Here is a 57,671-nt window from a genome sequence, read left to right as displayed (position 1 = left end):
CTGTTGGTTCTGACCCAGGTGGTCTACGACGCCAATGGCATGATCGAGGATTTTGAGACGCTGTTTCCGGAAACGGCAACACGATTTCTGGCGATCAACGGACAACGGCGGCCGATGATCGAGATGCGGCCCGGCGAAGTGCAGCGCTGGCGCATCCTTAACGCGGCCTATCAGGACGATATGCTGCTCGACCTGGAGAAGCACAACCTGCATGTCATCGCTTACGACGGCATCCAGCTCGGCGCCCTACAATCTTTCAAGCAGCTTCTGATCGCCCCGGGCCAGCGCGTCGATGTTCTGGTGCGGGCGGGACCGGCGGGCACCTATGCCCTGGATGCGGCGCCTTACGATCAGGGGCATCCGTCGCCGACAGGTCCTTTGGCAACGCTGGTGGTATCCGGGGAGCCGATGGACATGAGGTTGCCCGTTGCCTTGCCACCGCCGCCCCTGGAAACCATCGAGGATTCCGAAATCACCAACCGTCGCACGGTGACCTTGTCGGCAACCGCGCCCGAAGCGGATGCTGCCGGCCATTGGCAGGAATTCGGCTTCTTTATCGACGGCAAGAAATTCGATCCCACCCGCATCGATCAACGCGTGCAGCTCGGTGCGGTCGAGGAATGGACGATCGTCAACACGCATGAGCATGACGACCACGTCTTTCATATCCACACCAATCCTTTCCAGGTCGTGTCGGTCAATGGCAAGCCGCTTCCCGTGCCGCAATGGCGGGACACCGTGATCGTCGAACGCAAGGGCGGCACGGTCGTGTTCCGCTCCCGCTTCCTCGATTTTACCGGTGTCTACATGGTCCATTGCCACATGATGAACCATGAGGAGATGGGCATGATGCAGACCGTCGAAGTTTATAAGCCGTAGGCGGCACGCGATCATGAATCTGAGCACGGTCACCGAAGTCAAACGGCCGGCATCCTATGACGACATCGATGGTTGGCGGGACGGCTATTCGTGGCTGGCCGGGGGAACCTGGCTGTTCTCCGAGCCGCAGTTGTCGGTTGACACGCTGATCGATCTCGACGCCCTGGGTTGGGCGCCCCTTACGATGACCGAGGCCGGCCTCGATATCGCCGCGACTTGCCGTGTCGTTGAGCTGCACGACTTCGAAGGGCCGCCTGCATGGCGTGCAGTACCGCTGTTTCGGCAGACCATCGATGCGTTCCTGATGTCGTTCAAAATATGGAATGCCGCGACCATAGGCGGCAACGTGTGCATGTCGCTGCCCGCCGGGGCGATGATCTCGCTGACCGCGGCCCTCGAGGGCGTATGCACGCTGTGGCCGCGCGAAGGCGAGCCACGCGAGGTTTCCGTCGTCGACTTCGTGACCGGCAATCACCGGAACGTGCTACAGAAGGGCGAATTGCTGCGCAGTATCCGTTTGCCGGCGGCGGCATTGTCGAAACGCGCAGCCATGCGGCAGGTGTCGCTGACCAAATTCGGACGGTCGGCGGCTCTCATCATCGCCACGGTGGGCGACGGCGGCGCCGATTTCCTGTTGACGGTATCGGCCGCCACGCCGCGGCCGGTGCAGTTGCGCTTCGCTACCTGTCCATCGGCCAAGGAACTGCACCATGCCCTGGAGGCAAGATTGCCGCCGGATGCCTATTTTGACGACGTGCACGGATCGGCACCCTACAAGCGCCATGTCACGCATTATCTCGCCGAACAGATCCGTGCGGAGCTCGCATGACCCATTTCCATGTCAACGGCCGTAGTTATTCGGCCGAGCCGGCGGCTGGCCAATGCTTGCGCACTTTCTTGCGCGATCTCGATGTCTTCGGCGTCAAGAAAGGCTGCGACGCCGGCGATTGCGGCGCCTGCACCGTGCATATCGACGGCAAGCCGTTCCATTCCTGCTTGGTGCCGGCGTTCCGGGGCGAAGGCCGCCAGATCACGACGATCGAGGGTCTGGCTGCGGACGGCGAACTGCATCCGATGCAGAAGGCGTTTCACGATGCGCAGGCCTTCCAATGCGGGTTCTGTACCGCCGGCATGATCATGACGGCGGTGACGCTGACCGAGGAGCAGAAACGCGATCTGCCGCACGCGCTGAAAGGCAATCTCTGCCGCTGCACCGGCTATCGGTCGATCAACGACGCGCTGCATGGAAAATGCAACATCGAGGCGGACGTGGCCGGCAAGTCCCTCGGGGCCAGCCTGCCCAACCCATTCACCGAAGCCATCTTGACCGGCACGGCACGCTACACGATGGATCTCGCCGTCGAGAACCTGCTGCACCTGAAGGTCATGCGCTCGCCGCATGCCCATGCGCGTATCGTCTCCATCGACCGCCGCGCCGCGCTCGCCGTACCGGGCGTCGTCGCGGTCTATACGTGGGAAGATGTGCCCGGGCGCCTGTTCAGTTCGGCCTTGCACGAAGATCATCTTGTCGACCCCGATGACATAAGGCTGCTCGACAACGTCGTGCGTTTCGTCGGCCAACGGGTTGCCGCCGTGGTCGCGGTAACGGAGGCGGCGGCGGAAGCGGGTTGCCGGGCGCTTCACGTGGATTACGAAATCCTGCCGGCGGTCTTCGATCCGGTCGTGGCCGTGCAGCCTGGAGCTCCGCTGCTGCACGACAAGGACGCGGTCACCTCCGGCAACAATATTTTCTGCACGCTGCAAGGTGAAATCGGTGATATCGCCAAAGGCTTCGAGCAGGCCGACGCGGTGCATGAGCAGACCTACTCGACCACCCGCGTGCAGCACGTGCATCTTGAGACGCATGGATCAATCGCCTGGAGAGGCGAGGATAATCGCTGGCACGTCCGCACGAGTTCGCAGGCGCCGTTCGCGGCGCGGCAGAAGCTCGCCTACGTCATGGGAATTCCGCCACGCGATCTGCATGTGTTCACCGAGCGTGTCGGGGGAGGGTTCGGCGGCAAGCAGGAAATGGTCTCGGAAGATCTCGTGCTGTTCGCCACGATGAAACTGGGGCGCCCGGTGAAGTGGGAGTGGACCCGCGAGGACGAATTCATCGGCGCCACCACGCGCCACCAGATGACCACAAGGGTAAAGATTGGCGCGCGCAAGGACGGCACCCTGACGGCGCTTGACGTAGAGGTTTTCTCCAACACGGGCGCTTATGGCGGGCATGGGAGCGAAACCCTGGCTGCCGCAATGGCGACCCCGATCGCAGCCTATCGCTGCGCCAACAAAAAGGGCATCGGACACGCCGTCTACACCAACATGACGCCGGCCGGCGGGTTTCGCGGCTACGGCGCTTCGCAAACCACCTTCGCGGTGGAATGTGCGATCGACGAGCTTGCAAGAATGCTCGGCATCGACCCGTTCGAGATGCGGCGCAAGAATGTGGTTCTGCCGGGCGACAACATCGAATCGATATGGAAGGAACCCAGCGACGCCAGCTTCGGCAGCTATGGCATCGGGGAATGTCTCGACATCGTCGAGCGAGAACTGAAGAACGGCAACGGCGTCGCCAAGCCCGATGGAGCGGATTGGGCGGAGGGCGAGGGTGTCGCATTGGCAATGCTTGAATGCGGCCCGCCAACCGAGCATCGCTCGGGCGCGGAGATGCGACTGCTGCCGGACGGGAGCTACCATCTCGCCTGCGGCTCGACCGAAATGGGCAACGGCATCACCACCGCGCACAAGCAGATTGCCGCTTCGATATTGGGTACGCGCGCAGATGACATCGATATCATCAACGCCGATACGGATCGCACGCCCTATGACACAGGCACCTTTGCGAGCACCGGAGTCGTGGTCGGCGGCAAGGCGGTCCACCTGGCAGCCGAGGCCATGTCCGCCGACATCCTCGACTTCGCCAGTCGCCACACAGGCATGGCCGTCGACCAATGCCGCCTCGACCACGACGGCGTCATCTGCGGCAACCAGCGAATCCTGCTCAGCGATCTGCATGCGGAGGGCGCGAAGGTAGACCATCGTTTCTCGGTTAGTCGCCGTGCCTATCTTTCGCCGCGCACGATCGCCTTCAACGTGCATGGGGTGCGGCTTGCGGTGCATCGCATGACCGGCGAAATCCGCGTGCTGCACAGCGTGCATGCGGCCGATATCGGCCGGCCCATCAACCCGATGCAGTGCCGCGGCCAGCTCGATGGCGCGGTTGCGATGGGGTTTGGCTGGGCGCTGATCGAAAACATGGTTCACGACAACGGCCACATGGTGAACCCGCAGTTGCGCAACTGCCGCATCCCGACGTTTGCCGACACGCCGCATACCGATATCTTCTTTGCCGACACGACCGACACGATCGGGCCTCTCGGCGCGAAGTCCCAGGGCGAGTGCGGTATCAATCCGGTGGCGCCCGCCGTCTCGAATGCCCTGGCCAGTGCCACGGGCGTACGGTTCGCTCATCTGCCGTTCACGCCCGATCGCCTGTTCTCTAAACTCAGTCCCGCAGCATGAGCGATGCGGCAAGCAGCGTCAGCATCGTCACGCAAACCTGCGTTAGGCCCGAATTCGCCGAAGCGTTCGCTCGCTGGCAGGGCGAAACAAGCCAGGTGATCTCCGGCTTCCCCGGGTTCATCGAGCAACAGCTCATGCCGCCGCACCCACCGCTGCAAGTCGACTGGGTGATCCTGCAGCGTTTCGCCAGTCTGGACGATGCCAAGCGATGGCTGGGCTCGTCCGAACGGCAATCCCGCATCGAAGGCGCCACCCACATGTTCGTGGGGCGCGACGACGTTCACATCGTGCGCGACGATGCCAGTGCGGCGCGCACGGCGCCGGTCTCCGCGGTGATCAGTACGCGGGTGAAGCCCGGCATGGAAGCCGAATACCGGAAATGGGAGCAGAAGATCGCCGCGGCGCAGTCGAAGGCGGTGGGTCTGCAAGGCTATCGCTTCGAGCCGGCTGTGCCGGGCGTGCAGGAGGACTTCGTCGCAATCCTACGCTTCGACAGCGAGGCCAATCTGGAGGCCTGGCTCAGCTCGCCCGAACGACGCCGGTTGCTCGACGAAGCCGCGCCGTTGACGGCGGAGTTCCATACGCGCGTGGCGGAAAACGGCTTCGAACAATGGTTTCGAGACGCTACGCCTCGGGGTGCGCCGCCGCCCGCAGCGTGGAAGATGAACATGATCGTCCTTTTGACGCTCTACCCGGTCGTCTTCCTTTGGAGCCTGTTGGTGGGGACGCCAATTCTGACAGGGACGCTGAACCTTAGTTTCCCGATCGCGTTGTTCATTGGCAACGCCTTCAGCGTCATTCTCACCTCCCATCTGGTGCCGTGGAGCGCCAAGCGGCTCAGTTGGTGGCTGACACCGCCAAAGGCCGGGCGAACTCTCGTTGACCTACGGGGCGCTACTTTGCTGGTCGCGAGCTATACCATCATGATCCTGGTGTTCTGGAAGGGTTCATAGGTGGCTGGTGCGGCCAGTGTTGGTGGTCGGCACTGACCCTCGATAGCCGCTTCAAGTCAGATGCGTCGGACACCATCATCGCCTTCGACCTGACCGGCGGCGAGAAGGCGGAGGCGCCGCATTTCCCCATCCTGCTCGGCATCGGGCCGGACGCCGCGGGAGCCACAGGCATAGCCCCGGTCATCCCGAAAGAGTAACGGAAAGGACAGGCCCGCCTACTTCGCCAAGGTTCTCTACAAGGCCCGAGCCCGTATCGAACAGGGCGTCGGCCTCGTCAAACGCTTAAAGTGCGTCGCCCTGCGATGTGAAAAAACAGAACGCAACTATCGATCAATTACAAGCTTCGCCGCTGGAAGGTCGGGCAGGTGGAGAGCGCCTTGCGAGCGGTTCCCGAGGTGGCCTCGACTCATTCGACGATCAATACCGGCAGCGGCATGGGCAAGCACAAGGCCGCCATCCTTGTCGGCCTCGCGCCGCCGGAGGAGCGCAAGCACACGTCGGTCATGCTGGCGGAGCCGATCCGCCAGCGCCTCGCTGCCATTCCGGGCATCGATATCTCGATCATCCAGGAGACACTCGGCGGCGGGGCGAGCCCGATCCAGCTCAGCGTGCTGGGAGACGATCGAGCCGTCCTGGAAAAGGTCGCCACCGACCTCGCGGCCGGCATGCGCCTGATACCGGGGATGGTCGACATCAATTCCAGCACCGCCGACGCCAAATCCATCCTCTCGGTCCGGCTGAAGCGGGAACAGGCAAGCGACCTCGGCGTCGGCGTTCCCGAACTGGCGGGAACGCTCGCGCCGCTGGTGGCCGGGGCCGTGGTCTCGACATGGACGGATGCGCGCGGCGAGAGCCATGACATCGTCGTGCGGCTTCCCCACGACCAGCGCGCCAATCCCGCCGCCATCAAGGAGTTGACGATAACGACGCCGGGCGCCGACGCCAATGGCAATCCGCTGATGGCACGCCTCGATCAGGTCGCCGAGATCGAACAGGTTCCCGGCGCGTCCGGAATCCGGCGTCTCGGTCTGTCGCAGGAAGTCCTGATCTCGGCCGATGTCTCCGGCCGCGCCGTCGGGGACGTCATGGCCGAGCTGGAGGCCCTCATTGCCGCGCAGGACTTGCCGACGGGCTACCGGATCAAGTTCGGCGGCGACGCCGAGGATATCGGGAAGGCCGGTGCCAGCATGCTCAAGGCGCTGATCATGGCGGTGATCTTCATCTATGTCGTGCTGGCCTCGCAATTCGGGAGCTTCACGCAGCCGCTCGCCATCATGGCGGCGCTGCCCCTGTCGCTGGCGGGCGTGCTGCTCGGCCTCATGATCGCGGGCAGCACCTTCAACATGTTCTCGATGAGCGGATTCATCATGCTCATGGGCATGGTCGCCAAGAACGCATGCCGTGATTGGCGGGCTCGTCAGCTCGACGGGCCTGACGCTGGTCGTGGGTCCCGTCATCCTTTCCTGCATCGACAACCTGACGCGCCGGCTTTCCCGGTCCCGACGGGCCTGTCTCCTAGCCAGCATGGAGGCGAGACGATGACGCGCAAAGGGCTGCACCGCCTTGTCATGCGCCTGCTTTTATCCGTCGTCCTGATGGGCCTACTTATTGGAGGGCCGCTGGTTCTTCTGCTCTTCGTCGAAGGGCGGTTTGCCTGAGCGCACGAACCTCACGGAAGCGCTGCCACGTAATGCCGTTGCAATGCTTCGCCCGCAGAGTAGCATTGCCGATAAAGCGCACCGGCAGCGGGACGATTAACACGACGAAGGCATAGGCCAGCACCACTGCCAGAGGCTTTGCACCGACGAAGCGCAGAAAGCGAAAGAACGAAAGGTCGAGCGTCGGCCGGGTGGGCACCCGTTCGATCAGTCCGAAGGCGGCGAAAGGCAGCAAGGTGGCCTGCATCACGTCGCCCACGTCAATCTAAAAAATATTAACCCGCTTGAGAGTGAATGTTGACATGTGCTTGCATTGAGGTCATTGAAGGCATTGCCAATTCAAACGGGGATGACTTGGCGAGGGAGGATTTGCGGGCATGTCACGTTCTGTGGGGTTTCTCGGAATAGGGAGAAACGTGCCAGCCATCCCTGTTTCTGAGGCGCCGGCGGAAGCTGGCAGAGATATTTTGCCTGCCGGAGGTTCGAATAGCTTCCAAGTCGGCGATCTAACCGGCGTGTTCGGCGAAGAGCTGATCCAGTGTCATCGCTCGGCGCTAAAGAGTCGCGAAAACAATGCGTCAAGCAAGTGGCCTGCAAATCTGGGGCACGATGGATGATGATCGACGCTGCCATGCAGACCTATGCGCTGACGATCGACAAGTTCCTTGACCACGCAGCGAGGTGGCATTCCGACACAGAAGTGGTAACTGCACGCGCTGATGGCCCTAACGCGCGCATCGGCTATGCGGCATTGAAGGAGCGAGCCCAGCGCCTATCCGACGTGCTGGCAGGGTTGGGTGTTGGCGCTGGGCAGTGCATCGCCACCCTCGCCTGGAACAGCCAAGCCCACCTCGAGGCGTGGTTTGGCATCATGGGCATGGGCGCGGTGTGCCATACGCTAAACCCTAGACTGACCGCCGGTCAGACGGCCTCGATGCTTTTGCAGTCGTCAGCGGAGATCCTCGTTGTCAGCGCCGATCTGCTGCCGCTGGCGCGCGAAATTGCCGGCAAGGCGCCCTTGCGGCACATACTGACGATCGACGGCGACGCCGACGGATGGGCAGGTGGACCTCCCGTGCGATCGCTCGAAGGATTGCTTGCCGAGGTGGAGCCGGACTTTGTCTGGGGGTGCTTCGATGAGAATACGGCGTCGGGCCTGTGTTTCACATCCGGTACAACCGGCGAACCAAAAGGCGTGATGTACACGCATCGTTCCAACTATCTTCACACGCTGCGCCTCCTTCAGGCGGATGTATTTGGCATAACGGCCCGCGACGCTGTTCTTCCGGTGGTGCCTATGTTTCATGCCAATGCCTGGGGCATGCCGTTCGCGGCGCCCGCGGCCGGCGCTAAACTGGTGCTTCCCGGGCGCCATTTGGACGGCGCCAGTCTTGCCCGGCTGATCGCGGCGGAGGGCGTGACGGTGGCGTCGGCGGTCCCGACGGTCTGGCTGGGACTGGTGGAGCATCTGGAGGCCGAAGGCGGCGAACTACCGTCGCTGAAGCGCATCGCGGTTGGCGGATCGCCGATGCCGCCGGCGCTGATGGAGCGGATCGAGCGGCGGCTCGATGTCACCGTGCAGACCAGTTGGGGCATGACCGAGCTGTCGCCCCTGGGGACGATGGCGCCGCCGGCCTCTGCACGGCGCAATGCCGCGCTGTCGGGCCGACCAGCCATCGGCCTGGACCTGCTGCTGACCGACGCAGAGGGCCGCGCCTTGCCACAGCAGCGCAACGTGGAGGGGTATCTTCGGGTGCGCGGTTCAGCCGTGGTCGAACGCTATCTGGGGCAGAGCGAGAGGGCTATCGATGCCGCCGGCTGGTTCGATACGGGCGATCTGGCCCGTATCGATGGCGAGGGCAATCTCATGATCACCGGCCGCGCCAAGGACCTGATCAAGTCCGGTGGAGAATGGATCAATCCTGCTGAGATCGAGGCGATCGTCAGTTCGCTGCCGCAGGTTTCGCTTGCCGCCGTCGTCGGGCGGAGCGATGCCAAATGGGGGGAGCGGCCGATACTGCTGGTCGAGATGAGCAAGGGCGAAGCGTTGACGGACGCGGAATTGCTGGAATCATTGCGGGGACGCGTGGCATCGTGGTGGATACCGGACGAAGTCGTGCGGCTACCGAAGATGCCAACAGCGGCGACGGGAAAGATCGACAAGATGCGGCTAAGGTCGCAATACGGCCAGGCCTGAGAGCCTGTCTGGAAATGGATGAGGGCGGGCTGCAAACGATGTTTTGCTGCGCTCCGATGCTCACGTACTTAATGCACGCTCCGCTTCGGCGCTCGTAAAACACCGTTTTCGCCTCACCCTGATCCATTTCCAGACAGGCTCTGAGTCAAGGATACGGAGAACTGCAATGAGAGAAGCCGTCATCGTCAGCACCGCCCGCACCGGGATCGGCAAGGCGTACAGAGGGGCGCTCAACGCGACCAAGTCGCCGACGCTGGTCGGCCACGTGCTCGATCACGCGATCCGACGCGCCGGCATTGATGCGGGTGAGGTGGAGGATTTCGCGCTGGGAACGGTTCTCGCCGCAGGCACGGCCGGAATGAACCTCGCCCGCAATTCGGTGTTTGCAGCTGGTGCGCCGGCAACGGTGTCGGGGCAGACCATCGACCGGCAGTGCGCGTCCGGGCTTATGGCGATTGCGACGGCGGCCAAGCAGATCATCGTGGACGGGATGGATATTGTGGCGGCGGGCGGGCAGGAGAACATTTCGGCCGTCCAGGACCGCTATCTTTCCTGGGTGGGCGAAGAGGCCGATCCCAATGTCATCGCCAAGGTGCCGCATGCCTACATGCCGATGCTTGGAACGGCGGAGTTCGTGGCAAAGAAGTATGGGGTCAGCCGGGAGGCGCAGGATAACTATGCGCTGCAGTCCCAGCAACGGACCGCCGCCGCGCAGCGGGCCGGCCGGTTCGATGACGAGATCGTGCCGTTCAGCACCACGACGATGGTGAAGGACAAGGATACGGAAGTGGTGTCGCGGCGGCCGGTGACGCTCGAGCGCGATGAAGGCAACCGGCCGCAGACCGCTATGGAGGACCTCGCGAGGCTGAAGCCGGTGATCGAGGGCGGCGTTATCACCGCGGGCAACGCGAGCCAGCTTTCGGACGGGGCGTCGGCATGTGTCCTGATGGAGGCCAAGCTTGCGGAAAGACGCGGGCTTCAGCCGCTCGGCATTTACCGCGGCATGACGGTGGCGGGATGTCCGCCGGAGGAGATGGGGATCGGTCCGATCTACGCGGTTCCGAAGCTGCTCGAGCGACACGGCCTGACGGTTGGCGATATCGGGCTGTGGGAACTCAACGAGGCTTTTGCCGTGCAAGCGCTGTATTGCCGCGACCATCTCGGTATCGACCCGGCGCTCTACAATGTCGACGGCGGCGGCATCTCGATCGGCCATCCCTATGGCATGACAGGCGCGCGCCTCGTTGGCCATGCGCTGATTGAAGGAAGGCGGCGCGGGGCGAGATACGTTGTCGTTACCATGTGCATCGGTGGCGGCATGGGGGCAGCAGGATTGTTCGAGGTCGCTTAGGCGGGGTGGGAAACAACCTGCCATCATCTTGGAATTTTGAAGGGCGTAGACGTTGAGCGAGCAAAAACCATCCCGGCGCAAAGGCTCCACCAAGGCCGAGCGGCGCGCGGAGATGACCGAGCAGATTCTGGACGCGGCGGAGCTCCTGTTCTCGCGGCACGGGCTCTATGGGGTCACCCTCAAGGATGTGGCCAAGCAGGTCGGCGTGCACCACACGCTGATGAACTATTATTTCCAGGACAAGAAGGCGTTGTTCGACGCCGTCTTCGCGCGGCGCGCCGTTGTCACCAGCGAGCGGCGCATGCGCATGCTGGAGGAGTATGAAAAATCCTCCGGTGGAAAGCCTGCCGTCGAGGGCGCGCTGCACGCCTTCCTCGACACGGATCTCGATCTCTACACGGAGGGCGGCGAGGGCTGGAAGAACTATGCCGCGCTCGGCGCCCAGGTGGCGAATACGCCCGAATGGGGGGCAGAACTGATGGACCAGCATTTCGACCCGGTGGTGCTGCGCCTGATCGGCCTGCTCAAGCAGGCGCTGCCCGACGCTGCAGACGCGGACATTTTCTGGGGCTATCACTTCGTGACCGGCGCGCTGATGCTGACGCTGGCGCGGACCGGCCGCATAGACAAGCTTTCGAACGGACTCTGCCGTTCCGACGACTATGCGGCCGTGAAGGAGCGAATGGCGAAGTTCATGGCGGCGGGTTTCCTGGCGATCTGCCGGGGGGAGTGGCCTTCCTAGGCACAAGGTGAGCGCTCTGTCCTTTTTCGGGCAGTAGCGCTCGGATGTGCAAAGAATGCTTGCGGCGATTTAACTAATTATCTAGTGAGTGAATGGAATGACGACGGGTGCTGAAGAGGTCGCAATGAAGCTGGGAGGGCGCGTCGCGATTGTCACCGGAGCCGGCAGCGGCCTGGGGCGCTCGCATGCGCTGACGCTTGCCCGGCTCGGTGCGAAGGTGGCCGTCAACGATGTGAGCCTCGCGTCGGCAGAGTGCGTGGCCGATGAGATCAGGCAAGCAGGTGGCGAGGCGATCGGCTTCGATACTTCGGTGACGAACGAGGCACGGGTCGGCGACATGATCGCCCGGACCATGGAGACCTGGGGCCGCGTCGATATTCTCATCAACAATGCCGGCATCCTGCGCGATCGCAGCTTTGCCAAGATGACCATGGCCGAGTTCCGCGAGGTCATAGACGTGCATCTGATGGGATCGGCGATCTGCACCAAGGCGGTGTGGGAGATCATGCGTGAACAGCGCTTCGGCCGTGTGGTGATGACGACGTCGTCCTCCGGGCTCTACGGCAGTTTCGGGCAGGCGAACTACGGCGCCGCCAAGATGGCGCTCGTCGGCTTGATGCAGACGCTGGCGATCGAGGGCGAGAAGTACGGGATCAAAGTCAACTGCATCGCGCCGACAGCTGCCACGGCAATGACGCAGGGCATATTGTCCGACGATGCGCTTGCGCGCTTCTCGCCGGAACTCGTCAGTTCGGGGCTCTTGGCGCTGGTTAGCGAAGATGCGCCGACACGTTCGATTTTGTGCGCCGGTGCGGGCCATTTCGCGCGGTCGAACGTGACGCTGACGCAGGGCCTCCACATTGGCGGCGGCGAGCAGGCGGCCGAGCGCGTGGTCACCAACTGGGAGCGGATCGGTGACCGTGTGGATGAACTCGTGCCCGGTTACGGTGTGATGCAGTTAGAACGCGAACTGGCCAGCGCCGGGGGTACGGGAAGCATGAGGACCGCCAGGGGCTAGGGCGGCAAGGCAACGGGCTGACGGCATTCGGAGGAAGCCGCTGGATCTGACGCCGAAGCGCCGTCGGCGCGATGGGGAAGAAGGAGGACGACGGAAGCCGCATCATGCGGACCCGTCAGTTGTCGGAGGGACCGGTTTATCCGGGTTCGCCGAGGGGAGGAGAGGCCGATGAGGAAGCAGGTCCGATCGACTGCATTCGCGTTGCCGCCGGCATGACCATGCCGGACAATGCAGCGACGGTCGCCGTGCCGACTGCCCAGAGGGGGGTCGGCAGGAAGAACATGCTGGAGCGCGTGGTCGCGGTCGCGACGCTGGCGCTTATCGTTGTCTTTGCCTTTGCTATCGACGGCTTCGCGACGCTCGGCAACCTCCTCGTCATCCTGTCGAATTCCGCCTCGCTGGCTATACTCAGTTGCGGCATGGCCGTGGTTATCATTTCGCGGGGGCTGGACCTGTCGCTGATCGCGCAGATGGTGGCCGGGGCGACCGTTTTCGGCATCCTGATCAGCAGCGGCGTGACCGCGCCAGTCGCGATGCTCGTGGCTATCGTCGCCATGGTGTTCACCGGCTTCGTCAACGCCTGGCTGATCGCCTATGTCGAGATCCCAGCCATGCTGGCGACGTTGGCGTCGTCGATGTTCGTGGTCGGCCTGCTCCGCTTTGCCGTTCTGCGCGGCGAGTTCCTGCTGCTCCTGCCCAAGTCCGATCCGACGGTGGCTTTCCTGGCCGGCGACGTGCTGCCAGGACTGTCGATGCCGGTCGTGTTGATGGTGGCGGTGCTGGCGGCAAGTTGGTTCCTGCTCAACCGCTCGTCTACGGGGCGCGTAATCTATGCCATGGGCGACAATTTTCTGGCGGCACGCCTTGCCGGACTGTCCGTGCGCACGACGACCATCGCCGTCTATGTGTTTGCCGGGCTCACGGCCCTTGTGGCGGGACTGATCACTTCGGCCGCCAGCGGGGCGGTGGATTTCCGTACCGTGACCAATGGCACGCTGCTGTTCGATGTCATCCTCGTGGTGGTGCTGGGCGGCATTCCGCTGAGGGGAGGTCGCGGCGGTATACGCAACATCATTGTCGGCGTCGCACTGATCGCTGTGCTGCGCAACGGCATGACGCTGATGAATTTCACGACGCAGACGCAGGATATGCTCAAGGGGCTGGTCCTGCTGATGGCTGTTGTGACCGACAATTATCTGAATCCCAGAGACACGGAGACCGACACGGTCGGCGATCTCTGACGATGCCACAGTCAACACGGGAGGAAAGCATGTTGCATAAATTGGGAAGCAAGTTTCGAACAATGGCGGTGAGTGCGCTGATGGGCGCTTGCGCGCTCGTCGGCACGAGCGTCGGGGCTCAGGCGGATATGAATCTCGCCGGCAAGAAGGTGATCTTCGTGCCGATCGCGATGGGCATCTCGCTGACCGAGGGATGGGCGCGCCGCATGCGCGAGCACGCGGCCACCTACGGCTACACGGTCGATGTGCGTGACGCCGCCTTCAATACGGGCGCAATGACCGAACTGGTAGCCAAAGCGATCAGCGAGAAGCCGGACGTGCTGGTGGTGCACAATCCGACGGTCCAGTTGCTGGCGCGCCAGATCAAGCAGGCCGAGTCGGAAGGCATCAAGGTCCTGCAGATCAACCTGCAGTCCAACCAGCCTTCGAGTGCCTTCGTCGGCGCGAACTGGGAGCGTATCGGCCGCGAGATCGCCGAAGACATCGTCAAGGAATGCGGCGCCGGCAGCGGTAAGTCCGGAAAGGTCGCCATCATCCCGGGCCAGCTCACCGCCGCCGACAGCGTGATCATGAACGAGGCGGCGTTCAAGGTGTTCGAGCAGCACAAGGAAATCCAGGTCGTGTCGAACCAGGCTTCCGACTGGGAGCCGGAAAAGGCGCGCCAGATCACCGCGACCGTGCTGCAGCAGCATCCGGACCTGTGTGCCGTCTTCGGCCACTGGGATGTCCATACGATGGGCGCGGGCAATGCGGTGAAGGACGCCGGCAAGGCCGACTCCGTGCTGGTCTACTCGACCGGCGGCGGCGACTCCGTGGCCTGCAAGGCGATCGAGGACGGCGTCCAGGATCGTATCTGGAGCTACGATGCCGACGGGCAGGGCCGCGACGCCGGCACCATGATCGACCTGCTGCTGCAGGGCGCGGCCGCGGCGGATGGCTCCATGCTGATCGCGGAATCGCCGCTGAAGATCATCAAGGCCGGCGACGGCTACGATCCGACGCTCTGCTGGAAGATGTGACGGCAACGCCGCTTCCCGTCCGCGCAAGCGGTTCTCTCGCGGGGCTTTCAGGAGCCCCGCGTCTCCCCTCCAGTGGAAAGCCGTGATGGCCGCCGATATCGATTTTGCCAGTCTGCCGAGGCAGCGCGTGCCGCGTATCGTGCTGTCGCCGCGCCGCATCGCTGCCGATGTCCTGTCCAAGGGCTGGGTGGAAAGCCTTATTCCGTTCGTTGCGCTTGTGTGCGTGGTCGTGGGCGTGCAACTGACGACGGACGGCTACTTTGCTGCATTGAACCTGCGCAACCTTGCGCAGTACGCGGCTGACGGCGGCCTCGTGGTGCTGGCGTTGCTGATCGTGGTGGCGGCCGGCGGCATCGATCTTTCGGTCGGCTCCAACTTCGCCATGTCGGCCTTTGTGGCGCTGTTCTGCTTCCACATCCTGCAACTGCCGGTTCCGGTCGTGCTGGTGGTCACACTGGCTACTGGCGCCGCGGTTGGCACCGCCAACGGCGTTATCGCCGGCCTTCTCGGCTGTGGTGCGCTGCTGACTACGCTCGGCACAATGATCACAACGCGCGGTCTGTTCACGCTCGCCTCGCAGGCGCAACTCGTCGAGATCTCCTCGTCGGCGCGCATGGATGATCTCTGGGACTGGATCGGCTTCGAGAAGGTTTTGACCTTGCCGATCGGATTCTGGGCGTTGCTCATCGTCGCGGTGCTGGTGCTGGTAATGTTCCGCCAGACCCGGTTCGGCTGGCACATTCTGGCTGTCGGCGGCAACCGCAAGGCGGCGCGCCATGGCGGCATTCGTGTCCGGGCAACGATCTTCCTCGCCTACACGCTTGCCGGCCTGATCGTCGGGCTGGCCGGCTTCCTCTATGCCGCGCGGCAGAACAGCGTCGGTTCCGACACCGGCATCGGCATGGAGTTCTTCGTGCTGACGGCGCTGGTGGTGGGCCTCGGCGGCTTTGTGCCGGGGCGGGGCGCGGTGGTTTCCGTTCTGATCGGCTTCGCCACCGTCTACATTCTGAACAATGCGATGATCAATGCCGGCTTCCGCGGCGACTTCGTCCAGCTTTCCATGGGCGCGATCATCATCCTGATCCTCGCCATCGACGTAAAATTCCGCAAGAATCGGCACCGGCTGCTGGCCTCGACCTATCTCGATCCCGTCGCCTTCGACGCTGGCGAAGTGAAGGGTATGCGCGGGCTGATGCCGGACGAGACCGCGCCGAAGCTGAAGGCCGCTGAGATCCTCGCGGCGGGACAAGTGGACGGGCCGGAGGATGTACTGCTCGATGCGGCCGGCAATATCTATTGCGGCAGCCGCGACGGCTATCTCTACAGGATCGCCGCGCCGAACCATGCCAAAGCCGAGGTCTTGGCCAAGATCGGCGGCCGGCCGCTGGGGCTCGCCCTCGACCGCGAGGGCCGCATCGTCGCTTGCGTTGCAGGCATGGGGCTGGTGCGGGTGACCATGGACGGCAAGGTGGAACTCTTGACTGACCAGACCGAACGCAGCCTGTTCAGCGTGCAGGACGACACGACGATCCGCATGGCCGATGACCTCGACATCGCGCCGGATGGCACGATCTATTTCACCGACGCGACCAAGCGCTACGATATCGAGAACTGGGGCCTCGACCTACTGGAAGGCAGGCCGAATGGCCGCCTGCTCTCCTTCGATCCGGCGACGAGAAAGACGCGGACCGTTTGCGACAATCTCCTCTTTCCCAACGGTGTGTGTCTAACCCATGACGGGCAGTATTTGCTGGTGGCGAGCACGTGGGACTGCTCGATCCTGATCTTCGATCTCAAGCGGCTCTCCGACGGACCGCGCGTCTTCGTGAGCGGCCTGCCGGGCTATCCCGACAATGTCAACCGCGCTTCGGATGGCGGGTACTGGGTCGCGCTGGCGGGCATGCGCAATCCGGTCTTCGATCAGGCGATGCGGCATCCAGGCCTGCGCCGGCGCATGACAATGCGCGTCCCGCCGACCAACTGGCTGTTCGGCAATCTCAACATCGGCGGCGTGCTGAAGGTCGATAGCCAAGGCAAGGTGGTCGATGCGCTTTGGGATGTGCCGGACGGCCCACTCTACATGATCACCTCAATGCGCGAGCATGAGGGCGCGCTCTATCTCGGCGGCGTCACCAACGACAAGATTGGCCGTCTGAAGCTCGACGGCGCCAATCCCGCTTGGCGAGCGCCGGACAGCTATTGGGGGCGCGCGAGATGATGCCGTTCTTCCGGGCGAGGCGACAGGAGCCTCCGGCGATGACGCTGGAGGGCGTGCTTGGCCCCAATGGCCGGCTTGATGCTGTGGAGGGTATGAGGGTCGAAGCGCCCGATGCGGTATGCGTTTCCACGGACGGCAGGCTGTTGTTCAGTTCGGGCAAGCGTGTGATGGCGTTACGGGCTTGGGGTCGCGAGCCTGAAACCTTCGCGGCATTCGCTGCATCTGTCACCGCGCTTTCGCAGAGCCCCGGCGGCCTGGTCGCCGTCGGGCTCGCCGGTGGAGGCGTTGCCGTCCTCGATGCCTCGGGAAAGTCGATCGATGGCTGGCTCCTTCCAGGCGGTCGCCTCGCATCCGTGGCGGACTGCGCATTCAATTCCGAGGACGAATTGCTGCTGGTCGATTGCGGCTACGGGGCGAACGATCATGTGCTTGCACAGGCCGCCTGGGACGATGAGGCGCGTGGCCAACTCGTGGCGCTGCGCCGGTCCGGCGAGACGCGCATCATCACCCCCGGCCTGCACTCTCCAATGGGTGTCGCCTTCGACGCACAGGGTGGGGCGTTGGTGTCCCTGCTCGAACGCGCCAGCATCGTCGATGCCTCCGGAAAAGTCCGGCAGTCGGGTTATCCCGGTTATCTTGGCCGCCTGCGGAAAACTCCGACCGGCTACGCACTCGCCTGCCTGTCGCGGCGCGATCCGCTGATCGAGTTCCTCAAGACTGAGCGCGGCTTTATCGCCGAGATGAAGGCTAAGATCGCGCCGCGCCACTGGATCGCGCCGCGCGCCAATCCGGAATTCAGCCACGACTTTCCGATCGAGTTGGGCGCCACGCGACTGTTCGGCGAGGTTAAGCCATGGGCGCCGTCCTTCTCCTACGGTCTGCTCATCGAGATGGATGAGGGGCTGATGCCCGTTAGCTCCGCCCAGTCGCGCGCCAATGGCCTGCGCCACGCGATCTGCGACGTAACGGCGTGGAATGGCGACCTCATCGCTGTCAGCAAGGCCAGCGGCGAGATATTGAACCTCGGAGCGGGGACATGACCGCAACGACAGCGCGACCCGTCATCAGTCTCGAAAACGCGACCAAGACCTATGGCGGTATCGCGGCGCTGGCCGAGGTCAGTTTCGAGCTTTTTCCCGGTGAGATCCATGCGCTGGTGGGCGAGAACGGCGCCGGCAAGTCGACGCTCTGCAAGCTGATCGCCGGCGTCATCGCGCCGACGGACGGCGTGCTGCACGTCGATGGCGAGGTGGTCGCGTTCGCCGCGCCAAAGGATGCGAGCGCGCGGGGCATCTCGATGGTCTATCAGGAAACGAGCCTGGTCCCTCAGCTGACCGTGGCGCAGAACATCGTGCTTGGCCGCGAGCGGGCATTCAATTCGGTCCGCAAGGTGCGCAACGCTGCCCGGCAAATCCTACAGCGGCTGAACTTCAAGGTCGATCCCTTTCAGCTCGCGGGCTCGCTGTCGGCCGCCAAGCGGCAGATGGTGGAGATCGCGCGGGCGGTGTTCAACGAGGCGCGGGTCATCATCCTCGACGAGCCCACCGCGGCGCTGACGCCGGAGGAGACCGAGCATCTGTTCGATCTCATGCGGTCGCTGCGGCGCAGCGGCGTGGCGATGATTTTTATCAGCCATGCGCTGGAAGAGGCGCTGAAGCATGCCGACCGCATCTCCGTGCTGCGCAACGGGCGGATGATGGTCACCGGCCCGGCAGGCGAGTTCGATCGGGCCAAACTGATTCGGCACATGATCGGCGAGGAGTTGAACGAACAAGGCGGTGGACCCGCCGCGGCCCGTGCGCCGCGTTCGGCCGTGCCTGTGCTGCGGGTCGAAAACATCCGCATGGGCTCGATGGTCAACAACATGTCGTTCTCGATCTTCCCGGGCGAGGTCACCGGCATTGCCGGGCTGATTGGGTCGGGCCGCAGCGAGGTGGCCAAGGTGATCATGGGCCACACCAAGCGAAATTTCGGCGGGGGCCGCATCTGGCTGCACGGCCGCGAGGTGCGGTATGCGATCCCCGCCCAGGCGGTCGCCGACGGGATCGCCTATATCAGCGAGGACCGTAAGCTCGACGGCTTCTTCGAGACGCTGAGCGTGGCCGACAATATCGGGCTCGGCTGGCTGGCGAAGTTCGGCCGGCGCACGTTGCTGGCGCCGCTCGGCCGCATGCGTCGGGTGGCGCGCGAGTGGGAGGAGCAGCTCTCGATCCGCCGCATCGGCGTCAATCAGCCGGTGCTGCATCTCTCCGGCGGCAACCAACAGAAGGTGGTCATCGCCAAGTCGCTGGCGCAGGAGCCGAGGCTGGTGATCTTCGACGAGCCGACCCGTGGTGTCGACGTCGGCGCCATCGCCGAGATCAGGCGGATTATCAGGAGCATCGCCGACAGCGGCGCCGGCGTCATCCTGATTTCGTCATACTTGCCGGAAATACTCGACCTCTCCGACCGCATCCTGGTGGCCAAGAGTGGCACCATAGCCGCCGAATTCTCGCGCGCCGAAGCGACGGCGGAGCGGATTTTGCACGCCGCGGTTCACTAAATGTCTAGTCCCTGGATGTGGTAGTGCATCATTGAACCTAAGCCGTTAGATGCTGGATCGGGCGCAGATCTGGTCGCGCCAGCAGGTGAATGAGCCTTTCCGAGGAAATAGTTTTCTACGTTTCGGAGCCTCCAAAAAGTTTGCGACAGAACCCGGCGCTCGCGATCAGCCTTCCCTGGCTGGTCGAGGAAGCGGAGCGCGGCGCCCAGGTATTCGGTGGAAACTTCTGGTCCTATGGGGTCGACAACGAACCTGCCATCGAGGTCTTTCTCGACGCGCATTATAGACAAGGTCTGTCGTCCCGACGATTGCGGGCGGAGGAAGTTTTTTCGCCAAGATCGATGGAACGCTTCAAGATATGACAGGGCCAGCGACATCTGCCGGCAGTAATGAGCTTGATGTCGACATTCTGGTGGTAGGCAGTGGGGCGGCAGGCTTCGCTGCCGCGCTTACCGCCCGGCTCGCTGGGCTAAAAGTGCTGCTGGTCGAAAAGGCTCCGGTGTTCGGCGGGACCTCCGCTCTGTCGGGCGGCGGCGTGTGGGCGCCGGGCAACCTGCGCCATTGCATTGAGGCCGTGGAATATCTCGAGGCAAATAGCCTGTTGGTCTTCGAACCGAACCCCACCCCGGATTACCGGGCCGAGTCGCCGGGCGGCATCGCCGGCGGCAGATCGTTGCGCGCCGCGCGGTTCGACGGGCGGGTGCTTTGACCTTGGCTTGGCAAGCTGCGCCCGCCTTTAGCCTCTTCAACCAGTTTTGGGGGCATGATGGTCTCGGCCGAGGATCTGCCTGATCTGTTTCGAGCCGGCCGCTCGTTGCCATCGGCGTTTCGTGTGCTGGGCATGCTGGGCCGGCATTTTGGAGATGGCCTGCGCAACGCCCGAGTGACGCGGTTGGCACATGGCAACGGCCTGATCGCGGCGTTGGCGGCTGCCTATCTGGAGAAAGGCGGAGAACTCTGGCTGCGAGCGTCACTGACTGAACTGCATCTGGAAGACAGCCGGGTGGCGTCGGCTCTCGTCCAATGCGAGCAACGGAGTGTTATGACCTAACGTCCTGCCGACCCAGTCATCTTTATAAGCGCCATCGCTTTCCGGCTGAAATCATCAGCCATGCGGTGTGGCTCCACTTCCGCTTTCCGCTCAGCCTTCGCCATGTCGAGGACATGCTCGCCGTTCGCGGCATCGCGGTCTCCTTCCAGACCGTGGGCGAATGGGCAGGCAAGTTCGGAGCCGCATATGCCCGCCAGATCCGACGGATGTCCAAAGGCGCCTTCGCCGACAAATGACACCTCGATGAGATGGTCGTTTCCATCAAGGGCGGGAAAGACTGGCTGTGGCGAGCGGTCGATGCAAACCGCCATATTCTCGACGCCCTTGTGCAAAGCCGAAGAGACCGTAAAGCTGTGCTGAGGCTGCTGCGAACGCTGCTCAAGCAACAGGGCATCGCACACCGCGTCATGATTACAGACAAGCTTCGTTCATATAGCGCGGCAAGGAACGAACTCATGCCCGCCGTGGAACATCGATCCCACAAGGGGTTGAACAACAGGGCGGAGAATTCTCATCTTGTCGTCCGAAGACGGGAGCGGACGATGAAGCGATTCAAGTCGAGCCGGCAATGTCAGCGCTTCGTTTCCATTCACGACCCGATAGCAAATCTCTTCCACTATCCGCGCAACTTTCTCACCTCAACCCAGTATCGCAAACTTCGAACGGCCTCCATGGAAACAGGGAGCCGGATTACCATCCCGACCGCCGGGTGAAAAACGGCCCGCGAGCCTCCGCACGCTTCATGCCGAGTTAAGGCGACGGTACCACCGTTCTGGCTTCACTCCTGCCCGGCGGCGGAGCGCTGGCGCGACGCGTTGGTGGCTGCTGATTGTGATGTCAGCTGGATCGACCTTCCAGCCCGTGGAATCGCCGGCAACAGCCACGCGCTGATGGCCGACGACAATAGCGACGACATCGCTGGCTTGGTTCTCGACTGATGAGTAAGCACGGCCTCATCGAGCGCTGACGGTGCCTCTATTGCCTGGCCGTGGATCGGGCGACCTCGGCAGCCCCTTGTCACAGCATCCCGCGGCAGAAAAACACGGATGGCCGCACTGGTTTCAGTGTTTCCCTGCTAACCAGGCTTGGCGAAGTCCGTAATGAAAACCTTGCCTGCTTCCCCGACAGACGTCTGCATGTGCAGAAAATCCGTGCGTTCGGGAACGAGAGCGGGCAATCATGCCGCGCATGATCTGCTGTCAGAGAGGGCAGCCGAACCGCGCGACCGGTACACCGCTGGCGTTCACGCGACAGGACATCAATCGCCCGCGGGCGGTTCTGCCGTCGCCCTCGCGGGTCAGCCCGGTGATGAAAAGCGTTCGCCCGTCGGCCCCACCGAAACAGGGCATCGTCGGCGCCTCCATCGGCGCAGCAAGTGTCCGCAGGCGGCGGCCCTCAGGATCGAAGATATGGATGCACCCGGCGGTGACGCCCGCGCTCCAGTAATTGCCGTCGGTGTCGACTGCCGCCCCGTCGGGCAAGCCCTCCTCAAGCGTCGGGGTGGCCAAAATGCGCCCATTGGCAATGTTTCCTGTGCAGGGATCGAAATCCCACGCTTTTATAAACGTTGCCCTCGAATCGGCGTGATACATGGTGCGGTTGTCCGGGCTCCAGGCCAATCCGTTCGAGACGTGGATATCGGCAATCACCCTCCGGCAATCGCCATCCGGCGATATCCTGAAAAGAGCGCCCGTGGGCCTTGTCGGGCGGGTCGCGTGCATGGACCCGACCCAGAACGCTCCATCCGGACCCACCTTTCCGTCATTCAGCCGGTTTGGCACGTCCTCGCCTTCCGGCGTAGCCAGATGTTCGAACACGCCCGTGGCAGGGGTGAAGAAGCATACCGTCTTGCGCAACGAGACGAGCAGTCGCTCATCCGATGTCAAACCGATCGATGTAACGAGATCGGGCATCGGGTATCGGCGCAGATGCGCAGCCGCGGGGTCCCAGCTCAAGACGGTCTGGTCCAGAATGTCGACGAACCAAAGCACCTCGCGAACACCGTCCCATACAGGCCCTTCTCCCAATCGGGTTTCGGTTTCGGCGCAGTCCTCGAGTTCCAGGGCGTCGGGCAGCATGGGGTTCCTCAAATCCGGCAGTCGGTAACGCATCAACAATTCGGCTTGCAGCGAAACTATCGTATATCGTATATAGAAACTGCACAACAAATGGAGAAACGGATGCGAAATGCTCTGCGAAGCAGCCTTTCGGCGGGCCCGGCATGTGTCAATGGCTGGCTTTCGATGTCCAACTCCTACGGTGCGGAGGTAATGGCCCGCTGCGGTTGGGATAGCCTCACAGTGGACATGCAACACGGGGTGCAGGACTACGCCTCGCTCGTCCATTGTTTCCAAGGCGCGTCGAGCGCCGGAATCCCGCTGCTTGCCCGGGTTGCCTCGAACGAAAGCGGGATGGTGGGAAAGGTTCTGGATGCGGGTGCCTGGGGCGTCATCTGTCCGATGATCAACACTCCCGAGGAGGCGGCACGGTTCGTCGCCGCTTGTTATTATGCCCCCCGGGGGAATCGCTCGAACGGCCCCGACCGGGCTGCGGCATATGCAGAGCCTGATGCGACATATCAGAGCTTCGCCAATGACGAGGTTCTGGCTATTCCCATGATCGAGACCGTGGAGGCCGTCGACGCGGTCGAGGCGATCCTGGATGTGCCCGGCGTAAGCGGTGTCTACGTCGGGCCGAGCGACCTGGCTCTTTCGATGGGCTTGCCGCCAGCCTTCGACAACGATGCTCCCGAAATCATCGCGATCTACCGCCGCATCGTGAAAGCCGCCACGGATCGGGGCCTTTTCGCCGGCATCCATTGTCTTTCTGCGGATTATGCGGCCCGCATGGCGGACGAGGGCTTCCGGTTTGTAACCGTGGGCAGCGATGCGGGTTTGATGGCGGCGTCGGCCCGCCATGCGGTGGGGCGCTTCCGATCCGGCGTCGAGGCTGCGGTATGACGGCGTCGCCTGCCGCGCGACTAGCCGAGCTCGGACTTGTCCTGCCGCCGCTGCGAAAGCCCGCCGGCAATTTCACAATGGCCAGGCGCCATGGCGATCTGCTGTATCTGTCGGGGCAGGGGCCGGGCGGAAGCAATGTATCCCTGCCGCATGGCAAAGTGGGTGGGGAAATAGGCGTCGAGGAAGCTTACGAGCACGCACGGCGCGTCACGCTCAATCTGCTTGCCGCTGCGGACGCAACGCTCGGGTCGATCGATCGCATCGGCGGGATCATCAAGGTTCTCGGCTTCGTCAACGCAGTGCCCGATTTCGCGGACCATCCGTCCGTCATCAACGGCTGCTCCGATCTGCTCTTGGATATTTTCGGCGCGGACCGGGGGCGCCATGCGCGTTCTGCAATCGGAGCGGGCAGTCTGCCGTCTCGAATTACCGTGGAGATCGAGATGATCGTCAGTTGCGTGGAGGACGCATGAAACTGATTTCGCCGCTGACAAGGACGGAACTGGCGCATGGACGGGATCAACCATGATGCCCCAGCGAAACAGCCTTTCTCAGCAGGTTTACGACCATCTACGTCTGGGAATCATGGCTGGCCGCTTTCTTCCTGGCACACGCCTGAGCATAAGCGGCCTTGCCGAGGAGTTCGGGACATCTCCCACTCCGGTGCGCGAGGCGATTTTCCAGCTTGTTCGGGAACATGCGCTCGAGCTGCGCCCCGGCCACCAGCCCAGGGTCCCCGCGCTCGACATCCAGCACTACGTGGAAGTGCGCGAAGTGCGCGCGCCTCTGGAGCGGCTCGCCGCCGAATTGGCCGCGTCGCGCATATCCCAGGACGAGATCGACGAATTGGCCGGCCTGCATCGCCGCTACGCGGAGTGCGAGGACGCCCAGGACTGGACGGAGGCGCTGGCAGCCAACCAGTCCTTTCATTTCTGCATCTATCGTGCATCGGGCAATGAAACTCTCAGGGCGGTGCTTGAGAATTTTTGGCTTGTGACCGGACCCTTTGTCGCCAATCAGTATCCCGCGATCCTCAACTCACGCATCACTCCCCATCCGCACAATCAGCTCATCGATGCATTGCGCCGCCGCAATGCACAGGAGGCCGGCGACGCCCTCGTCAATGACCTTCGGGACGGTTCCCATCAGCTTCTGGAATGGCTTCGGCGAAAGGAAGCCGGCACCTCCGCGCCCGTGCGAAGCCGTTCAACGGATTCCCACTTAAAAAAAGGGTTGCCATCCGACTAAATTATGTATCGTATATACTATATACTTTTTAGAGGGCATTTGTGATCAAGCTCGCCGCCAGACGCATCCTGATGACGATTCCGGTCATGCTCCTCGTGGCGCTGCTCGTGTTCAGCCTGCTTCACCTGTCGCCCGGCGATCCGGCCGTCGTCTTTGCGGGCGACCAGGCGACGCCTGAGCAGATCGAGCAGGTCCGTATCCGCATGGGTCTCGACCAACCGTTTCTGGTTCAGTTCGGCACCTGGGGTTGGAATCTTTTGAACGGCGACCTGGGTCGGTCGCTGGTCAGCAACGTTCCGGTCGTCGATCTCATCGCCCAGCGGATCGAACCCACATTGTCGCTGACCGTACTGACGCTCCTCTGGTCGGTGCTGGCTGCGGTGCCGCTGGCGGTGCTGGCGGCATGGAAGCAGAACTCGCTCATCGACAGGGCTGTTATGCTGCTCGGCGTCGCAGGGTTTTCGGTTCCGATCTTCGTGTTCGCCTACTGCGTCATCTACATTTTTTCGATCGAGCTTCGTTGGTTGCCGATTCAGGGGTACAAACCGCTCTCCGAAGGTGTCGGTCCCTGGTTGCGCAGTCTCGTGTTGCCGGCGTTCGCGCTCGGAACGGGATATGTGGCGTTGATATCCCGCATCGGCCGCGCCGCTCTGGTGGAAATCCTGCAGCAGGACTACATACGCACGGCGCGCGCAAAAGGCGCCAACTCTCGGATTGTCCTCTTCCGGCACGCGCTGAAGAACGCAGCCGTGCCCATCATCACGATCGTGGGACTGGGTGTCGGGCTGCTGATCGGCGGTGCGGTCGTCACCGAAACCGTGTTCGCGCTGCCGGGTATCGGACGCCTCACCGCCGACGCGATCCTACGGCGGGACTACCCCGTGATCCAGGGCGTCGTGCTGTTGTTCTCGTTTTCCTACATGCTGATCAATCTTCTGATCGATCTTCTCTACCCGCTCTTCGATCCGAGGATACGCTATTGACGTCCGCCCGCGCCTTCGTTCCCCCCGTCGCGGCGCCACTGCCAGAAATCCTGGAGGAGCGCCGTCCCCGTCCGGGATTGACCGGCCTCGCGCTTCGTCATCTTTCGGTGACGATCGGCCTCGTATGCCTTTTCGTCCTCTTGTTCATCGCCATCTGCGCCCCCTGGCTGGGCACCACCGACCCGCTGGCGATCAATCCCGGCATGCGCACGCGCCCGCCATCGTGGGTGCATTTTTTCGGGACGGACGCGTTGGGGCGGGATCTATGGTCGCGGGTGCTCTACGGCACGCGTGTTTCGCTCACCGTCGGCTTCTGCGTCGCCGCGCTGGCCACAGTCATCGGCGCGATCCTCGGGATGGTGTCCGGCTATGTCCGGGTGGCGGACGGTATCATCATGCGGCTGATGGATGCGGTGATGTCGATTCCCTCGATCCTCCTTGCGATCGCGCTCGTGGCGCTCACCCGCCCGTCGGTGCTCAACGTCATCATCGCAATCACCGTGGCGGAGGTTCCCCGCGTCGCGCGCCTCGTCCGCTCGGTCGTGCTGACCTTGCGCGAACAGGCATATGTCGAAGCAGGCATCGTGTCGGGATCGAATGCTTCGCAGATCATCCATCGGCATATCCTTCCCAATGCGTTGGCGCCGATCATCGTGCAGGCCACCTACATCTGCGCATCAGCCATGATCATCGAGGCTACGCTTTCGTTCATCGGAGCGGGCACCCCGGCTTCGGTCCCGTCCTGGGGCAACATCATGGCCGAAGGCCGGGCGCTTTGGCAGGTCAAACCCTTGATTGTTCTTATTCCGGCAGCGTTCCTGTCCATGACAGTCCTCGCGGTCAATGTCGTCGGCGACGGCCTGCGCGACGCGCTGGACAGCCGGCTGATCAAGGATATCTGACATGGCCCTGCTCGAAGTCACGGATCTTCAGACGCATTTCCGCACGCCTAAGGGCATCAATCGCGCGGTACAGGGGGTCTCGTTCTCTGTCGATGCGGGGGAAACGCTTGCAATCGTCGGAGAATCCGGTTGCGGCAAGTCGGTCACGTCCATGTCGATAATGCGGCTGCTGCCGTCGGGTGCGGCCAAAAGCGCCGGCCGTGTCACCTTGGACGGGCGCGACCTGCTCGGCCTGTCGGAAGCCGAGATGCAGGCGGTTCGCGGCAACGAGATCGGCATGATCTTCCAGGAGCCGATGACGAGCCTCAATCCGGTGCTGACGGTAGGAGCCCAGGTGTCCGAGACGATTGCCCTTCACCAGAATATCTCGCGCGCGGAACTTGCCCGTCGCGCGCTTGAAATGCTCGATTTGGTCGGCATCCCCGACGCACCGCGCCGCATGAACGAGTATCCCCACCAGCTTTCCGGCGGGATGCGCCAGCGTGTAATGATAGCGCTTGCACTGGCCTGCAAGCCAAGGATTCTGATCGCCGACGAACCAACCACGGCACTCGACGTGACCATCCAGGCCCAGATCCTGGAATTGCTGCGCGACATACAGCGAGAGCACGGCACAGCCATCATTCTCATCACTCACGATCTCGGCGTGGTCGCGGAATCGACTAACCGGGTCGCAGTGATGTATGCTGGCCGCAAGATCGAGGAAGCAGCAACGGATACGTTGCTCGCCAATCCGCGGCACCCTTATACGAGGGGGCTTCTGGCGGCGGTACCGCGTCTCGGCCGCGCCGAGCGAGGCCGGCTGGCGGAAATACCCGGTCTGGTTCCCGATCTGCGAAAGCCGCTGGACGGCTGTTCGTTCGCCAACCGCTGCCCCGCTGCGACAGAATTCTGCCGCCAATACGCGCCGGCCTTGGAACTCAAGGCGCCCGGACATGTCGCCGCTTGCCACCTCGCAGAACCGCATGGAGGCCGCGCGTGATTGGCGTTCCTCTCCTCAGCGTCCAAAATCTTTCCAAGCACTACGACCTTGGCAATAACTGGTTTGGCGGTGCGCAACGCTGGCTGAAAGCCGTTGTCGATGTCAGCTTCGACATCGCCCGTGGTGAAACCCTGTCTTTGGTGGGTGAATCGGGCTGCGGCAAGTCGACCGTAGGAAGAGCCATAGCCGGCTTGCATTCCGTCACCGCTGGCCAGGTTCTGCTCAACGGCGTGGCAATAGGAAGCCCCGAGGCGAAGGTCGGCGGCCACTGGCATCGTAAAATCCAGGTCATATTCCAGGACCCCTATTCAAGTCTCAACCCGCGCATGAGGGTCCGCGACATCATCGCCGAACCGTTGCGCAATTTCGGAATGGCGCGGACTTCCGGCGAACTCGAAGCCAGGGTTAACCGCCTGATCGACCTGGTTCGGCTTCCCCGCGATTCCGGCGACCGCTTTCCCCACGAGTTCTCCGGCGGGCAGCGGCAGCGCATTGGCATAGCGCGCGCGCTTGCACCGGAGCCGGAACTCATCATCTGCGACGAGGCGGTGTCGGCCCTTGACGTTTCGGTGAAGGCGCAGATCGTGAATCTGCTGGGGGAGCTGCGCCATGAACTCGGCCTGTCCCTGCTGTTCATCAGCCATGACCTTGCAATCGTCGATCACATCACCGACCGGGTCGCGGTCATGTATCTCGGCCGTATCGTGGAGATCGGCACACGCGCCGAGCTTTTCGAAACACCCAAGCATCCATATACGCGGGCGCTGCTCTCGGCCGTGCCCGTTGTGGATGCGCATATGCGGCGGGAGCGCCTGCTGCTGAAGGGCGAGTTGCCGTCACCGCTTTCACCGCCTTCGGGTTGCACCTTCCGAACGAGATGTCCGCTGGCGGAGGCGCGCTGCGGAACGGAAACCCCCGCCCTGCTATCGCTGGGCGGAAAACAGATGGCAGCCTGCCATCTTCTACATAGCCAAAACCTCAACGCCTGAAGGGCAAGAACAATGGGAGAATTATCGTGGTGGAACGCAGAGATTTGATCAAGGGCTCCGCCGCCGTCGCGGTTGCGCTTGCTTTCGGCTTGCCGGGACGTGCTCTTGCGCAAGACAAGAAGGTCCTCAAATTCGTGCCACAGGCCGATCTCGCGATGATCGACCCTCATGGCACGCCTGCGTATGTAACACGCAACCATGCGCTGATGGTGTTCGACACGCTCTACGGCGTCGATTCGAACAATGTGCCGCAACCACAGATGGTCGAAACGGGCCAGGTGTCCGATGACGGCCTGCTCTGGACGCTCACCTTGCGCGAAGGCTTGATGTTCCATGACGGAAGTGCGGTGCGCGGCGCCGACGTCGTAGCCAGCCTCAAGCGGTGGATGCAGAAGGACGGATTCGGCCAGGCTCTAGCGCCCGCACTGGAAGAGTTGGCCGCGCCGGACGACCGGACCGTCACCTTCAAGCTGTCGCGGCCGTTCCCCCTGCTGCCCGACCTGCTGGGTAAGACGGCTTCGTATTCCACCGGCATCATGCCCGAGCGCCTTGCCGCGACCGACGCGAACACCCCGCTGGAGGAGATCATCGGCTCCGGGCCCTACCGGTACGTCATGTCGGAACGCATCCCCGGTTCGCTGAACGTCTACAAAAAGTTCGCGGAATACGCGCCGCGCAGCGAGCCCGCCGACAATCTGGCCGGCGGCAAGATTGCGAATTTCGATCGCATCGAGTGGCACACGATCCCAGATCCTGCGACCGCAGCGGCCGCGCTGCAGGGCGGTGAAGTCGACTGGTGGGAGCAGCCGACGGCTGACCTGATCCCGATCTTCGAGGGCGCCGATGTCACGGTGGCCGTCAAGGACACGACGGGCAATCTCGGCCTTCTGAGACTGAACTTTCTCCAGCCGCCCTTCGACAACGCGAAGATTCGCGAGGTCGTTCTCAAGGCCGTCAACCAGCGCGACTACATGCTAGCAGCGGTAGGCGAAAACGAAGCGCTCTGGTCTGTGCCTCAGGGAATCTTCAATCCGAAATCCGCGCTGGCCAGCACCGACGGGCTGGAAAGCTTCATCGAGACGAAGAACTACGAGGCGCTGAAGCAGGAACTGATCGACGCCGGCTACAAGGGCGAGACGATCGTTCTGTTGTCGACCGCCGACTATCCGGTCATCAACGCCTTCGGCGAAGTGGCCGCGGACATGATGCGCAAGATCGGTATGACGGTCGATCTTCAGGTTCAGGACTGGGCTACCATGGCGAGCCGGATGAAGAACAAGGGCGATCCGGCGTCTGGCGGCTATCACGCTTTCGGCAATTTCTCCGCCGGTGCGGGCGCGATGAACACTGCCGCCCACACCTATCTGCGTGCGGGCGCGACTGCTTTCGACGGGTGGCCGAACATCCCCGAGATCGAAGACCTGCGCACCGCCTGGCTAAGTGCGGCAAGCGTCGAGGAGCAGGCCGAGATCGGCCGCAAGATCCAGGAGGTCGCGTTGAAGGAAGTGCCGTTTATCCCGCTCGGTCTCTTTTACTTTCCCACTGCCTTCAAGTCCGATCTGGAAGGGGTCCTAGACACGATGCCCGTGTTCTGGAACGTCGACCGCGACTGAACGGTGTGAAACACTTTCCGGCCCGGAGGATTGCTCCGGGCCGGGCCTTTGGAAAAGCGTTATGCTCAGAACCGACCCGGATACGGCTCAATTCCAGATCGACGGCACCCGCCTCGATCTTGCACGCGAGTTTCGCGATGCCCCGAAGGGACCGCACAGTCCCGATTTGCAGAAGATCGTGCATCGGATGCGCTGGTCGGGCGCCGGCGGTCGCTGGTGCATCGTTCCTCTGGAACCCGGTCGATTGTGGATACTCGCGCTGCTGCCTGAGAAGCGGGGAGGGGAAATCCGGACGTTTCCGGAAAAGTCGTTCACGTCGATCAATGACGCCGAGTGGCACGTGTTCAAGATCCGCTGGCAAGCCCTGACCGGACAGGCCCTGCCCAACGAACTGGATAACCAAGGATGAAAGACTCGACGAAGGTCGTTGGCTATGCCGCTCCGTGGAGCGTGGCGCCGGGTGAGACGGTGTCCTTCCATTTGTCCAGCGATGTGCTGGATCATGCATCAGCGCGCGTCGTGCGTGTGCGCTATGCCGATCCGGACGCCCGCACGGGCGGCATGAAACTCTATCATATACCCACGCCCATCGACGGCGAGCTGCCCCTCTCGTTCCATCCGGTGCACAACGGAAGCTGGGGAGAGATCCCGGATCGGCCTTGCCTCGATATCCCCGGCGATTTCAGCATCGGCGCCTGGGTCTATCCGACGCTTCTGAACGATGCCGAACAGGTGATCGTCGCGCGCCGGAACGCGGGCACGGGCGAAGGGTGGCGGCTATTCATCGCCACGGATGGGCGTCTTGCTTTCGAAATCGGCGGTGGCGGTCGTAGCGCGCTCGCGATCGCGGAGACGCCCATCCTGATCCGCGAATGGATTTTCGTTATGGCGTCCTATTCCTCTCGGGATGGCATCTTGTCCCTTCATGCCGAAGGTCTCTGCTGCGACGGAGGTCGGGAACAGCGCGTGGACGCCGAGTGTTACGCCGGTTTCCGGCCAGGCTGGCCGCACGGCATTCCCTTGAGTTTTGCTGCAGAAATGTCGGGGGCGTCGTCTCTTGTTTCGCGCACCTGCCATCACTACAACGGCAAAATCGACCGTCCGCGTCTCTATGGTCGCGCGCTCGGGTGTGGGGCGATGCGCGCCTTGGTCGAGAACCTGACGCCGCCGGCGTCCGATCCCGATCTGATCGGTGCTTGGGATTTCGGTCGCGACATACCGGGCGATCGGCTTGACGATCTCTCGTCAAACGCTTTGCACGGCCGCGCCCATCGTCTGCCGATGCGTGCGGCAACCGGTGCGAACTGGACCGGCCTGCGTGGCGGCTGGACCGACATCCCCACCCAGTACGGCGCGATCCATTTCCACGAAGACGATATCGATGATGCGGGCTGGCCGGCCGCGACAGCGTGGACGGTTCCCGAAGGAATGAGGTCGGGCTTCTATACGCTCGAACTGTCCGCCGATCATGATGGGCTGCAAACGGAAAGTCACATCATCTTCTTCGTACGGCCGAAGCGCGGGCAAAAGACGGCCGATGTCGTGGTGATCGCGCCGACTGCAACATATCTCGCCTACGCGAACAACCATTCCCGGATCGACCAGACCCATTTCGAGGTCATGGCCGATGGATTGATGGTATTCTCGCCCGACGATCTCTATGCTCATGCCCATCGCGAGTTCGGCCCATCGCTTTACGATACCCGCAACGACTACAGCGGCGTCTGCTACTCGTCCTCGGCCCGGCCGATCCTCAACGGCAGGCCCAGCGCCTATACTTTCAACTACGTCAATGACACCCATCTCCTCGACTGGCTGGAGGAAATGGGGATTTCCTATGACGTGGTGACGGACGAGGATCTGCACCGCGAAGGCGCCGGATTGCTGTCGCCGTACCGGGTCGCGATGACGATGACGCACCCGGAATATACGTCGAGGGAGATGCTCGACGCGCTGCAGGCTTACCAGAACGGCGGCGGCCGTCACATGTACATGGGTGGCAACGGATTCTATTGGCGGATCGCCTTCCACCCGCAGCGTAGCGGCGTCATAGAACTGCGGCGCGGCACGACCGGCCTTCGCAGTTGGGAAGCCGAGGCGGGCGAGGACTGCCTCTCCTTCACCGGAGAGCCGAGCGGTCTGTGGCGTACCGCCGGGCGCGCGCCGCAAAGGTTGGCAGGCGTAGGTTTCTCGGCTCAGGTCTTCGACCGTTCGGCGTCCTACCGAAGGCTGCCGGACAGCGATCATCCGCGCGCCGCCTTCGTCATGGAGGGTATAGGCCCTGAAGAGACGATCGGCGACTTCGGTCTGCGGATGGGCGGGGCTGCCGGGCTCGAGATCGACCGTGCCGATCACGACCTCGGAACCGCGCCCGCCGCCATGATTCTCGCGACGGCCGACCGGACCGGCGCCGGCGGCATCCCCGCTCCTGAGGAATTGCCGGCGCTTCATCGCGGCTTTTCCGGCGAAGAGAGCACGATTTCACGGGCCGACATCGTATTGACGCCGACGGCGCGCGGCGGGGCCGTGTTTGCGGTCGGATCGATCGCCTGGTGCTGTTCGCTGTCGCACAACGGCTACGACAACAACGTCGCAAGGATCACCGAAAACGTCCTGCGCCGCTTTCTCGACCCCGAGCCGATCTGAGGTGTTCATGAGCATGTCCGATGACCAAGCCCTGCACTCGCCTCGTGCATGGGAAGCGCCACTGACCAGCCTCGACAAGGGCGTGCCGACGCTTGCCGAGCCCATAGCGTTGAAAGACGTCGCGGCGCAGCGGTGGAACCTGCTTGCGGAAGATCTTCCCCTGCCCGCTGCGATTCTGCGCGAAAGCGCGCTACGCAACAATAGTGGCTGGATGCGGGGTTTCCTGGAAGGGGCCGACGCCGATATAGCTCCCCACGGCAAAACGAGCATGGCACCCGCCCTTTTTGATCTGCAGATTGCGGACGGCGCATGGGCCATCACGGTTTCCACGCCACAGCACTTCGCGGTGGCCTGCGCTTTCGGATACCGCCGGATTTTCATGGCCAATCAACTGATAGGGCGTCGCAACATCCGCGACGTCCTTGGCGCCCTGAAGACCTCGCCGGAAGTGGAATTCTTTTGCCTCATCGACGACATCGACAATGCGGCGGCGCTTGCCGCCTCGGTGCGCGAGTGCGGGTCTGGAAGGCGGCTGAACGTGCTGGTCGAACTCGGCTATCACGGGGGGCGCACCGGCTGTCGAACCGCCGAGGCTGCTCTGACGGCCGCGCGGGCGGTGGCCGCCGAAGCAGACGCGCTTTGCCTCGCGGGCATAGAAGGGTTCGAGGGCCTTCTCTACAATGACGGTGCGCCGGAGGTCGTCGCCCAGGTCAACGCCCTGCTCGACGGCATGGTATCTGTAGCGGAAGGCGCGGATACCGAAGGACTTTTCGGATCGGACGAAGTTCTGCTTTCCGCCGGCGGTTCCGCCTATTACGACATCGTCGCAAATCGACTTGCCGAAACCCGGCTGACGCGCCCCAAGCGTGTGCTTATCCGTTCCGGCTGCTACATCACCCACGATTCGTATATGTATGTGCGGGCTCGGGCCGCTCTCGCCAGACGCGATCCAGCGCTTGCCGCGACGGGTGGCCTACAGGCGGCGCTCGAGGTTTGGGCCTATGTCCAGTCGCGGCCCGAGCGCGAAAAGGCGATCGTGGCGTTCGGCAAACGGGATGCTTCCCACGACGATCCTCCTCTTGCGCTGAAATGGTTTCGGCCCGGATTGCATGCCGAACCGCAGGCCGTGCCTGCAGGGCATGAGGTGGTACGTCTCAACGACCAGCACTGCCATTTGCGCGTTCCGGTGGATTCGCCGCTGCGCACGGGGGACATGCTTGGGTTCGGCATCTCCCATCCGTGCCTCACCTTCGACAAGTGGCGCGTGATGCACCTGGTGGACGACGGATACCGGGTCACCGGCTCGATACGCACCTATTTCTGAGCCCGATGGCTTGCAGCAAAGGAACTTTGAAATGAATGCAGGCATGGTGGTGATGATCACCGGGGCGGCGAGCGGCATCGGCGCGGCCGTTGCGGAACTCGCACTAGCGGCGGGACATCGCGTGGTGATCGCCGATATCGATTTGGTGCGAGCCGAGGAAACCGCGGCGCGATTTGGACCCGGCGCCTGGGCGCTGGAACTCGACATCACGTCCGAAGGGAACTGGCAGATAGCGCTCGACGAAGTCTGGAGACGAGAGAAACGGCTGGACGTGCTGGTCAATAACGCGGCCATCGTCCACACGGGCTGGGCGCGGGACCTTTCGCTGTCTGCGCACAGCCAGACCATTCAGACCAACTGCCTCGGCGCGATCAACGGCATGATGAGCGCATTGCCCCGTCTCAAGGCGCAGGGGTGCGGCCACCTTGTCACGGTCGCGAGCATGGTCGCCTTTCTGCCATATCCGGGCCTTGCGAGTTATGCCGCGGCGAAGCACGCACTGCGCGCTTTCCACGTCGCGCTCTCCATCGAAGAGCGGGAGAGCCCGGTTGCCTTCACGCTGGTCTACCCGGGTGCCACGGAAACGCCGATGCTGGAAAAGGAGGCAAGAGACGATGCGCTCGCACTGGCCTTCGCCGGCGTGCCCATGACCGCGGCGGATGTTGCGGAAGCCATCGTAAAAGCGATCGAGACACGTCCCGACGAGATCTACCTGCCGCCGGAAAGAGGCGAGGCGGTGAAGGCTCTCGGCGTGGACATCAAGGCTCTTCGCAGACACGTCGAAACCAACACTGCTGTCGGATGGGAGCGCCTCCAGGTGCGACGCCAGCGCATGACGGGAAAAGCCTGAGTTAAGCTGGGCGGGGCAGAGCGTCCGGCTGCGCGCCGCCAGCAGCCTTCTGCGCCTCCAGATAGCGCAGGATACGATAGGAGCCCTCCCGCAAATCCCGAACCAGAAGCTCGCCCGCTTCGGCTGGAGACCGTCTGCGCAAGGCGTCAATGATCATCAGATGGGGATGCACGTCAGAGTTTGCATGTCTGATATGCGGATATTGCGAATTCACAAAAGGACCGGCTAACAGCCAGAGGTTCTCGATGACCCGTACCAGCGTTTCGTTCCGCGATGCGCGGTAAATGGTGAAATGAAAATTTTGGTTGGCGACGAGTGCGTCATGCCAGTTCTCGGCGGCTTCGCCCTGCTTGAAACGCTGATGGTATTCGCCGAGGGTGTCCAGTTCTTCAGAGGTGATGTGGACGGAAGCCAGTTCTCCGGCAAGTCGCTCCAGTGGCACCCGCGTCTCGCGAATGTCCAGATAGACCGGCACGTCGAGAAAGGGAACGCGCGGCTGATAGCCGGTGCGCAGTTCCAGGGCGCCTTCACGCACAAGCTGGAAAATAGCCTCGCGAACCGGGGTCGCAGACGTGTTCAACGCGGTAGCCAACCGGCTGATGGAAAGGCGCGCACCTGGAGCGTGCAGACCAGTCATCAGTTCCAGCCTCAGATGGGCATAGATCCGCTCCGACAGGCTGTCTCGGGAGAGATTGGGCGGGCTGCCGTTCGTATCTGTGTCTCCCCTAGCCAAATTTGAACAGTCTCCGATTCAAACCGAACGGTTGCCTGATAGCACGCGCCAACGGTGTTGTGAAATCTCCGGTTCCGTCCGTTCTGTCCTGGCAAGGACGCAAGTGTAAGGCCTTGTCGCCAGTCCTTCCTCAGACGAAAGCGGGATGAGACGGGCTCCTCCCGGCAGGCGAATTGCCAACCTGGCGGGATCGCCCGGAGGAGGCTGAAGGGCGATGTCACGTTGTCTGGCTGCGAACGCGCAGAGACCTTCGGCGCTTTTGTCAGCTGAGCACGGTCACGGCTTTCCACTCCGCCATGGCCTGCAGGCGGTGAATATGTGTGGAGAGAGCGGAGCGTTTTGAGCGCGGTGGAACGAAGAGGTTGCGCAGAGCCGAGAAGATCGAGACGAAACGCTGCAGGTTTCCTGGCGATCGAAAGCTCTGCATCACCCGCTCTCGTTTTCGCAGCGGCACATGGGAATTCTCGGCGCCGTTGTTCAATCCTTTGTGTGACCGGTGCTCGACATCCGGCATCATCTGACGCTTGGCCGCTCCATACGAGCGCAGCTTGTCAGTGATCATGCGCTTTGGTGCGACGCCCTGTTTCTTCAATGGGCGCGTCAGCAATCGCTTGGCCGCCCTGGCGTTGCGGCGGTTTTGGACGATCTCGTCGAGGACATAGCCGTCCTGATCGGCGGCGCGCCATAGCCAGTGTTTTCGGCCAGCAATGGTGATGACGACTTCATCCAGGTGCCAGATGTCATCGCGGCTCGGCTGCTTGCGGCGCAAGCGGCGAGCCTAATCGGGCCCGAACTTCTTGCCCCAGCGGCGGATCGTTTCGGAGGAGACCACGATGCCGCGCTCCAGCAGCATTTCCTCGACCAGACGCAGGCTCAAGGGGAACCGGTAGCAGAGCCAGACCGCATGGGCGATAATCTGCGGCGGGAAACGATGGCGCTTGTAGCTGATCGCAGGCATTATCATGCCACCGTCCCCATGCAGCAAATGCTGGCCAAGGGCTTACGTGACAGCACCTCGCCGGTTACGCCATCGAGTCGGAGTCGGCCGAACAGGGCTGACCGCGCTTCACCAAACTCGTCAAAGCTGCCAACTTGGCTTGGGCTACAGCGCCCTTATGACGGCTTCGGTTCTGCTTCGAACATTCAGTTTGCTGAAGATGTTTTTCGCGTGGGTTTTGACAGTGTTGATGTTGATGCCCAGGGCATCGCCGATTTCATGGTTTCGAGCTCCCATGCGCATCAGAACAAACACTTCATACTCGCGCGGGGTCAGGTTGCTCGCGTTGATGAAGTCGGGTGAAACATTCGCGGCCGAGCGTTCGTCTTGCTGACGGTCACGAGAATCCACAGGCCCGTGCTCGTCGAGGGCCGCCGATAGCCCAGCCGCCTCCAGATCATTCCTTAGCTGTTGCCGGCCAGGATCAAAGTGCGAGATGCGGCTAGCTACCGCTCGACACAACAGAGCCGATGTATTTCGCGAATCTGCCGTTGCCCTGGCTTCTAGCCCCTGCAGGATCGGATTCGCGTCATCTGCCACAAGCCCTGCGACCGCCGCACGCGCCATCAGGATTCCGAACGGTTCCCATATCTGCCAGATCCGGGGGCCAAACCGCGTCTCGGCTTCGCTCTTTTGCCGCAGCACCTGCCCGAGCGGCGGCTGCGCTGCGGTCAAATCGCCCGTGCGGATCGCGCGATCCGCTGCCTCGATGTTCAGCCGGAACTCCATTCTCAAGTCTTCTTCTTCGATAGCCGCGCGCCGGAAACGTCGTAACAAGGCGCTGGCTTCGCTTGCGCGGCCCTGCCGATCATGAATCTGGACGAGGCCGAGGATCGCTATCAGCTTGCGCTCCCATAGACCTGGTATACCGGCGCCATCCGCGACGGGAAGAGCCGCGGAGAACAACGCCTCGGCCTGCGCGTAGCTGCGGCGATTCAACGCCAAGATACCGAGCAGCGCGGAGGGTAGAGCAATCATGTAGGAGCCATCGCTGAAGTGCTGCCGAGCGATATCGATGGCACTGCCCAGCACCCGATCCGCGTCCTCCCAGCGACTGCGTGCGAGGTAAGACATGCCAGCGATGCACAGCGAGTGGATGCGTCCCCAATGGCAATTTATCTCGTCATAGATCGTATTGGCACGCCAGGTTAGCCGTTCGGCCTGTTCGAGGTCTCCTTCGTTGAAGGCGACATAGGCGTGGATCGAGAGCAGATCGACCTGGCCGAAAGGAAGGTTGTCGAGACTGGTCCTGGTGGCGCGATCGATATGGCCGCGTGCACTCACCAGATCGCCGCCATAGGCTCCGATCAGCCCTCGCATCAGGTCGATGCGGCCCGCAAGGTTCATTCCGCTGCTTTCGGCGATCTGCCGCAATGGTCCGTTTTGCCGTTCAGCAAGCTCGAGCTTCTGCAGGGTCTGCTCCGCCTGAAGGAACTGGCGGAGGTTTATGTACCGCCAAACCATCAAGAGCATGAGCAGAGGACGGGCCTCGCGGTTTTCCCGCGGCAGCTGCGCCATCCAGCCGGAGTAGGTCTCGAAGCGGCCGTAGCTGAGATAGTCGAAGGTGCAGTAGCGCTCGATCAGCGCGGCTGCCTGTTCGGGCCGATTAGCCAAGAACGCATGTCGAACCGCGTCGAACGGCATGTTCGCCTGAATGTACCAGTCGGAGGCCCGGGAATGGAGTTCCGGTATCAGGGCTGGCTGGCGGGTTTGCAATCGGGCCACTAGGAAGTCCTGAAACAGCTGATGATATTTGTACCAGCGGCGTGAACTCGGCAATTCGGTTAGGAACAGTTGCGCGCGCTCTATCTCCGCCAGAGTCGCGGCGGAGCCGTCGATACCGGTAACGGCGTCGCAAAGCTCCGGGGTCAGCGCTTCAAGAACCGACGTGTACTCCAGGAATCGATACAGATTGTCGGGCAGCCCGGCGATTACTTCATCGAGAAAATATTCGGCATATTCCCTCTGGCTGCCTGCGGGGGCGTATTGAAGGAATACATTGCCCGGGGCGTCGTCGATCAGCGTGGTGAGGCGCAGCCCTGCCGCCCAACCCTCAGTCGAATTGTGCAGCAGCTCGCTTTCCGGTGGTGTGAGATCGCGGCCAAGAGCCGCCTTGAAAAAGAGCTGAATCTCCCGAGCCGAAAACTGCAGTTCCTTCGTCGAGAGTTCGAGCAGTTCGCCCTTCAGTCTATACCGGCCGAGCGGCAGAGCTGGACGATTGCGCCCGGAAACGACGAGGGTAAACCCTTCGGGCGCCTCGCGCAGGAGCCGTGTGAGCGTTCGGATTTCGGCGTCACCTTCGACGAGATGAAAGTCGTCGATGAAAAGCGTCAGCCGGGTGCGTCCGATGGGGTTTTGTCTCAGATCGCCGAGGGCGGAAACCAGGCGCGTGTCCGGGTCCTCGCCGTCGGGCAGCGGAGGAGGATCCGCCGCGTCTTCGGATACGGCGCGCCATACTGCGCGGAGCAGGCAGTCGGCGAGGTGGAGATGTTGCCCCTCATTGTCCGTCGCCGAATACCATGCAATGAGCGCGCTATCACTGCGCATGACCTGGGCCCACTGGCTCAGCAGGCTGGTTTTACCAGAGCCGGCCGGAGCGTGCACGACGACCAGCCTGTAGCTTGGCAGTGTCTGCGCATGGCCGCTTAGCCGTGGGCGGTCGACGAAGCCGGGCTGCAACCTCGGGGCAGAGGTGTTTCTGTCGCTGTATCTCGTCCTGCTCATCATGCCTCACACTTTCGGGTGATGCGGGATTTTTTTCAAGTACACCCTTTGGGATCATGTGTGCTTCCAACCTCCCCCGTAAGGTTCCGATCATCGAAAAGGCGGCGAACCGCCGATGCGTCGAGCAGGAAGGCTGCGAAGTGAAACTTAGCGAGTATGTCGAGTACGATGCAGTTGGTCTGGCGGAACTGGTCGCGCGGAGGCAGGCCTCTCCGGATGAACTCCTCGACCTCGCCCTTCAGGCGATGGAAGCGATAAATCCAGCCACTAACGCAATTGTGCATCATTTCCCGGACGAGGCGCGCCGCTTTATCGCTGAGGACATGGGCGCCGGGCCTTTCCGCGGCGTGCCGTTTCTCTTGAAGGACCTGACACAGCATTATGCGGGTCAGAGGACCGGGGCGGGTACCCAACTGCGGCAGGACCATCTGGCGGCAGAAGATACCGAGCTTGTTCGTCGATACAAAAAGGCGGGCTTCGTCATCTTCGGCAAGACGGCTGTCCCCGAGCTGGCGATGGACTGGACGACGCGCTCGCGTATCCACGGCGAAACGAACAATCCCTGGAACACGGCGCATACCTCAGGGACATCGAGCGGCGGTACCGCAGCTGCCGTGGCTGCAGGCGTGGTGCCGGCAGGGCACGGCAACGACGGCGGCGGGTCCATCCGGGTTCCTTCCTCCTGTTGCGGCGTCTTTGGCCTGAAGCCTACGCGAGGGAGAAATCCTGCCGCTCCAGCGGGTGCGACTTGGGACGGCATGCTGGTCGAGCACGTATTGACGCGCTCGGTCCGGGACAGCGCCGCCATTCTGGATGCCACCGCCGGACCCGCCGCAGGCCAGTTCTACCATAGCCCGTCGGGCGGCAATTTCGCTGGGGAAGTCCGCCGCGATCCCGGCAAGCTTCGCATAGGCGTACTGACACAGGCTCCTTATGGAGCCGCGACCCATACCGATTGTCTCGCGGCGGTCGAGGATGTCGTCGGTCTCCTGACGGGGTTGGGACATGATTGCGCCCCCGCGACCCTGACATTGCCGACGGACGGCTGGGCCAGCTTCGAAGCCTATATCCTCGCGGAATACGCGGCAGACATGCGTGTCGAGGCCGAACGGCTGGGGCGCCCGCTGACGGACGACGATTTCCCGCCGACGCTGCGCGAGATGATCGTTGCCGGCAACGGGCTCACCGCTGTCGACCAGCGCATAGCCACTGCCGGAGTGCACAGGGTCGCGCAGGCGGTCGACGCGATGTTCGACGGTTTCGACGTCATCCTGTCGCCGACACTGGCCAAGCCGCCGCTGCGGCATGACGAGTTCCCGCACGACGTCAGCATGTCCGATCACTACGGTTTCTATCTGTCCTGGATGCCCTACACGCACATCTACAATATCAGCGGTTCGCCTGCGATCACGGTGCCGCTGCATTGGAATGTGGCCGGTCTGCCCATCGGCGTCCAGTTCGCTGCGCGCCCGGCGTGCGAGGGCGTCCTGATACGCCTCGGCAGTCAACTCGAAGCAGCGCGACCGTGGTGGAACCGCCGTCCTCCCGTCTTCGCCGCCTGATCTGTATCAACAACCAAAAAGGGGAACCTGATGCCATTCCAATCCAATCGATCCCGTTTGACCGCCTACGCCTCCGTATTGACGATTGGCGCAGCATTGATCGCCGGCCCTACGCTGGCCAGTGAAGTCACGGTCGCCCGCGGCGTGGACGCCGATAGTCTCGACCCACACCGCGCCAGCACCACGCAGTCGCTCCAGGTCACCAGCATGATCTTCGACACGCTGCTGACGATGGCGGCGGACGGCTCGATCCATCCCGGACTGTCCAATGGATACGAAGCGTCGGAGGACGGTCTCGTCTACAGTTTCCCTATCCGGGACGCCGTGAAGTGCCAAGACGGCAGCACGTTTGACGCGGCGGCCGCGAAAACCAGCTTCGACCGCGCGATCGCTCCCGGGACGCTAAACCCGAATCTATCGGCGTGGGGACCCGTCGCGAGCACCTCGGTTGACGGCAACAAGTTCGTCGTGACGCTGAGCGAACCTTACGGACCTTTCGCGTCGTTTCTAACCAGCATCCAGGCAGGCTTCGTCTGCCCGGCGTCGTTCAGCGGGGCCGAGTTCAAGCCCATCGGTACAGGACCGTTCAAGCTGGAAAGCTGGGTGCGCAACGATGCCATCGTGCTGACGGCGAATGACGACTACGTCAACGTCCATCCGCTGGTCGAGAATCCCGGACGCCCGTACTTGGACAAGGTGACGTTGCGGGTGATCCCGGAAGCCGTCGCCCGCATGGCCGCGCTGCGTTCCGGCGAGGTCGATATCGTCGAGCCGTCGCTGGAAGAAGCCGCCGACTTGAAGGAAGACGCGAATTTCAAGGTCTATGCTGCCGAGTATTCGGGCCAACAGGTGCTCGCCGCCTTCACATGGCGTGTGCCCCCGCTCGACAACCCGGATATCCGGCGTGCGATCGGCATGGCGATGAACAAGGACGCCTATGCCAACATCGCCTATGAAGGTCTGGTCGTTCCGTCGAACTGCACCGTCGCACCTAACCTCTTCGCGGTGGACCAGGCGCTCTGCGCGGAGTGGGGTGTGAAATACGACGTGGACGCGGCGCGCGCGGCGATGGAAGCCGCGGGCTACAGCGCCAGCAACCCGCTGAAGGTGAACCTGCAGGTGCACAAGCTTCCCGGCTTCGACCAGATGCACCAGATCATGCAGCAGGACCTTGCCGAAATACATGTGCAGGCTGACATCCAGACCCGCGAGGTCGCCGCCTTCTTCGACTTCATGACGCAGGAGAACCTGAAGACCGACATCTCGCCGACCGTCTGGACCATGGGCATGTCCGGCGTCGATCCCGACTACATGTACTTCCTCTGGAAGCAGCCGGGTTTCGTCAGCATGGGCATCAACGACGAACTCGACGCCATGCTGACCGAGCAGCGCAAGCTGACGGGCGAGGCGCGTGTTGCAAAGATACAAGAGGCCGAGAAGTATCTGTTGACCAACGGCTACGCCATTCCGCTGATTTCGCCCGGCTGGAACTGGTTGATGGCATCGTCCGCCAAGGTCGACGGCTTCAAGCTCGGACACATGGTCTCCTTGATCTTCAACGACACCAAGGTATCGGAGTAAGACACCACAACGCGGCGCGGCGGTTTCGGACGCCGCGCCGATTGGCGCCGGCAAGGCATTCCGGAAGGAAAGACGAAAACAGGCGATGGTCCTTCTGATCCTCTGGCGGATTCTGATCGCCGCCTCGACCATAATCGTGGTGATCGTACTCGCGGGCATCCTGATCCATATCGTGCCGGGCGATCCCGTCACCGCCATGATGGCGCAATCCGTTTCGGCCACTCCCGAAGCCATGGCCGAGCTACGCAGCAAGCTTGGCCTCGATCTTCCGGTCTGGCATCAGGTGCTGAACTACCTTGCCAATGTGCTGAGGGGGGATCTCGGAACGACGATACGTGGCGGAGAGCCCGTCGCCGGTCTTCTGCTGATGCGCTTGCCGAACACCTTCATGCTCGCCACCGCCGGGCTGTTGACGGCCATGGCGATCGGTGTGCCCCTCGGCTTCCTTGCTGCACTCAACAGGGGCCGGTTCACCGACATGGCCATCATGGTCATCGCGGTGCTCGGCGTCTCCATTCCGGGGTTCTGGCTGGGTCTGGTGCTCATCCAGATCTTCGCGCTGAACCTCGGCTGGCTTCCAGTTGCGAGTTCCGGGTTCAAGGGCATGATCCTCCCCGCTCTGACGCTCGGCCTCTGCTATTCGGCTCTGATAGCGCGGATGACGCGGTCTTCCCTCGTTGACATCCTTTCGGAAGATTACATCAGGACCGCCCGCGCCAAGGGGCTCAGGGAACGAGAAGTCCTGCTCGTCCATGCGCTGAAACCCGCCTTAATCAGCATCGTCACCGTGGTCGGCCTTGTCTTTGCATATCTGATGGGCGGCCAAGTGGTGGTCGAGAACGTTTTCTCGTGGAACGGCATCGGCCGTCTGGCCGTGCAGGCCATGCTGGAACGCGACTATCCGATGATCCAGGGCTTTATCGTCGTGTTCGCTACGGCTGTCGTGATCGTCACCGCATCAATCGATATCCTCTACGGCCTGCTGGATCCTCGCATGAGGAGGCGCACATGATCGCCGCCACCGTGGCCCGACCTTCCCGAAAAATCCCTCCGGGACTCTGGATAGGTGGCGTGCTTTTGGCGCTACTCGTCGCTGCGGCGCTGCTGGCGCCGTGGATTTCGCCGTACGACCCCACCAAGATGGGAGTCGGCAAGCGATTGCTGGCGCCGGGAACGCAGTATGTGTTCGGCACTGACGAATTTGGCAGGGATCTGTTCAGCCGGGTGCTGGCCGGCGCGCGTCTCTCCCTGGGCATCGGAGTCGTCGCGGTCTGTACCGGGCTTGCGCTCGGCGGAGCCATCGGGCTGCTGGCAGCTTTCTCGGGACAGTTCCTGAGGTCCGCACTGCTGCGCGTAATCGATGTGCTCTACTCGTTCCCGGACACGCTCATTGCGCTCTCTCTCGTGGCTTTCCTCGGTCCAGGCATAACGAACGCAACGCTCGCCATCGCGATCTCGCTGATCCCGTTCTACGCCCGGGTCACCTACGGCCTCGCGGCCGCCGAGAGCGCTCGGCCCTACATCGAGGCCGCGAAGCTGGCGGGCATCGGTCACGCGCGACTTGTCCGGGTGCACGTAATGCCGAATATCGCACAAAGCCTTATCGTGATGGGGACCCTTGGCTTCTCCTCGGCCATCCTGTCGGCAGCGGGACTGTCTTTCCTCGGACTCGGTGTCCAACCGCCTTCGCCCGAATGGGGGGCCATCCTCTCTTCCGGTCGCAACTATATCAGCAAGGCGCCATGGATTCTCATCTTCCCCGGGCTTGCGATCGTATTTGCGGTCATGGCTCTGAATCTCGTCGGCGACAGCCTGCGCGATCTCGTCGATCCGCGCCAGAAAGGCCGGCGATGACCGCACTGCAGATCGAGAACCTTTCGGTGGGCTTCCGGACGGGCGGGCAGGACTTTTTTGCCGTCGACGACGTAAGCATCACGGTCGAGCCGGGCGAGATCGTGGCCCTCGTGGGTGAATCGGGCAGCGGCAAGAGCATGACCTCCCTCGCAGTGATGGGACTTCTGCCGAATGCTGCGAGCGTCACGGGTGAGATAACGGTGGGAGGCACGAAAGTGTCCGGTCTGTCGCGCAGGGAGATGGAGGATCTGCGCGGCCGCCGCATGGGCATGGTCTTTCAGGAGCCGATGACCTCGCTCAATCCGGTGCTGACGATCCGCCGGCAGATGACCGAGGGTCCGCGCCGTCATCTGGGCGTGGACCGGCCGGCGGCCGAAAGGCTGGCGCAGGATGCGTTGACCGAGGTCGGGATTCCGGATCCTGCGGCGGTCATGGGGCAATATCCCCACCAACTGTCAGGCGGCATGCGCCAGCGCGTTATGATCGCGGCAGCCCTGGCGCTCAAGCCCGCGCTGCTGATCGCCGACGAGCCGACCACCGCGCTGGACGTCACCGTTCAGGCGCAAGTCCTGGACCTCCTGGTCGCGCTGAAGCAGCGTAGCGGGTCGGGCATTTTGCTGATCACGCATGACATAGGGGTGGTTGCCGAAACCGCCGATCGCGTCGCGGTGATGCGGCGGGGGAAGGTGGTCGAGGCCGGTGCGGTGTCGCAAGTGCTGTTCTCGCCGCAGCACGAATACACCAGGACGCTCCTCGCGGCGCACCTCACCGTCGACGAGGCCCTTGCCCTTCGTGCCGCCGAGCGTGAGGGCATGTCGTGAACGCAACATCGCTTCTCAGAATGGAAAACATCCATCGTACATTCCGCAACGGCGCGCGCAGCGTAGCCGCTGCATCCGGCGTGTCCCTGGAGCTCCAACCGGGCGAAACACTGGGCATCGTGGGCGAGAGCGGTTCCGGCAAATCGACCGTTGGACGCATCGCCGCAGGGTTGGAAACGGCCGACAGCGGTCGGATCGTCATCGCCGGCAACGATGTTGCGCAGCTGCCGCGCAAGGCTCGTTTCGAGACCATGCGCAAGGTGCAGATGATTTTCCAGGACCCGTACTCCTCGCTCAATCCGCGGCTGAGGGTAGGGCTTCAGGTTGCCGAGGGCCTGCGCGATCGCAAGAACCTAGGGTATGCGCAAATACGCGAAAAGTTGCAGCAGCTTTTTACTGATGTCGGACTGTCGCCCGACCACATCGACCGTTATCCGCACGAATTTTCGGGAGGACAACGGCAACGCGTCGCGATCGCGCGGGCGATGGCTCCCGATCCGGAACTGATCGTGGCGGACGAACCGGTTTCAGCCCTGGACCTGACGGTGCAGGCGCAAATAATCAATCGGCTGATCCAGGCGCAAATGCAGCGCAGTCTGGCCTATCTTTTCATCTCGCACGATATCTCGGTGATTGCGCGTCTTTGCGACCGTGTGGCTGTGATGTATCGCGGTCGCATCGTCGAGCAAGGTTCCGCCGCGGATGTCATCCGTGACGCCCGCCACCCATACACGCGTAGTCTGCTCGCCGCAGTGCCGCGGCTGGACCATCGACGCGATGGCCGTTTGCCGGATCCGCCGTCGTCATTCCAGCAAGACGATGCTGACCCGTTAGAGGAGGTTGCGCCGGGACATCTGGTACGCCGTCGAAGCTGGACGTCCTAATAGGGCTTTGTCCTGGCGGGCGGCCGAGCGACAACACCATTCGACGGGAGATGACATCGGCTTTTCGATGGGTGTTGCGGCAAAGCCGATGTTCTGCCTGCCTGGCAACTTACGGAGAAATTGGGAGAGAAAGCTGCCGTCGCGTGCGCTAAGCTGGAACTATTTGGTCTTCAAGCTTCACGTCTCCTTGGCCGACGAATAAAGAATCGTCGGCCAAGCTGCAGATCGCTTCGGAGAAGCGATCACGGTTGGCTGATTTCAGCCTCGAGTCGCTTGATCAAAGCCTCGCGCTGCTCCTGGATCTTGAGCCAGTCGGGGTTGAACGTTTTTGCGATGATCTCCTCGCGCGTCACGCCCAGTCTCGATTTTATGAGCTCGTTGTCGACAGCCGCATTCCTATTGCTCGGCAGGTTGCCCTGCAGTTCGAGGTCGCGCTGCTGCGGCTCGGGGCTTCCGGCAAAGGCGGCGAACGCCCGTGCCGCTTCTGGATGCGGGGCATTCTTTGGGATGACGAAGACGTACGGGATCATCAAGGCGCCCTCCTCAGGAAGCGTCATGTCCAGCTTGGTCCCGCCCTTGGCCTTGAGGTCCCAGATGCGGTCGGAGTAGTAGGCGGAAGCCACCGCGTCGCCGCGCTCAAGGAGCTGCTGATTCTGCGCCATCGACGTGTAGGCCGTCAGCGCATTGTCGACCACCGCCTTGTACTGCTTGATGCCTGCATCCAGCTGGCTCTGGTCCTCGGTCAGCATTTTGGAATACCAGGGCACGTCGTACAAGGACGCGTAGACGGGACGGGTGACGGAAATCTGCCCCTTCCACTTCGGGTCGACCAAGCTCTGCCATGACCTGAAGTCCTCGGCCTCGGCAAGATCGGTATTGTAGGCGATGCCGTAGTAGACGAAGTTGATCGGCATGCCCGCGACGTGCTTGTCATCGATACGCGGCAGCAGGTTCTCGGGGATGTCCTGCAGGACCGGATAGTCCGCGATCGCCAGCGGTTCGGTGATGCCCTTCTTGTACAGGTTCATCGCACCGGAGAAGCTGTGGAAGGACGAATTGTAAACTTGGCTGCTGGCGTTGGAGATCAGCGCGGTTTCGGTCGAGGGGACCTCGACGATCTTGAACGGAATGCCGGTGGTCGCCGTGAACAGATCACCGTAAGATTTCTGAAATGCCTCGGCGACGCCGCCGCCGAAGTTGCACTGGATGACCTCCCCACTCGTCTGGGCAAAAGCCTTCCGGCTGACAAAGGGCGCGGCAAGCGCGGACGAGGCCGCGCCCCAAATGAAGCCACGCCGTGTCGTCGAAATTCTCATGTACATATTCTCCTCCCTGTTATGTTCTGTCCCGAGAGTTGCGCCATGACGTCAACTCTCGCGGTGAGACGCTGCTCGCGCTGTTACCTTGTCCAGCCCCCCACCGCCTTGACCTCCATGAATTCCTGAAGTCCCCAGACGCCGCCCTCGCGTCCATTGCCGGACTGCTTCATGCCGCCGAACGGTGATCCCGGTCCTCTGGGTTTGCCGTTGATCTCCACCATCCCCGACCGGAGGGCGAGCGCTACGCGGTTCGCTCGCTCCCCGTCCTGCGTCTGGACGTAGTTGGCGAGCCCGTAGACGGAGTCGTTGGCGATCCCGATCGCCTCGTCCTCCGTCTCGAAGGGCATCATCGACATGACCGGCCCGAAGATCTCCTCGCGTGCGATGGTCATGTCGTTGCCGACGTCGGCAAAAACGGTCGGCCGGACATAGAAGCCGCGATTGAAGCCTTCCGGTCGCCCAAGCCCGCCCGCGACCAACCGGGCCCCTTCATCAATGCCCGTCTGGATCAGGCCCTGAATTTTCGCCCATTGAGCGCCGTTCACCACCGGGCCTATATGAGTTCCCTCGGCTCCGCTCGGTCCGACCGTCACGGCGCCGGCGACTTCGACCGCCCTCGCGACGGCTTGGGCATAGATGCTGCTCTGCACCAGCATGCGGCTTGGCGCATTGCAGGACTGCCCGGTATTGTTCATCATCTGCCGCACGCCGCGCTCGACAGCCGCCGCGTCGGCATCTGCGAACACGATGTTCGCGCCCTTGCCGCCTAGTTCCAGGGCGACGCGCTTGAGCGTGTTGCTTGCCGACTTCGAAATCGCGATCCCGGCGCGGGTCGAGCCGGTGAAGCTGACCATGTCGACGTCCGGGTGAGCCGTCAGCATCGTTCCCGTGCCCGCGCCATCACCGTTCACGAGATTGAACACCCCGTCAGGCATGCCGGCCGCGTGGATGCATTCCGCGAACACCGCGGCGCTCAACGGGCTCTCTTCGGATGGCTTGAGGATCATGGTGCAGCCGGCCAGCAGCGCGGCGATGACCTTCAGGGAAATCTGGTTCAGCGGCCAGTTCCACGGCGTGATCAGGACGCACACGCCGATCGGCTCATGGACGATGCGCGTTTCCGGCCATTCCTCCCCCAGCGGGCGACTGAAATCGAACGACCGCACTGCCCGCAGGAAGTTCTGCGTGTGGCGGACGCCGAGCGGCGCGTGAGCGTTGCGCGCCAGGGTGATCGGAGCGCCCATTTCGAGCGATACTGCGCGCGCGACGTCTTCCATGCGCGCCTGGTAGACTTCCAGGAAGCGCTCGACGCAGGCAATCCGTTCCGCTGGCGGTGTGCGCATCCAGCCCGGAAAGACCGCCTTTGCCGCCGCCACGGAGGCATCCACGTCGGCACGGCCGGCCAGCGAGATGACGGCGCACGGCTCTCCCGTCGAAGGGTCGATCACAAGGTGGTCGCGTCCGGCAGTCGCGTCGACCCACGCGCCGTCGATGTAGAATTTGCGCCTGTCGATCATGGTGTCACCAAGGCCTTTCTGGATAAGCTCGGAACGCTCGACGCCACGCCGGCGCGAGCGTCGATGGCGGGCTGAGATTACGCGCGGCTGTCGACGAACATGCGCATGCCGACCAGGCGGTTGATGACCAGCACCATGCCGAGGGTGATGCACATCAGAATGGTCGAGACCGCTGCGATCGCCGGATGTTGATTGCCTTTGAGAACTGACCCGGCAGCGCAGGATATTTCCATCGAGAATTGACCCATGTTTGAACCACCCCTGCATGACAGTGGGGGCATTGGAGTGATCGACATGGCGTTATTGAGCGTAATCCGACGCTGGCATTTTCGAGAGAATCTATCGATCCGTGAGATTGGCCGTAGGACTGGCCTGTCGCGGAACACCATCCGCAAATATCTACGCTCTGATGGCGTGGAGCCTCAGTTCAAGGTTCCGGAGCGGCCGAGCAAGCTTGACCCGTTTGCCGACCGTTTGTCGGCCTGGCTGAGGGCGGAAGCAAAGAAGAACCGCAAACAGAAGCGGACCGTCAAGCAGTTCCATTCCGATCTGGTGAGCCTTGGCTATGAGGGGTCTTACGGTCGTGTTGCTGCTTTCGCCCGGGAGTGGAAGGCAAATCTTCAGAGGGAATTGCAGACGACAGGACGAGGGACATTCGTGCCGCTGGCGTTCGAGCCTGGAGAGGCGTTCCAGTTCGATTGGTCCGAGGATTGGGCCATCATCGGCAACGAGCGCACCAAGCTGCAGGTGGCGCATACGAAGCTCAGCTACTCCAGGGCCTTCATCGTTCGAGCCTATCTGCTGCAGACGCACGAGATGCTGTTCGACGCCCACAATCATGCCTTCCGTGTCTTTGGCGGCGTTCCCCGGCGCGGCATCTACGACAACATGCGCACGGCGATCGACAAGGTCGGGCGCGGCAAGGAGCGCGACGTCAACGTCCGCTTCATGGCGATGGCCAGCCACTACCTGTTCGAACCCGAGTTCTGCAATCCAGCGTCAGGCTGGGAGAAGGGGCAGGTCGAGAAGAACGTCCAGGATGCGCGTCATCGCCTGTGGCAACCCATTCCGCGCTTTGCCTCGCTCGAAGCCCTGAACGACTGGCTGGAGCTTCGATGCAAGGAGTTTTGGCAGAAGACCCCGCATGGAAAGATGCGCGGCACCATTGCCGATATCTGGGCAGAGGAATCCCAGGCCCTCATGCCGACATCACGTCTCTTCGACGGGTTTGTCGAATACACCAAACGGGTCTCCCCGACCTGTCTCGTGCATTTAGAGCGCAACCGCTACAGCGTTCCGGCATCCTTTGCCAATCGGCCTGTCAGCGTTCGGATCTATCCGGATCGCATCGTTGTTGCCGCGGAGGGTTTGATCCTCTGTGAGCATCGCCGCATCATCGATCGCTCGCATGATCGGCCGGGTCAGACGATCTATGACTGGCGCCACTATCTGGCTGTTGTTCAGCGCAAACCAGGCGCGCTGCGCAACGGAGCACCGTTTGCTGAACTCCCCGATGCGTTCAGGAATTTGCAACAACACTTGCTCAAGAAGCCAGGCGGCGATCGCGAGATGGTCGACATCCTGGCGCTCGTCTTGCAACACGACGAGCAGGCCGTGCTATGTGCCGTGGAGATGGCGTTGGAAGCCGGCGTTCCAACCAAAACCCATGTGCTGAATCTGCTCCATCGTCTGATCGACGGCAAATCGCTCACACCCCCGACCATCAGTGCTCCTCAGGCCCTAACGCTCACCAATGAGCCGAAGGCAAACGTCGAGCGCTACGATGCCTTGAGGAAGGCCGCAGAGGTGCGCCATGCGTCATAACCCTGCCAGCGGCGCAATAGTCATCATGCTTCGAAGCCTGAAGATGCACGGCATGGCGCAAGCTGTCGGCGAACTCACCGAACAGGGGGCGCCCGCATTTGAAGCCGCCATTCCGATCCTGTCGCAACTGCTGAAGGCCGAAACGGCGGAACGGGAGGTCAGGTCCACAGCCTATCAGCTCAAGACGGCGCGCTTTCCAGCCTATCGCGATCTCAATGGCTTTGACTTCGCCAGCAGTGAGATAAACGAGGCCCTGGTGCGTCAGCTTCATCGTGGCGAGTTCATCGATGACGCCAACAATGTTGTCCTCGTCGGCGGCCCAGGCACAGGCAAAACCCATATTGCGACCGCGCTTGGCGTGCAGGCCATCGAGCATCATCACAAACGGGTTCGCTTCTTCTCGACTGTCGAGTTGGTCAATGCGCTCGAACAGGAAAAGGCACAGGGACGATCAGGCCAGATCGCCAATCGCCTCGTGCATTCCGATCTCGTTATCCTGGATGAGCTCGGCTATCTGCCGTTCAGCGCATCAGGTGGCGCATTGCTCTTCCATCTGCTGAGCAAGCTCTACGAACGCACCAGCGTGATCATCACCACAAACCTCAGCTTCAGCGAGTGGGCGACCGTTTTTGGCGATGCCAAGATGACAACCGCGCTTCTCGACCGGCTGACCCATCACTGCCACATCCTGGAGACCGGGAACGACAGCTTCCGGTTCAAGAACAGCTCTGCCCAAGAGCCGAAAAGAGCAAAGGAGAAAGCTAGAACCTTGACCGTCCCCGCAGAACCAAAACATACATGAAGGGCGGGTCACTTCTCGGTGAAAATGCCGGGTCAGTTCTCAGTGAAAATCAACATGGTTGGCATGAGCGGCGGTCCGGTCTTTGGTTTTGCCGGCAACGAGAAGGAACTGCGCTACTGGATTGTTGCGCTCCAGAGCGCTTGGCTCAAGGACACCAGAACGACATTCGCCTGTCCCGTCCCAGTGTTTGCCCCGCTACTCACGGAATGGGTGCGGTCGCTGACCGCCGACGCGGCTTAGGCGACCTGACTGCTTCTATTCCCCTCCCGGCCGCGCGTACGCCATGCTGCGAGATGACTCGAAGGAATGTCCGTTCGTTCAAAACCGGCTGAAAAACCGGCTGAATTCCCAAAATTAAGCCGGTGCCGCAGTCGATCGGTCGTGAAAAACGCCAACGATTTCAATGACTTGGAGTGGCGCGCCCGAAGAGATTCGAACTCCTGACCCCCAGATTCGTAGTTCAAAAGTGTCTCTACGAGGCAATATCCGCTTCCCCCTTCTAACTTTCTCAACTCCCACGTTTTTCGTTGATATTCAAAGAATTATAGCACAGGATATCGATATGGCGTACAGAACCCTCCAAACTGCTTGCTCCGCCAAAACCGTTTCAAAAACCGTTTCAGAAATCACGGGTTTCCTCGAATGGCCGACATGCGTATCCCATTGAACGACAAGACAATCGAGCGTTTGCCACGGCCCGAGAGTGGACGCTACATTGTGCGCGACACCGAGCTGAAGGGCTTCTTCCTGATGATTGGAGCCCGGAAGAAGACCTTTATGGTGCAGGCCGACCTTCGCGTGGAAGGCAAGCGCGGCTCGACCATACGCGTCGCAATCGGCGATACCGCCGAGTTCGCGACGCGCGCGGCGCGTGCGGTTGCCAAGGAGTACTTGGTCCAGATCGGCCGAGGCATACATCCCAAGAGCGAAACAAAGGCCAAGAAGGCTTCGACGGTGGCCGACACGGCTACCAACGAGTCGGAAGTGCCAGCCGGCGTCACGCTCAAGGAGGCCTGGGCTCGGTACAAGGTTGCGATGGAGCGCAAAAACCGCAGCACACGAACGATCGAAAGCTATCGGGATCATGTCGAGCGCATCTTCAAGGATTGGCTGGATATCCCACTGAAACAGCTTGGCGATGATCCGAGCCAGGTCGCTGCCAAACACGATGAGATAAGCGAAAAGCACGGGCCATATATCGCCAACGGCAGCATGCGGACGCTCAGGGCGATCTACAACCACGCGCGCAAGACCAATCGTGAACTTCCGGCGGATAACCCCGTCGACAGCGTCGATTGGAATCACGAGAAACGCCGGGATACCGGCATGGGACTAGCCGACCTCAAAGGCTGGTTCGTCGAAGTGGCAAAGCTGGACAATCCAATCCGGCGCGAGTTTCACCTGTTCACCTTGCTCTCGGCGTCCCGTCCCGCCGCCCTGAAGGAAGCACGCCTGATCCATCTGGATCTGCGCCTCCGGGTGCTTCATATCCCGCGGCCCAAGGGCGGTGCCGATCGTGCCTTCGACATCCCGCTCTCCCGTCAGATGATCAACTGCCTGATGCGATCCATTCGGTTCGGCCGGCAGATGCACCCTTACGAAGCTAAGGACTGGCTGTTTCCTGCAGACAGTGCCGACGGTCACCTGGTCGAGCAGAAGGAAGATCGTGCGGTGCTATCTAAATGGGGAAATGAGTTGCGCCAGACCTATCGAACTGTCGCAACCCCTGCTGGCGTCTCGGAGCTGGACGCCCGGATGTTGATGAACCATTCCGTGCCCGGCGTTAACTCCGGCTACATCACGCGACACAAGCTGCTGGGAGATCATCTTCGCACCCAGCAGCAGGCGATCAGCAATACGATCTTTTCAGCAATCGGCGATGTGCTGGCTAAACGATCCGTGCTGTCCGACTGGCTTGGACGCGGGGCCGCGCGCCGGCACATCGCTCGCGCCCGAGCGGAATTCGAGAAACGCGAGATCAAGGATGTCTCGCCTCGACGCAAGAGGCTGCCTAGCAGGAAACGACCCTGAAACCAACCGAAGCTGCCGTTGTCGCTCGTTTCGGTACGCGACGTGATACGCTCGAATGCTCAAGGCGCTCGCCAGAACCGATCTGCTCATCCTCGACGACTGGGGCCCTGAAAAACTCAAATGACGAGCAGCGCCGTGACCTCCTCGAGATTGTCGAAGATCGCTACGAGCGGCGCCCGATCATCGTTACCAGCCAGGTGCCCATCGAGCGCTGGTATGAGATCATCGGCAGTCCCATCCACAATGCCTACCGCATCGAACCGACCGGCGAGAGCATGCGAAAACAGCGAGCCGTCGCCATACCGCAACCCCCAAGCTTGACCCGAAACGAAACTCGAACCAAACCTCAACAATGACCAGGTGATTGCCAAGGTTGGCCGGCTTCAAATCGGAATCCCGGCCGGAATGAAATCGGAATGGGTGGCCGGCTTCGTCGGAATACGCACGGTGCAGCTCATTGTCGGCCAAACTCGTGTCGAGCAATGCGATTTTCCGGTTCCGGATTTATCTAACCACTATTCTGTTGCCTGAAAAGTCCAGACTTTGGGGTGGACAAAGGCGCGGGACGATTCAACATTGCGCGGGGCTTTGGCTGACGTTGGATTAATGACGCAGCTTTAGGGTAGGGTGCCAAATGATCGACGGTGCGCGACAGCTTCCTGTGTCACATGTTTCGGTACGCGTTCCTTGGCATGACAGCCAATGGAATGGTTCGGTCTGCGCGAATCCCAGGGGTAACACCGCGTGTCTCGTGTTACCGCGGATCGCCGAGACCAAGAATGACGATTTCGAGGCCGGCCCGGGGATGGCTGGCAAGCTCTTTGATCCTGACGGGCAGAAGTTGCCGGCCTGCGCAGCGGAGCGTGGAGCGTTCATGTCTGCAAACGCCTACACGCGCTGGGCCAATCATCCCTATTCGCATGACCCTAAATACGCGCATTTTCGCAAGACCGCATTCCAACATCCATCCTATTCACTAGGCACGGTTCCGTTTGCCTGGATGATGAAGGATGACGACGGTGTTCCAGCAAAGGCAAAAGAGTTCAATATCAAATTTCGTCCAGAACTCGAACCGGATCTCAGCTTCGATAAGCTTTGGGTTCAGGAAAGGCGCAATCAACTTGCGATGCTAGACACGTTCTTTGGAGCCATCAAACCCGAGGAATCGTTGGTCCTATGCTATGCCAAGCGAACGCCTCTTACGGAGGATCCGCGACGCGTCATCGTCGGGCTTGGTAAGGTGCGCCAAGTCGATCAATCAGTGGAATATTCTTACGAACGGGGTGCGCCCAAGGACGCCATGCGGTGCGTTTTGTGGGAGCGAAATCTGCATCACACGATTAGGCCAAGTGGCAATGACGGATTCCTTCTGCCCTATCAAGCGCTGCTTGAGCTTGCACGTGAAGACGCCGGCTTCGATCTTTCCAGCTACGTCCTCCATGCCCCGTCGGATGCTTGGGAGGCCTTCTCGATGGGTGCCGAGCACGTTGGTCACGATGCGGCGATTGATGTTCTGATCGCCTGCGCCTCCCTGCTGGAGCGGTACGAGAAAGTTCTTCCGGGCAATTGGGCCACCTCCCGGAGCTGGATCGACACCGAATTGAACCGCATCTGGCGGCTGAGAGGTGCCTTTCCGGGGCTGGGTTCGGCCTTGACGGCGCTGGGACTACGGCATGGAACACTGATCGCGCATGCCATCGGGAAGGTGGCCTCGACCGAGAAGGTTCCGGAAGTGGTCGACCCCTGGCCCCTCGTGGATGCAGTTGTTGAGAATCCGAAGCTTCTGCCCCCAGATCTTGCCGCGACGATCGGATCGAGTACCGCGATGCTGTGGAAAGGGCTCAAGCCTGAGCGAAAGGACCTTCTTAAGCTCATCGCGCGCTTTGCAGTCACAGCCGACCAAGCCACACGGTGGTTCGTCCCGGAGGAGCGCAGCCGCGTCGGCATCAAGCTGAACGACAGCGCCGTACTTTCCAACCCGTACGTGCTTTTCGAGGCGGACCGTGGTCAGCGCGATCCGATCGCCGTTACAACCGTTGACAGAGGACTATTTCCAGACGCTGCAGTGTCAAACGCAGTTCCACTTGCGGCGCCATCTTCTTGCGCGGACTCGATCGATCCCCGGCGTGGTCGAGCCTTCTGCATCGCGGCCCTTGATGGCGCGGCCGAAGAAGGACATACGCTTCTCCCGCAGAATTGGCTCATCCAACGGGTGCGCGACTGGCCAATCGAACCGCAATGCGCGATCGGAAGCGACTGGGTCGATACATTCTGCGACCATCTGAGCGAGCGGCTCGAGGCTGTTAAACTTGCGGATGGAAGTCCGGGATGGCAACTCGACGTGGCCAAGCAGCATCGTGAACTTATTGAGCAGCGGGTGCGTCGCCGACTTGCGGCGAAGCGCCACCACGGCGATTTTGAGTGGCGCGCGTTGATCAATCAACAACTCCCCGATTTTGCGTCGGTCAGTGACGCGGACACAGAGGAGGCGGCCCGTAAGGAAAAGGCCGTCGCGCTCGAAGAAATTTACCGGTCCCGCCTTTCCGTGCTGATCGGCCCGGCTGGAACGGGAAAGACCAGTTTGCTGTCGGCTCTGCTGTCGATGCCGTCTGTCGCGAGCGGCGGGGTTCTGCTGCTTGCTCCGACGGGCAAGGCGCGGGTCCAGATGCAAAAGAAATCGGACACGCAGGCGCTGACGCTGGCTCAATTTCTGCTGAGCTTCGGGCGCTATGATCCTGAAACGGGGGTTTATCGTGTGACCGGCAGCGCCAAACGCGAAAGTGGCTTCAAGACGGTCGTCATCGACGAATGTTCGATGCTCACCGAAGCTCAGCTTGCTGCAACCTTCGATGCGATTGAACCTGCGTCGGTCGAGCGCCTGATCCTTGTCGGTGATCCACGGCAATTGCCTCCGATCGGAGCCGGTCGCCCCTTTGTCGATCTGGTTCAGCTCCTACGCCAAACCGAAGAACCCGGTGTAACTCGGCCAGGCTATGCCGAACTCAAGATTGTCCGTCGGCAGACCGAACAGGTAGAAACCTCTCGCGACGACATCATTCTGGCGCGGTGGTTCGGTGGAGACGCTCCCGATGCCGGCGCTGACGAAGTTTGGGACCGTCTTGCTGCCGCAACGGCGACAAATATTCGAGCTGTTGCTTGGAAGGATGAGCATGAGCTCAAGGACAAACTCCTCAGCCTTATCCGCGATGAGGTCCGGCGACTCGCTGCTGAGCATGGCAGCGCAAACGTTTCCGATGACGTCGCTTTTGAGGTCAGCCTGGGCGGAAAGCTATTTGGAGATGTTCCCTATTTTCGGTCGTCCGGGTGGCAAAAGGGGATCGTACTGCCCGACGACCTTGGAGCGGGCGCGTTCGCGGAAGCATGGCAGATTCTGTCCCCGGTCAGAGGCGGTGAAACTGGCGTTGAAGGTCTGAACCGATGGCTGCAACGGCTGTTTAGAGGTCGCGCACGGAGTTGGGCTGAACCAGAGATTTATTGGCAGCGCAAGACATGCAAACCTCTTGGACCCCAAGGAATTCTATACGGCGACAAGGTCATCAATGTCTCCAATGGCCCGCGCAAGGACGTCTATCCTAGCCCAGAGCGCCCTTATCTCGCCAACGGCGAGATCGGAATGGTGGTTGGTCAATACAAGGGCACCAACGCAAAGTATAAGGGGCTTCCTTGGAAGGTCGAGGTCGAGTTCTCGACACAGTTGGGCTACAAGTACGGATTTACGGAGCGTGACTTCGGGGAGGACAGCGATGCCCGCCTCGAATTGGCCTACGCGTTGACCATCCACAAATCTCAAGGCAGCGAATTTGGCACGACGTTCGTGGTCGTCCCGAACCCATGCCGGCTGCTCTCGCGTGAACTCCTGTACACCGCTCTCACGCGTCAGAAAGGTCGCGTCGTGTTGCTGCACCAAGGCGATCTCCGTTCGCTCCTGAAGCTGTCGGCATCCACGCACTCCGAGACAGCCCGTCGCCTCACCAACCTTTTCACCGCTCCCCACCCTGTCGAGTACGGTGGCGTCTTCCTTGAGGACGGGCTTATCCACCGAACCTCTCGCGGCGAGCTTGTCCGCTCGAAGTCTGAAGTGATCATCGCCAACATCTTGCACGCTTT

The 57,671-nt window shown here is 62.0% G+C and carries 47 protein-coding genes and 3 pseudogenes (2 of these 50 cut by a window edge); 42 read left to right on the top strand and 8 right to left on the bottom strand.

Annotated elements, in window-relative coordinates; all coding sequences use genetic code 11:
• The 5 genes from ACSBOB_RS33820 to ACSBOB_RS33800 form a co-directional block, all read left to right on the top strand.
• Window positions 1-879: the 3' portion of a multicopper oxidase family protein gene (locus ACSBOB_RS33820; RefSeq protein WP_442580364.1), read on the top strand. Its footprint begins 720 nt before the window's first position; 879 of the gene's 1,599 nt are visible here — the last part of the coding sequence; its start codon lies off the left edge, out of view; it ends in the stop codon at window positions 877-879.
• Between the two features lie 130 nt (window positions 880-1,009).
• Entirely contained in the window at window positions 1,010-1,708 is a 699-nt protein-coding gene (locus tag ACSBOB_RS33815; RefSeq protein WP_442580363.1) for an FAD binding domain-containing protein, read from the top strand.
• Window positions 1,705-4,407: a molybdopterin-dependent oxidoreductase gene (locus tag ACSBOB_RS33810; RefSeq protein ID WP_442580362.1), complete on the top strand. Its 2,703-nt coding sequence runs from the start codon at window positions 1,705-1,707 to the stop codon at window positions 4,405-4,407. The genes ACSBOB_RS33815 and ACSBOB_RS33810 overlap by 4 nt, the downstream gene beginning before the upstream one ends.
• Window positions 4,404-5,360: an antibiotic biosynthesis monooxygenase gene (locus tag ACSBOB_RS33805; protein WP_442580361.1), complete on the top strand. Its 957-nt coding sequence runs from the start codon at window positions 4,404-4,406 to the stop codon at window positions 5,358-5,360. The genes ACSBOB_RS33810 and ACSBOB_RS33805 overlap by 4 nt, the downstream gene beginning before the upstream one ends.
• 377 nt (window positions 5,361-5,737) lie before the next feature.
• Window positions 5,738-7,018 (top strand): efflux RND transporter permease subunit, encoded by a 1,281-nt coding sequence (locus tag ACSBOB_RS33800; protein WP_442580360.1) that lies wholly within the window; start codon window positions 5,738-5,740, stop codon window positions 7,016-7,018.
• Here ACSBOB_RS33800 and ACSBOB_RS33795 read toward each other — a convergent pair.
• Window positions 6,966-7,277, bottom strand: a complete 312-nt coding sequence (locus ACSBOB_RS33795; protein WP_442580359.1) for a hypothetical protein — start codon at window positions 7,275-7,277, stop codon at window positions 6,966-6,968. The two genes, ACSBOB_RS33800 and ACSBOB_RS33795, sit on opposite strands and share 53 nt — an antisense overlap.
• Window positions 7,278-7,634: 357 nt before the next feature.
• Here ACSBOB_RS33795 and ACSBOB_RS33790 point away from each other — a divergent pair, with 357 nt between their 5' ends.
• The 13 genes and pseudogenes from ACSBOB_RS33790 (at window position 7,635) to ACSBOB_RS33730 (ending at window position 21,110) form a co-directional block, all read left to right on the top strand.
• Entirely contained in the window at window positions 7,635-9,215 is a 1,581-nt protein-coding gene (locus ACSBOB_RS33790) for a long-chain-fatty-acid--CoA ligase (RefSeq protein ID WP_442580358.1), read from the top strand.
• A gap of 166 nt (window positions 9,216-9,381) precedes the next feature.
• Window positions 9,382-10,566 (top strand): acetyl-CoA C-acyltransferase, encoded by a 1,185-nt coding sequence (locus tag ACSBOB_RS33785; RefSeq protein WP_442580357.1) that lies wholly within the window; start codon window positions 9,382-9,384, stop codon window positions 10,564-10,566.
• A 52-nt stretch (window positions 10,567-10,618) separates the two neighbouring features.
• A complete protein-coding gene (locus ACSBOB_RS33780) occupies window positions 10,619-11,308 on the top strand; it encodes a TetR/AcrR family transcriptional regulator (protein WP_442580356.1) in 690 nt (229 codons plus the stop codon).
• Between the two features lie 97 nt (window positions 11,309-11,405).
• On the top strand, window positions 11,406-12,326 hold the full coding sequence (locus ACSBOB_RS33775; RefSeq protein WP_442580355.1) for an SDR family NAD(P)-dependent oxidoreductase: 921 nt from the start codon (window positions 11,406-11,408) through the stop codon (window positions 12,324-12,326).
• A 104-nt stretch (window positions 12,327-12,430) separates the two neighbouring features.
• Window positions 12,431-13,567, top strand: coding sequence for an ABC transporter permease (locus ACSBOB_RS33770; RefSeq protein WP_442580354.1), 1,137 nt, complete (start codon window positions 12,431-12,433; stop codon window positions 13,565-13,567).
• 29 nt (window positions 13,568-13,596) lie between these two features.
• Entirely contained in the window at window positions 13,597-14,586 is a 990-nt protein-coding gene (locus tag ACSBOB_RS33765; protein WP_442580353.1) for a sugar ABC transporter substrate-binding protein, read from the top strand.
• An 85-nt stretch (window positions 14,587-14,671) separates the two neighbouring features.
• Complete coding sequence (locus ACSBOB_RS33760; RefSeq protein ID WP_442580352.1) at window positions 14,672-16,804, top strand: ABC transporter permease subunit; 2,133 nt, start codon at window positions 14,672-14,674, stop codon at window positions 16,802-16,804.
• Entirely contained in the window at window positions 16,801-17,844 is a 1,044-nt protein-coding gene (locus tag ACSBOB_RS33755; protein ID WP_442580351.1) for a hypothetical protein, read from the top strand. Before ACSBOB_RS33760 ends, ACSBOB_RS33755 begins: the two co-directional genes overlap by 4 nt.
• Window positions 17,841-19,346 carry a sugar ABC transporter ATP-binding protein gene (locus ACSBOB_RS33750; protein ID WP_442580350.1) on the top strand — a complete coding sequence of 502 codons (1,506 nt, stop codon included), beginning with the start codon at window positions 17,841-17,843 and terminating at the stop codon, window positions 19,344-19,346. The genes ACSBOB_RS33755 and ACSBOB_RS33750 overlap by 4 nt, the downstream gene beginning before the upstream one ends.
• Window positions 19,347-19,435: 89 nt before the next feature.
• Complete coding sequence (locus ACSBOB_RS33745; RefSeq protein ID WP_442580349.1) at window positions 19,436-19,708, top strand: hypothetical protein; 273 nt, start codon at window positions 19,436-19,438, stop codon at window positions 19,706-19,708.
• Window positions 19,705-20,055: an FAD-dependent oxidoreductase gene (locus ACSBOB_RS33740; protein WP_442580348.1), complete on the top strand. Its 351-nt coding sequence runs from the start codon at window positions 19,705-19,707 to the stop codon at window positions 20,053-20,055. Before ACSBOB_RS33745 ends, ACSBOB_RS33740 begins: the two co-directional genes overlap by 4 nt.
• Window positions 20,056-20,109: 54 nt before the next feature.
• Complete coding sequence (locus tag ACSBOB_RS33735; protein WP_442580347.1) at window positions 20,110-20,397, top strand: hypothetical protein; 288 nt, start codon at window positions 20,110-20,112, stop codon at window positions 20,395-20,397.
• Window positions 20,370-21,110 (top strand): annotated as a pseudogene (locus tag ACSBOB_RS33730) (IS6 family transposase). Before ACSBOB_RS33735 ends, ACSBOB_RS33730 begins: the two are co-directional and overlap by 28 nt.
• 486 nt (window positions 21,111-21,596) lie before the next feature.
• On the opposite strand, the gene ACSBOB_RS33725 reads toward ACSBOB_RS33730, so the two are convergent.
• Window positions 21,597-22,475: an SMP-30/gluconolactonase/LRE family protein gene (locus tag ACSBOB_RS33725; protein ID WP_442580346.1), complete on the bottom strand. Its 879-nt coding sequence runs from the start codon at window positions 22,473-22,475 to the stop codon at window positions 21,597-21,599.
• Window positions 22,476-22,577: 102 nt separating this feature from the next.
• On the opposite strand from ACSBOB_RS33725, the gene ACSBOB_RS33720 reads away from it, so the two are divergent.
• From ACSBOB_RS33720 to ACSBOB_RS33665, 12 genes are all read left to right on the top strand, one after another.
• Window positions 22,578-23,357: an HpcH/HpaI aldolase family protein gene (locus tag ACSBOB_RS33720; protein WP_442580345.1), complete on the top strand. Its 780-nt coding sequence runs from the start codon at window positions 22,578-22,580 to the stop codon at window positions 23,355-23,357.
• Window positions 23,354-23,830 carry a RidA family protein gene (locus ACSBOB_RS33715; RefSeq protein ID WP_442580344.1) on the top strand — a complete coding sequence of 159 codons (477 nt, stop codon included), beginning with the start codon at window positions 23,354-23,356 and terminating at the stop codon, window positions 23,828-23,830. The genes ACSBOB_RS33720 and ACSBOB_RS33715 overlap by 4 nt, the downstream gene beginning before the upstream one ends.
• A 52-nt stretch (window positions 23,831-23,882) precedes the next feature.
• Window positions 23,883-24,605: a GntR family transcriptional regulator gene (locus ACSBOB_RS33710; RefSeq protein WP_442580343.1), complete on the top strand. Its 723-nt coding sequence runs from the start codon at window positions 23,883-23,885 to the stop codon at window positions 24,603-24,605.
• Between the two features lie 41 nt (window positions 24,606-24,646).
• Window positions 24,647-25,588, top strand: coding sequence for an ABC transporter permease (locus ACSBOB_RS33705; RefSeq protein WP_442580342.1), 942 nt, complete (start codon window positions 24,647-24,649; stop codon window positions 25,586-25,588).
• The gene (locus ACSBOB_RS33700) at window positions 25,585-26,490 is read left to right on the top strand and encodes an ABC transporter permease (protein WP_442580341.1); all 906 of its coding nucleotides are present in this window, start codon (window positions 25,585-25,587) and stop codon (window positions 26,488-26,490) included. The genes ACSBOB_RS33705 and ACSBOB_RS33700 overlap by 4 nt, the downstream gene beginning before the upstream one ends.
• Window position 26,491: 1 nt before the next feature.
• The gene (locus tag ACSBOB_RS33695; protein WP_442580340.1) at window positions 26,492-27,472 is read left to right on the top strand and encodes an ABC transporter ATP-binding protein; all 981 of its coding nucleotides are present in this window, start codon (window positions 26,492-26,494) and stop codon (window positions 27,470-27,472) included.
• Window positions 27,472-28,461, top strand: a complete 990-nt coding sequence (locus ACSBOB_RS33690) for an ABC transporter ATP-binding protein (RefSeq protein ID WP_442583923.1) — start codon at window positions 27,472-27,474, stop codon at window positions 28,459-28,461. Before ACSBOB_RS33695 ends, ACSBOB_RS33690 begins: the two co-directional genes overlap by 1 nt.
• Before the next feature lie 26 nt (window positions 28,462-28,487).
• The gene (locus ACSBOB_RS33685) at window positions 28,488-30,074 is read left to right on the top strand and encodes an ABC transporter substrate-binding protein (RefSeq protein ID WP_442580339.1); all 1,587 of its coding nucleotides are present in this window, start codon (window positions 28,488-28,490) and stop codon (window positions 30,072-30,074) included.
• A gap of 61 nt (window positions 30,075-30,135) precedes the next feature.
• On the top strand, window positions 30,136-30,483 hold the full coding sequence (locus tag ACSBOB_RS33680) for a hypothetical protein (protein WP_442580338.1): 348 nt from the start codon (window positions 30,136-30,138) through the stop codon (window positions 30,481-30,483).
• On the top strand, window positions 30,480-32,720 hold the full coding sequence (locus ACSBOB_RS33675) for a N,N-dimethylformamidase beta subunit family domain-containing protein (RefSeq protein ID WP_442580337.1): 2,241 nt from the start codon (window positions 30,480-30,482) through the stop codon (window positions 32,718-32,720). The genes ACSBOB_RS33680 and ACSBOB_RS33675 overlap by 4 nt, the downstream gene beginning before the upstream one ends.
• Window positions 32,721-32,727: 7 nt before the next feature.
• The gene (locus ACSBOB_RS33670) at window positions 32,728-34,044 is read left to right on the top strand and encodes an alanine racemase (protein WP_442583922.1); all 1,317 of its coding nucleotides are present in this window, start codon (window positions 32,728-32,730) and stop codon (window positions 34,042-34,044) included.
• A gap of 31 nt (window positions 34,045-34,075) precedes the next feature.
• The gene (locus ACSBOB_RS33665; RefSeq protein ID WP_442580336.1) at window positions 34,076-34,894 is read left to right on the top strand and encodes an SDR family oxidoreductase; all 819 of its coding nucleotides are present in this window, start codon (window positions 34,076-34,078) and stop codon (window positions 34,892-34,894) included.
• Window position 34,895: 1 nt separating this feature from the next.
• Here the strand turns inward: ACSBOB_RS33665 and ACSBOB_RS33660 are convergent, their stop codons facing one another.
• From ACSBOB_RS33660 to ACSBOB_RS33650, 3 genes and pseudogenes are all read right to left on the bottom strand, one after another.
• On the bottom strand, window positions 34,896-35,531 hold the full coding sequence (locus tag ACSBOB_RS33660) for a GntR family transcriptional regulator (RefSeq protein ID WP_442580335.1): 636 nt from the start codon (window positions 35,529-35,531) through the stop codon (window positions 34,896-34,898).
• Between the two features lie 358 nt (window positions 35,532-35,889).
• Window positions 35,890-36,591 (bottom strand): annotated as a pseudogene (locus tag ACSBOB_RS33655) (IS6 family transposase).
• A gap of 138 nt (window positions 36,592-36,729) precedes the next feature.
• Entirely contained in the window at window positions 36,730-39,351 is a 2,622-nt protein-coding gene (locus tag ACSBOB_RS33650) for a LuxR C-terminal-related transcriptional regulator (RefSeq protein ID WP_442580334.1), read from the bottom strand.
• Between the two features lie 137 nt (window positions 39,352-39,488).
• Between ACSBOB_RS33650 and ACSBOB_RS33645 the strand changes: the two genes are divergently transcribed.
• The 6 genes from ACSBOB_RS33645 to ACSBOB_RS33620 all read left to right on the top strand — a co-directional run bounded on the left by ACSBOB_RS33645 (window position 39,489) and on the right by ACSBOB_RS33620 (window position 46,050).
• Entirely contained in the window at window positions 39,489-40,910 is a 1,422-nt protein-coding gene (locus ACSBOB_RS33645) for an amidase (protein WP_442580333.1), read from the top strand.
• 30 nt (window positions 40,911-40,940) lie between these two features.
• Window positions 40,941-42,491 (top strand): ABC transporter substrate-binding protein, encoded by a 1,551-nt coding sequence (locus ACSBOB_RS33640; RefSeq protein ID WP_442580332.1) that lies wholly within the window; start codon window positions 40,941-40,943, stop codon window positions 42,489-42,491.
• A gap of 85 nt (window positions 42,492-42,576) precedes the next feature.
• A complete protein-coding gene (locus ACSBOB_RS33635) occupies window positions 42,577-43,503 on the top strand; it encodes an ABC transporter permease (protein ID WP_442580331.1) in 927 nt (308 codons plus the stop codon).
• The gene (locus ACSBOB_RS33630) at window positions 43,500-44,345 is read left to right on the top strand and encodes an ABC transporter permease (protein WP_442580330.1); all 846 of its coding nucleotides are present in this window, start codon (window positions 43,500-43,502) and stop codon (window positions 44,343-44,345) included. Before ACSBOB_RS33635 ends, ACSBOB_RS33630 begins: the two co-directional genes overlap by 4 nt.
• Window positions 44,342-45,166: an ABC transporter ATP-binding protein gene (locus tag ACSBOB_RS33625; protein ID WP_442580329.1), complete on the top strand. Its 825-nt coding sequence runs from the start codon at window positions 44,342-44,344 to the stop codon at window positions 45,164-45,166. Before ACSBOB_RS33630 ends, ACSBOB_RS33625 begins: the two co-directional genes overlap by 4 nt.
• Window positions 45,163-46,050: an ATP-binding cassette domain-containing protein gene (locus ACSBOB_RS33620; RefSeq protein WP_442580328.1), complete on the top strand. Its 888-nt coding sequence runs from the start codon at window positions 45,163-45,165 to the stop codon at window positions 46,048-46,050. Before ACSBOB_RS33625 ends, ACSBOB_RS33620 begins: the two co-directional genes overlap by 4 nt.
• Window positions 46,051-46,292: 242 nt before the next feature.
• On the opposite strand, the gene ACSBOB_RS33615 is transcribed toward ACSBOB_RS33620, so the two are convergent.
• The 3 genes from ACSBOB_RS33615 to ACSBOB_RS33605 form a co-directional block, all read right to left on the bottom strand.
• Window positions 46,293-47,366 (bottom strand): ABC transporter substrate-binding protein, encoded by a 1,074-nt coding sequence (locus ACSBOB_RS33615; protein WP_442580327.1) that lies wholly within the window; start codon window positions 47,364-47,366, stop codon window positions 46,293-46,295.
• Between the two features lie 83 nt (window positions 47,367-47,449).
• Entirely contained in the window at window positions 47,450-48,886 is a 1,437-nt protein-coding gene (locus ACSBOB_RS33610; protein WP_442580326.1) for an aldehyde dehydrogenase family protein, read from the bottom strand.
• Window positions 48,887-48,963: 77 nt separating this feature from the next.
• The gene (locus ACSBOB_RS33605; protein ID WP_442580325.1) at window positions 48,964-49,119 is read right to left on the bottom strand and encodes a hypothetical protein; all 156 of its coding nucleotides are present in this window, start codon (window positions 49,117-49,119) and stop codon (window positions 48,964-48,966) included.
• A gap of 61 nt (window positions 49,120-49,180) precedes the next feature.
• Between ACSBOB_RS33605 and istA the strand changes: the two genes are divergently transcribed.
• The 6 genes and pseudogenes from istA to ACSBOB_RS33575 form a co-directional block, all read left to right on the top strand.
• Window positions 49,181-50,710: an IS21 family transposase gene (gene istA / locus ACSBOB_RS33600; protein ID WP_442583696.1), complete on the top strand. Its 1,530-nt coding sequence runs from the start codon at window positions 49,181-49,183 to the stop codon at window positions 50,708-50,710.
• Complete coding sequence (istB, locus tag ACSBOB_RS33595; protein ID WP_442577702.1) at window positions 50,700-51,512, top strand: IS21-like element helper ATPase IstB; 813 nt, start codon at window positions 50,700-50,702, stop codon at window positions 51,510-51,512. Before istA ends, istB begins: the two co-directional genes overlap by 11 nt.
• A gap of 42 nt (window positions 51,513-51,554) precedes the next feature.
• A complete protein-coding gene (locus tag ACSBOB_RS33590) occupies window positions 51,555-51,752 on the top strand; it encodes a hypothetical protein (protein WP_442580324.1) in 198 nt (65 codons plus the stop codon).
• 402 nt (window positions 51,753-52,154) lie between these two features.
• Window positions 52,155-53,543 carry an integrase arm-type DNA-binding domain-containing protein gene (locus ACSBOB_RS33585; RefSeq protein WP_442580323.1) on the top strand — a complete coding sequence of 463 codons (1,389 nt, stop codon included), beginning with the start codon at window positions 52,155-52,157 and terminating at the stop codon, window positions 53,541-53,543.
• A gap of 46 nt (window positions 53,544-53,589) precedes the next feature.
• Window positions 53,590-53,899, top strand: a pseudogene (locus ACSBOB_RS33580) (ATP-binding protein); the annotation flags it as partial.
• Between the two features lie 278 nt (window positions 53,900-54,177).
• Window positions 54,178-57,671, top strand: the 5' portion of a protein-coding gene (locus ACSBOB_RS33575; protein WP_442580322.1) for an ATP-dependent DNA helicase. It continues 301 nt past the right edge of the window; only the first 3,494 of its 3,795 coding nucleotides appear in the window; its start codon is at window positions 54,178-54,180; the stop codon falls past the right edge of the window.

The organism is Mesorhizobium sp. KACC 23794 (assembly GCF_052180275.1).
Lineage (GTDB): Bacteria > Pseudomonadota > Alphaproteobacteria > Rhizobiales > Rhizobiaceae > Kumtagia.
The sequence above is the reverse complement of the archived record's forward strand: the minus strand, read 5'-3'. Positions and strand labels throughout refer to the sequence as shown.

Coding starts and splice junctions, on each gene's coding strand:
- ACSBOB_RS33755 (WP_442580351.1), top strand. CDS start 16,801: ATGATGCCGTTCTTCCGGGCGAGGCGACAGGAGCCTCCGGCGATGACG.
- ACSBOB_RS33770 (WP_442580354.1), top strand. CDS start 12,431: ATGCGGACCCGTCAGTTGTCGGAGGGACCGGTTTATCCGGGTTCGCCG.
- ACSBOB_RS33605 (WP_442580325.1), bottom strand. CDS start 49,119: ATGGAAATATCCTGCGCTGCCGGGTCAGTTCTCAAAGGCAATCAACAT.
- istA (WP_442583696.1), top strand. CDS start 49,181: ATGGCGTTATTGAGCGTAATCCGACGCTGGCATTTTCGAGAGAATCTA.
- ACSBOB_RS33630 (WP_442580330.1), top strand. CDS start 43,500: ATGATCGCCGCCACCGTGGCCCGACCTTCCCGAAAAATCCCTCCGGGA.
- ACSBOB_RS33680 (WP_442580338.1), top strand. CDS start 30,136: ATGCTCAGAACCGACCCGGATACGGCTCAATTCCAGATCGACGGCACC.
- ACSBOB_RS33775 (WP_442580355.1), top strand. CDS start 11,406: ATGACGACGGGTGCTGAAGAGGTCGCAATGAAGCTGGGAGGGCGCGTC.
- ACSBOB_RS33805 (WP_442580361.1), top strand. CDS start 4,404: ATGAGCGATGCGGCAAGCAGCGTCAGCATCGTCACGCAAACCTGCGTT.
- ACSBOB_RS33650 (WP_442580334.1), bottom strand. CDS start 39,351: ATGATGAGCAGGACGAGATACAGCGACAGAAACACCTCTGCCCCGAGG.
- ACSBOB_RS33660 (WP_442580335.1), bottom strand. CDS start 35,531: ATGACTGGTCTGCACGCTCCAGGTGCGCGCCTTTCCATCAGCCGGTTG.
- ACSBOB_RS33790 (WP_442580358.1), top strand. CDS start 7,635: ATGATCGACGCTGCCATGCAGACCTATGCGCTGACGATCGACAAGTTC.
- ACSBOB_RS33720 (WP_442580345.1), top strand. CDS start 22,578: ATGCGAAATGCTCTGCGAAGCAGCCTTTCGGCGGGCCCGGCATGTGTC.
- ACSBOB_RS33695 (WP_442580340.1), top strand. CDS start 26,492: ATGGCCCTGCTCGAAGTCACGGATCTTCAGACGCATTTCCGCACGCCT.
- ACSBOB_RS33635 (WP_442580331.1), top strand. CDS start 42,577: ATGGTCCTTCTGATCCTCTGGCGGATTCTGATCGCCGCCTCGACCATA.
- ACSBOB_RS33665 (WP_442580336.1), top strand. CDS start 34,076: ATGAATGCAGGCATGGTGGTGATGATCACCGGGGCGGCGAGCGGCATC.
- ACSBOB_RS33745 (WP_442580349.1), top strand. CDS start 19,436: ATGAGCCTTTCCGAGGAAATAGTTTTCTACGTTTCGGAGCCTCCAAAA.
- ACSBOB_RS33710 (WP_442580343.1), top strand. CDS start 23,883: ATGATGCCCCAGCGAAACAGCCTTTCTCAGCAGGTTTACGACCATCTA.
- ACSBOB_RS33625 (WP_442580329.1), top strand. CDS start 44,342: ATGACCGCACTGCAGATCGAGAACCTTTCGGTGGGCTTCCGGACGGGC.
- ACSBOB_RS33750 (WP_442580350.1), top strand. CDS start 17,841: ATGACCGCAACGACAGCGCGACCCGTCATCAGTCTCGAAAACGCGACC.
- ACSBOB_RS33615 (WP_442580327.1), bottom strand. CDS start 47,366: ATGAGAATTTCGACGACACGGCGTGGCTTCATTTGGGGCGCGGCCTCG.
- ACSBOB_RS33585 (WP_442580323.1), top strand. CDS start 52,155: ATGGCCGACATGCGTATCCCATTGAACGACAAGACAATCGAGCGTTTG.
- ACSBOB_RS33785 (WP_442580357.1), top strand. CDS start 9,382: ATGAGAGAAGCCGTCATCGTCAGCACCGCCCGCACCGGGATCGGCAAG.
- ACSBOB_RS33610 (WP_442580326.1), bottom strand. CDS start 48,886: ATGATCGACAGGCGCAAATTCTACATCGACGGCGCGTGGGTCGACGCG.
- ACSBOB_RS33715 (WP_442580344.1), top strand. CDS start 23,354: ATGACGGCGTCGCCTGCCGCGCGACTAGCCGAGCTCGGACTTGTCCTG.
- ACSBOB_RS33760 (WP_442580352.1), top strand. CDS start 14,672: ATGGCCGCCGATATCGATTTTGCCAGTCTGCCGAGGCAGCGCGTGCCG.
- ACSBOB_RS33640 (WP_442580332.1), top strand. CDS start 40,941: ATGCCATTCCAATCCAATCGATCCCGTTTGACCGCCTACGCCTCCGTA.
- istB (WP_442577702.1), top strand. CDS start 50,700: ATGCGTCATAACCCTGCCAGCGGCGCAATAGTCATCATGCTTCGAAGC.
- ACSBOB_RS33740 (WP_442580348.1), top strand. CDS start 19,705: ATGACAGGGCCAGCGACATCTGCCGGCAGTAATGAGCTTGATGTCGAC.
- ACSBOB_RS33670 (WP_442583922.1), top strand. CDS start 32,728: ATGAGCATGTCCGATGACCAAGCCCTGCACTCGCCTCGTGCATGGGAA.
- ACSBOB_RS33725 (WP_442580346.1), bottom strand. CDS start 22,475: ATGCTGCCCGACGCCCTGGAACTCGAGGACTGCGCCGAAACCGAAACC.
- ACSBOB_RS33765 (WP_442580353.1), top strand. CDS start 13,597: ATGTTGCATAAATTGGGAAGCAAGTTTCGAACAATGGCGGTGAGTGCG.
- ACSBOB_RS33735 (WP_442580347.1), top strand. CDS start 20,110: ATGATGGTCTCGGCCGAGGATCTGCCTGATCTGTTTCGAGCCGGCCGC.
- ACSBOB_RS33810 (WP_442580362.1), top strand. CDS start 1,705: ATGACCCATTTCCATGTCAACGGCCGTAGTTATTCGGCCGAGCCGGCG.
- ACSBOB_RS33675 (WP_442580337.1), top strand. CDS start 30,480: ATGAAAGACTCGACGAAGGTCGTTGGCTATGCCGCTCCGTGGAGCGTG.